Genomic DNA, 57,671 nt, shown 5'->3' with positions numbered 1-57,671 from the left:
GCACCCCCACCGGCGAGACCTACACCTACAGCGCCAGCGACGCCTCCGTCGGCGACCTCGACGGTGACGGCAGCTACGAGATCGTCCTCAAGTGGGAGCCGTCGAACGCCAAGGACAACTCCCAGTCCGGCTACACCGGCAGCGTGTACGTCGACGCGTACACCCTGGCCGGCGTCCGGTTGTGGCGCGTCGACCTGGGCCGCAACATCCGCGCCGGCGCCCACTACACCCAGTTCCAGGTGTACGACTACGACGGCGACGGGCGCGCCGAGGTGGCCATGAAGACCGCCGACGGCACCCGCTCCGGCACCGGCCAGGTGATCGGCTCCGGGTCGGCCGACCACCGCAACTCCAGCGGCTACGTGCTGGCCGGCCCGGAGTACCTGACCATGTTCGACGGACAGACCGGCGCGGTCCTCTCCACCGTCACCTACGACCCGCCGCGCGGCACCGTGTCGTCCTGGGGCGACTCGTACGGCAATCGGGTGGACCGGTTCCTCGCCGGCACCGCCTACCTGGACGGGCAGCGCCCCTCGCTGATCATGGCTCGGGGCTACTACACCCGCGCGGTGATCGCCGCCTGGGACTTCCGCGACGGCACGCTGCGCAGGCGCTGGACGTTCGACTCCAACGCCTCGGGCAACGGCGCCGCCGCCGGTCAGGGCAACCACCAGCTCTCGGTCGCCGACGTCGACGGCGACGGCCGCCAGGAGATCGTCTACGGCGCCGCCACCATCGACGACAACGGTCGCCTGCTCTACTCGACGGGCAACGGCCACGGCGACGCCCTGCACGTCGGCGACCTCGACCCGAGCCGCTCCGGGCTGGAGGTGTTCAAGGTCGACGAGGACGGCAGCAAGCCCAGCTCCTGGTTCGCCGACGCCCGTACCGGCCAGGTCCTCTGGTCCACGCCGGCCTCCGGCGACAACGGCCGGGGCGTCTCCGCGGACATCTGGGCGGGCAGCCCCGGCGCGGAGTCGTGGTCGTCTGCGGTCGCCGGGCTGGCCGACACCAGGGGGCGCAACGTCGGCCGCAAGCCGTCGTCGGCGAACTTCCTCGCCTGGTGGGACGGCGACCCGGTGCGGGAGCTGCTCGACGGGACGAAGATCGACAAGTACGGCACCGGCGGTGACACCCGGCTGCTCACCGGCAGCGGGGTGGCGGCCAACAACGGCACGAAGTCCACACCGGCGCTCTCCGGCGACATCCTCGGCGACTGGCGCGAGGAGGTGATCTGGCGGACCACCGACAGCCGGGCGCTGCGCCTCTACAGCACGCCCACCCCGACCGGCACCCGGATCCACACCCTGATGCACGACCCGCAGTACCGGGTGGCGATCCACCGCCTACAACCAGCCCCCGCACCCGGGGTTCTTCATCGGCGACGGGATGGCGAACCCGCCCACCCCGAACATCTACCTACGCTGACCCCTGACGGCCCCGAGCGGGGTCGCCGGGGCGGCAGGCACCGGGCCGCAGCCGCGGAATCCGCTCAGCTACGGCCCGGTGCGCCACACCGCGGCATTCCCGACCCGTCCCGACCGGGGATGCCGTACCACCACCGGCACCTACGTTAGGCACCGTCCTGGTCGCGCGGGTGACGCCGACGTGAAGATCGTGTTTCACGTCCGGTGCAGGCCGCCCACCACCTGCTCGGCGATCAGCTCGTACGAGCGCACCCGGTCCCGCACGTCGTAGACCAGCGTGGTCAGCATCAGCTCGTCCGCGCCGGTGCGCTCCACCAGCTCGGTCAACTGCCGACGCACCGTCTCCGGCGAACCCATCGCCTGACCGTCGCGGCGCTGCTCCACGAACTCCCGCTCGATCTCGGTGTACGGGTACGCCGCCGCCTCCTCGGGCGTGGAGAGGGGCTCCGGCCGGCCGGAGCGCAGCTTCAGGAACGACAGCCCGCTCGGTCCGGCCAGCCACTCGGCCCGCTCATCGGTCTCCGCGCAGACCGCGTTGACCGCGACCATCGCGTACGGCTTGTCCAGCCACTGCGACGGCCGGAAGTTCTGCCGGTACAGCGCCAGCGCGGGCAGGGTGTTCGCCGAGCTGAAGTGGTGCGCGAAGGAGAACGGCAGACCGAGCAGACCGGCCAGCTGGGCGCTGAAGCCGCTGGAGCCGAGCAGCCACACGGCCGGCTGCTCACCCCGCCCCGGGCTGGCGATGATCTGCCCGGGCCGCTCGCCGCTGAAGTAGTTCATCAGGTCGGCCAGCTCGTTCGGGAAGCCCTCGGCCGAGAGCCCCTCCATCGTGCGGCGCAACGCCAGCGCGGTCATCTGGTCGGTGCCCGGCGCGCGGCCGATGCCCAGGTCGATCCGGCCGGGGTGCAACGCCTCCAGGGTGCCGAACTGCTCAGCCACCACCAGCGGCGCGTGGTTGGGCAGCATCACCCCACCCGACCCGAGCCGGATCGTCGAGGTGTTCGCGGCCAGGTGGGCGAGCAGCACGGCGGGAGCGGAGCTGGCGATCGCCGGCATGTTGTGGTGCTCGGCCACCCAGAAACGGTGATAGCCCAGCTCCTCGGTGCGCCGGGCCAGCTCGGTGGTGGCCCGCAGTGCCGCGCCGGCGGTGGTGCCCTTGGCGACCGGAGCAAGATCAAGAACAGACAACGGTACGGTGATCACACGGTTGGCCAACCCGCTCCCGGACGCTTTTGTTCCGCTTGGCCGGCATTCGATCGGACCGCCCGCCCACCCCGTCGTCGCTCAGCCCATCCCGCGGGCCTGTTCGAAGATCAGGCTGGTCTGGGTGTGCTGCACCACCGGATCGACGGCGAGGTGGTCCAGCACGAAGTCGCGAAGCGCGTCCCCGGACGCCGCCCGTACGTGCAGCACGTAGTCCTCCGCGCCGGCGACGTGGAACACCGACACCACCCCGGGCAGCCGCACCGAGCGGGCCCGGAACGCGTCCACCGCCGCCCGCTCGTGCGCCGTGAGCCGCACCGACACCAACGCCTGCAACGGCAGGCCGAGCGCGGCCGGGTCGACCTCGGCGTGGAACCCGCGGATCGCGCCCCGCTCGCGCAGCGCCCGGGTGCGGGTCAGGCAGGTCGAGGGCGCCACCCCCACCCGCTCGGCGAGCGCGTTGTTCGGTAACCGGCCGTCCGCGGCCAGCTCGGTCAGGATCGCGCGGTCCACCTCGTCCAGGGCCGGGTACGGCCGCACATCGTTCGGCTCAGGGGGCATCCCGCCATCCTCGTCCGAATGCCTCAACGAAGCTAGGTCAAATGACAGAATTATCTTCCAAGGCATTGCCCCGTTGGTGGAGGATGTTCGACGCTACCGCCATGACGATGGTGGACACGACAGCCGTACACGCCGGCCGCGACGACCTGCGGGCGCTCGGCGTCCACGTACCGCCGATCGACCTGTCCACCACCAACCCGCTGCCCTCCGTGGACGGCGGCGGGGACGCCTACGAGCAGCTCGCCACCGGCGGCCTCCTTCCCGCCGACGGCAGCGCCGTCTACCAACGGCTGTGGAACCCGACCGTCGCCCGCTTCGAGACCGCCCTCGCCGAACTGGAAGGCACCGCCCAGGCCGTCGCCTTCGCCAGCGGCATGGCCGCGCTCACCGCCACCCTGCTCGCCGCCACCCGGGACGGCCACCGGCACATCGTCGCCGTCCGTCCGCTCTACGGCGGCACCGACCACGTGCTCGCCACCGGGCTGCTCGGCACCACCGTCAGCTGGGCCCGCCCCGACGAGGTCGCCGCCGCCATCCGCCCGGACACCGCGCTGGTCATCATCGAGACGCCGGCCAACCCCACCCTCGACCTGGTCGACATCGCCGCCCTCGCCACCGCCGCCGGCGACGTCCCACTACTGGTCGACAACACCGTCGCCACCCCCGTGCTGCAACAGCCGGCCCGGCACGGCGCCGCACTCGTCCTGCACAGCGCCACCAAGAGCATCGGCGGGCACGGCGACGTCCTCGCCGGCGTCGTCGCCTGCGACGCCGACTGGGCCGCCCGGTTGCGCCAGGTCCGCGCGGTCACCGGCGCGATCCTGCACCCGCTCGGCGGCTACCTGCTGCACCGTGGCCTGCAGACCCTCCCGCTGCGCGTCCGCGCCCAACAGGCCACCGCCGAGAAGCTCGCCGGCTGGCTCGCCGACCACCCGGCCGTACACCGCGTGCACCACCCGTCGGTGCACGACCCGGCGGCGCTGGTCGGTCGGCAGATGGCCGGGCCCGGCAGCCTGCTGGCCTTCGAGGTACGCGGCGGCGCACCCGCCGCGGCCGCCGTCGCCGGCGCCTGCCAGCTGATCACCCACGCGGTGTCCCTCGGGGGCGTCGACACCCTCATCCAGCACCCCGCCTCGCTCACCCACCGGCCGGTCGAGGGCGACGCGAAGCCCGCCGCCGCGCTGCTGCGCCTCTCGGTCGGGCTGGAGGACCCCGAGGACCTGCGCGTCGACCTCGCCCAGGCGCTCGCCATCCTCGGCTGACCGCCCCGGCCGCCTCAGCTCAGATCGCGGTTCCCCAGCACCCGGCGGGGGGAGCCCTGCCGGGCCACCCGCAGCATCGCCCGGCCCAGCCCGTCGGTGGTGGTGACCTGGTTCGGCAGCAGCCGGCGCAACACCGGAAAGAGTGGGCGGGTGACCGCGTACCCGATCCGGTACGCCCGGGTCTTCGACACCGCCCCGTGAGTCGGCTGGATGAAGCCAGGCCGGGCCGCGTAGCCGTTGGGCAGCAGGTCGAGGACCGCGTTCTCGGTACGACCCTTGACCCGTGCCCACATCACCCGCCCCCGCCCGGTGGAGTCGGTGCCCACGCCGGAGACGTAGATGAACGTCACGCTCGGGTTCACTTCGGCCAGCAGCCGCGCCGCCGCGAGGGGGTAGTCGTAGCTGATCCGGGTGTAGGCAGCCTCGTCGAGGCCCAGCGAGGAGACACCAAGGCAGTAGAAGCAGGCGTCGACGCCGGCCAGCTCGGCGCGCACCTCCTCCAGCTCACCGACATCCCCGACGGTGACCTCGCGCAGCTTCGGATGCCGCTGCCCGGTCGGCCTCCGGCCGACGGTCAACACCTCCCGCACGTCCTCGGCGAGCAGGCACTCGCGCAGCACGCCCTGGCCGACCATGCCGGTCGCGCCGAAAATGACCACCCGCATCAGTTCCCACCCCTGTCGTCGATCCCGTCATCCGGCCGTCCGCTCCGGGCCGCGGCGGGTCAGCCTCGCCACCGTGTCGGTCGCCGTGCGTCGGCGGCTGGTCAGCGCCTCGTGCCCGGAGCGGGTGTCAGCGCGGCCGAATCGGCCGCCAGTAACAGCAGCTCGTCGGCAGGGTAACCGGTCGCTGACCCGGCCGGCGCGCTCAGCGACGGCGATGGTGGGCCACCTTGCCCGGGACGACCGGGCGCCGGCCGTTGCCTGGGCTGAGGGAGGTCAGGACTTCGGGCCGACGTGCCGGTCCAGCGCGGCGACCGCCTCCCGCCGGGCCACCGACAGCGAGTTGCGCCGATTCATCCGCCAGGCGATGCCGAGCAGATCGAGCGCCCACTGGCAGAGGCCGATGATGTCGGTCGACTCGTTGGTGAACATGTACCGCGGGTAGACGTACTCCTTGCCGCGGACGGTGACTCGGTTGGCGAACCGGCAGCCGTCGGAGTGGAACAGACCGCGCACGAAGTCGCCGGGATGGCGTTCAATGATTGCCCGCTGCCAGTCGGCGAGGACGATCGGGCGTTCGTGTTTCTTGCCGGGACCGTGCTGGGGCAGCAAGCACGGCCAGTGGCTGCCATAACTCTGTACGCCGACGCAGCCCTGCTTCTGCACCAGTTGCACCGAACTGGCAAGCACGTCGCGCATCGCCTGGTCGCACAGCTTGATGAGATTCGGCCAGGCGTTTGAGCAGTAGATCCGGAGCACCGGCACCCGAGCCGACGTCACCAGATGGCCGTCGCCCAGGTAGAGGCCGAGAAGGTAGGCGTAGGCCCCGGGGTCCGTCGGACTGTCGACACCCTCGCGGCAACGAAAACACCGCAGTTGCGTGCCCTGCTGCTTCGCCTCGGGGCGGTCGTTGCACCAGTGCCAGACAGTCCGATAGGGCAGGCCCATTTCGCGAGCGGTGTCTGCAACGGTGCTGCCGGCAAGGAAGAGCCGGCGTGCACGGGAGCGGATCTGAGGTGGATGCACGAAAACAGCTTCGAACATCCGTACGACGATTTTGGTGCCCTCGGTGGGATTCGAACCCACACTGTATGCAGTTTGAGTGCATTGCCTACTGCCAGTTGGGCTACGAGGGCGCTTCCCTGATTCGGCCCTGACAGGATACCCACTACGCTGAGGGCGGTGACACCCGGCTGGGCGGGTGTCGGGTTCTGACTGGTGGGGGTAGGGCTGGTGGCCGAGACGCCGACGGATGCCGAGCGCAGGCGGGTGCTGATCGCCGAGGACGAGGCGCTGATCCGGCTGGACCTGGCCGAGATGCTGGTCGAAGAGGGCTACGAGGTGGTGGGGGAGGCCGGTGACGGCGAGACCGCCGTCCGCCTCGCCGAGGAGTTGAAGCCTGACCTGGTCATCCTCGACATCAAGATGCCGATCATGGATGGGTTGGCCGCCGCCGAGCGCATCGCCGGCGCCCGGATCGCCCCGGTGATCATCCTGACCGCGTTCAGCCAGCGTGACCTGGTGGAACGGGCCCGGGCGGCCGGCGCCATGGCGTACCTGGTGAAGCCCTTCCAGAAGAGCGACCTGGTCCCGGCGGTGGAGATCGCGCTGTCGCGCTACTCCGAGGTCGCCGCGCTGGAGGCGGAGGTCGCCGGCCTGACCGACCGCCTGGAGATCCGTAAGACGGTGGAGCGCGCCAAGGGCGCGCTGATGACCACGTACGGGATGACCGAGCCGCAGGCGTTCAAGTGGATACAGCGCACGGCGATGGACCACCGGATGACCATGAAGGAGGTCGCCGAGCGGATCCTCGCCGAGACCGCCGGCGGCGAAGTGGCGCAGCCAACCGTCTGATCGCCGCCTGCCTCCTGGTCGCGGCGGACGCCTCGGTGTCCGCGATCGGGGACCACCGCGCAGGGCCGGCAGGGCATAGCATCGACCCGTGACCGTCCGACGGGTGATCGCGGTGCTCGGCCTCTTCGCGCTGCTGGTCTCCGGCTGCGACGGTCCGGTCGAGCCGTCCGGCGGCGCCTCGACCGGCACTGGGCCGACGACCGCCGCCGCGCCGGCGCTCCGGCCGGGGTGGCAGCCGCTGACGTTGCCGGCGCCGCCCGGTGGTGCGGGCCGTCTGTTGCTCCGCGACGCGGCGGCCTGCGCGGGTCGCTGGTTCGTGGTCGGTGGTGTCGCCGACGCCGGTGGCGGCACCCGTCCGGCGGCCTGGACCAGCGTGGACGGTACGGCCTGGACGGTCGTACCGGTGCGTGCGGATTCCTTCTACGGCAGGCAGAACGTGCTCTCGTCGGTGGCCTGCCGCGACGGGAAGGCGGCGGTGATCGGCGCCAAGACCGGTGGGGCGCACGGCTATCCGCGGATCAGCACCTGGCGGCAGCTGCCGGACGGCGCGCTGGGCGAGGTGCAGGCGTCGTTCGAGACGTACGGCGGGCCGACGGCGGTGAACGTGTCCCGGTTGGCGGCCGGCGCGTCGGGCTGGCTGATCGTCGGCAACCGCTCGGCGGGCGCGGCCTCCTGGGTGTCGTCGCCGGCGGCGGCGGAGTTCGAGCTGGTGGAGGGCGCGCCGGAGCTGGCCAGCGATGCGGTCGGGGTGACCTGGGCGTTCGATGCGGTGGCGGCGCCGCCGGGCTGGCTGGCGGTGGGTGGCCTGCTGCCGGCCGGCCGGATCGACCGGGACCCGGCGGTGTGGTCGTCGCCGGACGGGCGGTCGTGGCGGCGCACCGTGCTGCCGGGCGGCCCGGAGTACGAGGAGTTGCAGCGCGTGGCAATCGTCGGTGGGGTGCCGGTGGCGGTCGGGTTGCGCGGGTCGACGTTCGGCGCGTGGCGGCAGGAGGGGACGGGCTGGGTGGCCGCCGGGGCGTTCGGTCGGCGGGCCGGGGCCGGGGTGCCGGCGGTGGCTTCGCTGGTCGTCGCCGGGGACCGGCTGGTCGCCGCGGTCGCCGACGGTGAGCGGTACTCGGTGTGGGCCTCGGCGGATCGGGGTGGGTCGTGGCGGGAGGTCGCGATGCCGCTCGATGTGCCCGCGGGGGTCGACCGGGACGTGGCACTTGTGGCGGTGGGTGACAGGTGGTGGTTGGCGGCGGACGACGGTTCGCGGTCCGCGCTGTGGTGGGCGGGCGGCCTGGTTGCCTGAGTGCCGGGGGTTGCGCAGCGCCTCGGCCTCGGGTTGCGGCGTGCCGAGCTGTTTTCGCAGGTCAAGGGGCCTTTCGTCCAGGTGCGGATGGTCCGGGTCGATGCGGGTGAGCTCCGACCGGCCGCGCGGTTAAGGACCGACCGACGGATTCACCTGTTACGGACATCGACAGGATTGCCCACGTCTTCGTAACGGTTTCGCAGACCCCCCGTTCAGGCCTTCCGGGAGGGTGTGCGGTGTCGGTACGCTCCGCCATCACGAGCCGTAACGCAGGGGGAGTCCCTGCGGGGTGGGTGGAATTGCGGGTTTGCTGCTGTCGCCGTCGCTTCGGGTCAGCCGCGTCCGCATCTGGAGGAGGTCAGGAAGCCGTGAGGCGAAGCTATGTACGGGCGCTGGGCACCGTTGCGCTCGCCGCGACCCTGGTGGTCGCGGCTGGTTGCCAGGATTCCGGTGGCGGCGATGGTGGGACCGCGTCCGGTGACTGCGGTGGCAAGATTGCGATCTTCGGCGCGTTCACGGGTGACAACGCGGGTCTGGTGATCCCGTCGCTGAACGGCGCGAAGCTCGCGGTGAAGCAGTTCAACGCGGCGAACCCGGACTGCAAGGTCACCATGCAGGAGTTCGACACCCAGGGTGACCCCGCGGTGGCGACCCCGTTCGCGAACCAGATCGCCGGGGACAACTCGTTCCTCGGTGTCATCGGTGGTCACTTCTCCGGTGAGTCGGACGCCACGATGCCGATCTACCAGGCCGCTGGCCTGGCGATGGTCAGCCCGTCGGCGACCCGGACGGACCTGACCCAGAAGGGCAACACGTCCTTCTACCGGGTGGTCGGCAACGACGGCACGCAGGCCGGCGCGGTGGCGAGCTACCTGAAGACCCAGAACGCGAAGAAGGTCTTCCTGGTCGATGACGCCAGCGCGTACGGCGCGGGCATCACCGAGGAGCTGGGCAAGCAGCTCGGCCCGCTGATCGTGAACAAGGACAAGATCCAGGAGCGGCAGGCGCAGTTCGACGCCACCATCTCCAAGATCAAGTCCGCGCAGGCGGACTTCGTCTTCTACGGCGGTTACACCCGTGAGGCCGCTCCGCTGGTGAAGCAGATGCGTGCCGCCGGTGTCCAGGCCAAGTTCGTCGGCCCGGACGGTCTCTACGACCCGGCGTTCCCGGCGGGTGCCTCCGGCGGTGCCGAGGGCGCGATCATCACCTGCCCCTGCCTCCCGGCTGACAAGGCCGGCGGCACCTTCTCCGCCGACTACCAGAAGGAGTACGGCATCCCGCCGGGCTCCTACGGTGCTGAGGGCTTCGACGGCGCCAAGATCTACCTGGACGCCTTCAAGGACGGCAAGAAGAGCCGGGCGGACATCCTGGCGTACGTGAAGGCGTACGACAAGCAGGGCGTGTCGAAGTACATCAAGTTCGATGCCAAGGGTGACGTCGACCCGTCGAAGGTCGTCATCTGGGCCTACCAGATCAAGGGCACGGCTATCGAGGCGCTGCAGGAGCTCAAGCTCAGCTGACGCCGCAGGCATTGGAGTGCGGCCGGGGTGTTTCACCCCGGCCGCACTCGATTCAAGGAGACCCCCGGTGCATTTCGATGAACTGATCGGCCATCTCGGCCAGCACACGGTCGACGGCCTGTCCAAGGGCGCCATCTACGCCCTGATCGCCCTCGGCTACACCCTCGTCTACGGCGTCCTTCGCCTGATCAACTTTGCGCACTCCGAGGTGTTCATGGTCGGTACCTTCGCGGTGCTGATCCTCTGGAACCAGCTCGGGGTGGAAAATAACCCGCCGGTCGGCCAGGCGATCCTGTTCCTGGTGCTCGGCCTGCTCGTCGCGGCGGCCGCCTCGGGCGGTACGGCTCTGGCCCTTGAGCGGATCGCGTACCGGCCGTTGCGGCGCAAGAACGCGCCGCCGCTGATCTTCCTGATCACCGCGATCGGTCTGTCGCTGGTCTTCGTGGAGCTCTTCGGGCAGGTGCTGCCCAAGCTGCTCGGTGGCGTGCTGCCGGCGGCGTTCGGCCGGCCCCGGCAGATCGTCGGTATGCCGACGATCATCCAGCAGGAGACCCTGTTCACCATCGGCAACACCGCGATCACGAACATCCAGCTGATCGTCTTCGTCGCGGCCGTGGTGATGATGGCGATGCTGGACTGGTTCATCAACCGCACCCGGTACGGCCGGGGTGTGCGGGCGGTGGCCCAGAACCCGGAGACCGCCGCGCTGATGGGCGTCAACCAGGAGCGCGTGATCATGCTGATCTTCGTGCTCGGTGGGATCATGGCCGGCGCCGCCGCTCTGTTGTGGAGCATGCGGTTCGGCTTCACCCAGAACAGCATCGGCTTCGTGCTCGGCCTCAAGGCGTTCACCGCCGCGGTCCTGGGCGGCATCGGTAACCTGCGCGGCGCGCTGCTGGGTGGCCTCTTCCTCGGCATCGTCGAGGTCTACGGCGCCACGCTCTTCGCGTCCAACTGGGAGGACGTCATCGCCTTCGTGGTGCTGATCGTGGTGCTGATGTTCCGGCCGACCGGTCTGTTGGGCGAGTCGCTCGGGAGGGCCCGCGCATGATCGACAAAATCCGCTCCGCTGACCGCCGCCGGGTGAACATGCTGACCACGGTCGGCGACCGCTGGCGGGCGCTGACGAAGTGGCAGCAGGCCCTCGGGCTGGCCGCCTTCGTGGCGATCCTCTACTACCTGCCGTTGCTCGGCATTCCGGGCCTGACCTGGTTGCGTACCGACTCGATCGAGGGCGGCAACAACTGGGCGGGTGTGCTCTTCATCTGCGCCATCTACGTGCTGGTCGCGATCGGCCTGAACGTGGTGGTCGGTCTCGCCGGCCTGCTCGACCTGGGCTACATCGGCTTCTTCGCCATCGGGGCGTACAGCGTGGCGCTGTTCGGTTCGGTGAACTCGCCGGTGGTGAAGTGGATCCAGCAGGAGTTCAACCTGCCGGCGACCTGGGCGGTGACCTGGGCGATCTGCCTGTTCATCGCGATCGTGCTGACGATGATCTCCGGGGTTTTGCTGGGCTGGCCGACGCTGCGGCTGCGCGGTGACTACCTGGCCATCGTGACGCTGGGCTTCGGCGAGATCATCCGGATCGTGGCCCGCAACGCCACCGGGCTGACCAACGGCCCGGTGGGCATCTCGGCCATCCCCGGTCCGGAGGGTGCGCCGTCGGCGGACAACAAGTACTTCGGTCTGATCGACGCGAAGCCCTGGTACTGGCTGGCGATCACCTTCGTGCTGGTCATGGTGTTCCTGGTCCGCCGGTTGGAGCGCAGCCGGGTCGGCCGGGCGTGGCTCGCAGTTCGGGAGGACGAGGACGCCGCCGCGGTGATGGGTGTGTACCCGTTCAAGTTCAAGCTCTGGGCGTTCGCCATCGGTGCGGCGCTCGGCGGCCTGTCGGGCTTCCTCTTCGGCAGCCGGAACGCGTTCATCGACCCGACCCAGTTCAACGCGAACCTGTCCATCCTCTTCGTGGCGATGGTCGTGGTCGGCGGTTCCGGCAACATGATCGGCGTCTCGCTCGGCGCGGTGCTGCTCGCGTATCTGCCGGAGCGGTTCCGCGACTTCGCCGACTACCGGTGGCTGGTGTTCGGTCTGGCCATGGTGCTGGTGATGATCCTGCGTCCGCAGGGCCTGATCCCCAGCCGGCGACGGGCCCGCGAGTTGAAGGACCGCGCGGCGGAGGCAGAGGAGGTGCCCGCTCATGTCTGACCAGACCACCAGCACGGCGACGCCGAAGATCCCGACCCAGCCGGGCCCGCGCTCGGTGCTGCTCGAGGTCGACGACGTCACGCTCCGCTTCGGCGGCGTGGTCGCCCTCGACAAGATCAATTTCCAGATCTACGAGGGCGAGATCCTCGGTCTGATCGGCCCGAACGGTGCCGGCAAGACCACCAGCTTCAACGTGATGACCGGCGTCTACAAGCCGACCTCCGGGGCGGTCCGGTTCCGCGGCCAGAAGGTGACCGGCCGCAAGCCGCACCAGATCAGCCAGCTCGGCATCTCGCGGACGTTCCAGAACATCCGTCTCTTCCCGGAGATGACGGCGATGGAGAACGTCATGGTCGGCACGGACTCCCGGCACAAGACGAGCGTGCCGGGTGCGCTGTTCCGAGTGCCCCGGTTGAAGGCCAAGCCGCACGAGTTGCCGCAGGTCACGGCCACGTCCGGGTTCGCCCGGACGTGGCAGGAGATCCGCCGGACGTGTGCCCGGACGTTCGGGCTGTCCCGGTACGTCCTGGAGGAGCGGGCCGCCGAGGCCAAGGCACTCGAGCTGCTGCGGTTCGTCGGGATCGCCGACCGGGCCAACGACGAGGCGCGCAACCTGCCGTACGGCTACCAGCGCCGCTTGGAGATCGCCCGGGCGCTGGCCACCGAGCCGAAGCTGATCTGCCTGGACGAGCCGGCCGCCGGCTTCAACCCGGCGGAGAAGGAGGAGCTCCTCACCCTGATTCGCAAGATCCGTGACATGGGCCTGACCGTCCTGCTCATCGAGCACGACATGCGGCTGGTCATGGGGGTCACCGACCGGATCGTGGTGCTGGAGTTCGGCCGCAAGATCGCCGAGGGTGCGCCCGCGGAGGTCAGCCGCGATCCGAAGGTGATCGCCGCGTACCTGGGGGAGCCCGCCGATGACGCTGCTTGAGCTTGAGAACGTCGCCGTCGCGTACGGCCGGATCGAGGCGCTGCACGGCATCAGCCTGAGCGTCAACGAGGGTGAGGTGGTGGCCCTGATCGGCGCGAACGGCGCCGGTAAGACCACCACCATGCGGGCCATCTCCGGAACCCGGTCGCTCGCCAGCGGAAAGATCACGTTCAACGGCGAGGACATCAGCAAGCTCCGGGCCGACCTGCGGGTGGTCCGGGGCCTGTGCCAGTCACCCGAGGGCCGGCAGATCTTCCCCGGCATGACGGTGATGGAGAACCTGGACATGGGGGCGTACACCCGGCGGGACTCCGCCGGCATCGCCTCCGACCTGGACCGGGTGCTGACCCTGTTCCCGCGGCTGGCCGAGCGGCGCAAGCAGGCCGGTGGCACGCTCTCCGGCGGCGAGCAGCAGATGCTCGCGGTCGGCCGGGCGCTGATGAGCCGGCCGAAGCTGCTGCTGCTCGACGAGCCGTCGATGGGTCTTGCCCCGTTGGTGATCCGGCAGATCTTCGACATCATCACGGAGATCAACCAGCAGGGCACCACGATCCTGCTGGTGGAGCAGAACGCCCAGCAGGCGCTGTCGCGGGCGCACCGCGGCTACGTGCTGGAGACCGGTCAGATCGTGAAGGAGGGGTCCGGTCAGGACCTGCTGCACGATCCGTCGGTCAAGGAGGCGTACCTCGGCGTTGCCTGAGCCATCCGACCGGCGGCCGGCCATCCCTCGCGGGGTGGCCGGCCGCCGGCTTTCGGGCCGGCGGTCGGTCCCGCCGTCGGACGCGCGGTGCCGCCACCCGGCGATGTCGGTGCGACGGACTAGAGTCGCTGCCGTGACAGCTACGACGCCGCGCCTGCTTCTCGTCGACGGACACTCCCTGGCATACCGGGCCTTCTTCGCCCTGCCGGTGGAAAACTTCTCCACCACGACGGGTCAGCCGACCAACGCGGTCTACGGCTTCACCTCGATGCTGATCAACGTGCTGCGTGACGAGCAGCCGACGCACATCGTCGTCGCCTTCGACGTCTCCCGCCGCTCCTTCCGCACCGACAAGTACGCGGAGTACAAGGCCGGCCGCAGCGAGACCCCGACCGACTTCAAGGGCCAGGTCAGCCTGGTCAAGGAGGTCCTGGCCGCGCTGCAGATCCCGGTGGTCGAGATGGAGGGCTTCGAGGCCGACGACGTCATTGCCACGCTCGCCTGCCAGGCCCGCGACCAGGGCATGACGGTGCTGATCAGCAGCGGTGACCGGGACGCGTTCCAGCTGGTCGACGACCAGGTCACCGTGCTCTACCCGCGCAAGGGCGTCTCCGACCTGGCCCGGATGGACCCGGCGGCGATCGAGGCGAAGTACGGCGTCGGGCCGCAGCAGTACCGGGACCTGGCCGCGCTGGTCGGCGAGACCAGTGACAACCTGCCCGGCGTCCCGGGCGTCGGCCCGAAGACCGCCGCCAAGTGGATCACCACGTACGGCGGGGTGGAGGGCGTGATCGCCCGCGCCGACGAGATCAAGGGCAAGGCCGGCGACAGCCTGCGGGAGCGGCTCGCCGACGTGATCCGCAACTACGAGATCAACCGCCTCGTCTCCGATCTGGAGCTGCCGCTGCGCCCGGAGGACACCCGCTGGGCCGGCTGGGACCGGGAGGCGGTGCACCAGGTCTTCGACACCCTGGAGTTCCGCATCCTGCGTGACCGGCTCTACCAGTACCTGGAGGCCGTCGAGCCGGAGGCTGAGTCCGGCTTCGACCTGACCGGCGAGGTGCTCACCGCGCCCGGCGCGCTGTCCGGCTGGCTGGCCGCGCACGTCCCGACCGGCACTCCGGTCGGGATGGCGGTCAAGCTCGACACCGGCCCCAACCGCCGGCACACCGCCTCCATCGTCGGTTTGGCGCTGGCCACCGCCGGCGGCGCGGCGGCCTGGGTCGACCCGGCGGGCCTCGACCCGGCCGACGAGGGCGCACTGGCCGGCTGGCTGGCCGACGCGCAGCGGCCCAAGGTCCTGCACGACAGCAAGCCGGCCGTGCTGGCCTGCGCCGCGCACGGCTGGGAGCTGGCCGGCGTCGTCCGGGACACCCAGATCGCCGCATACCTGGCCCGCCCCGACCAGCGGTCGTACGACCTGAGCGACCTGGCGCTGCGTTACCTGCACCGCGAGCTGCGGGTGGACGCGCCGGAGACCGGCCAGCTCACCCTCGACGGGCTGGGCGACGAGGGCGTGGCCGAGCAGAACCTCATGCTCCAGGCCCGGGCCACCCTCGACCTGGCCGACGCGATCGACGCCGAGCTGTCCCGCGACGGTGAGCAGTCCGCCCGGCTGATGGCCGGGGTGGAGCTGCCGCTGATGCGGGTGCTGGCCGACATGGAGAGCACCGGCATCGCCGCCGACACGCACTACCTGTCCGAGCTGGAGGCGCATTTCGCCGCCGAGGTGAAGGCCGCCGCGCAGGGCGCGTACGAGGCGGTGGGCCGGGAGTTCAACCTCGGCTCGCCCAAGCAGTTGCAGGAGATCCTCTTCACCGAGCTGGGCCTGCCCAAGACCAAGAAGATCAAGACCGGATACACCACCGACGCGGACGCCCTGCAGTGGCTCTACGCGCAGAACCCGCACCCGGTGCTGGCCCACCTGCTGCGCCACCGGGACGTGGCCAAGCTCAAGTCCACCGTCGACGGTCTGCTCAAGTCGGTCTCCGACGACGGCCGGATCCACACCACCTTCAACCAGACGGTGGCGGCGACCGGTCGGCTCTCCTCCACCGAGCCCAACCTGCAGAACATCCCGATCCGCACCGAGGAGGGCCGGCGGATCCGCCGGGCGTTCGTGGTGGGCGAGGGCTACGACTGCCTGCTGACCGCCGACTACAGCCAGATCGAGATGCGCATCATGGCGCACCTGTCGTCGGACGACGCGCTGATCGAGGCGTTCAACTCCGGCGCCGACTTCCACGCGGCCACCGCCTCGTCGGTCTTCGGAACGCCGGTCGACGAGGTCACCCCGGACCAGCGCCGCAAGATCAAGGCGATGAACTACGGCCTGGCGTACGGGCTGAGCGCGTTCGGGCTGTCCCAGCAGCTCAACATCGGCACCGAAGAGGCGCGCGGGCTGATGGAGAACTACTTCGCCGGTTTCGGCGGGGTGCGTGACTACCTGTACCAGGTGGTCGCCCGGGCCCGGCAGGACGGCTACACCTCGACCATTCTGGGTCGCCGCCGCTACCTGCCGGACCTGGGCAGTGACAACCGGCAGCGCCGCGACATCGCCGAGCGGATGGCGCTCAACGCCCCGATCCAGGGCTCGGCGGCCGACATCATCAAGCTGGCGATGTTGCACGTCGACACCGCGCTGAGCGAGGCCGGGCTGCGCTCCCGGATGCTGTTGCAGGTGCACGACGAGTTGGTCTTCGAGGTCGCGCCGGGTGAGCGCGAGGCGTTGGAGGCGCTGGTCCGGCGGGAGATGGGCGAGGCGTACCCGCTGTCGGTGCCGCTGGAGGTGTCGGTCGGCGAAGGCCGGGACTGGAACAGCGCTGACCACTGATCTCTGTCGTTGCGGTGGTGGGGGTTCCGGTGGTCGGTGCTGTTCTGCGTTGTGAATCAAAGTGGTGCGTCAGAGTGGTGGCGTCGGAGTGGTGGGTCAGCGGCCGGGTCCTCGGCGCTCCTTCGGGGGTGTGCCGTGCCGATCGAGGGCCCGCCGGGACGGGCCGCCCGGGGACGGAAGAGGACCCTTGAGGGGGTCGTGACCCCAGTTCATGAGCGACCAACGCCACTTGGTGTCGCGGACATTGCCGGAGGGGCGCTGGGCCATGTGCCGGCGGACGTAGCCGACCACCTTGCGCATGTGCTTGTAGTCGCCCTCCGACAGGTCGCCGCGCTTGCGCCGCAACAGGTCGATGATCTTCCGACCGGACTCGTGCCCCACCGACTCACCGCCGCCGGAGCGGCCGCCCTTGTGCCAGCCGACCTGCTTCGACTCGCCGCTCTCCAGCCACTTCGACAGCTCGCCCGGCTTCATGTTCACCGCGTCGGTGAACTCGCGGTAGGTGTCGCCGGCATCGTCACTCCCGCTCACGGCGCAGCACCTCCGGTCGGTGGGCGACGTCGCGGCCCGAGTCGTCGTTGCGGATCCGGTACTGCGGCTCGTCCTCGGTCGCGTTCACGGCGTGGCCGCGTACGTGCGTCCGGTCGGTCAGCTTCTCCTTGACCACGCCGCGCGCCCGGCCGCTGTGACTGGCCCAGGAGACGTGGTCGCCCTCGCGGAATTCCCTCTGCTCGGCCATACGCTCCGGCTACCCGGCACCGACGGGGCGAAACGGCCAGCCGAAGCGGCCGACTACGGCGTGATCTCGGCGATCGGCAGCTTGATGTCGAACGGCTCGGTCAACTCGATCACGTCGGCGCCGTCGGCGACCAGCTCGTACTGCCGCTCACCGCCGGGCCCCACCCGGTCGCCGATCCGGTACGCGTAGACGTGCACCGGGTTCTGCTCGATCCGCCAGTAGAAGGGGATGCCGGCGGCGGCGTACTCACCCGGCTTGGCGAACAGGTCGATCCGCCGGGTGCCCGGCGAGACGATCTCCACGGGGTGGGGGTCGCACCGCGCGTGCGACGCGGTCATGCGGTGGGCTTCTCGGTGACGAAGATGGCGGTGCCGGGGAAGAGCCGCCCGCGCAGCGGGCTCCACTGCCCCCAGATCCCCTCGTGCCCCGCCGGCCACTCCGGCTCCACCAGGTCCAGCAGCCGGAACCCGGCGCCGACCAGCTCCCGGATCCGGTCGCCGAGGGTGCGGTGCTGCTCGACGTAGGTGGCCACACCGGATTCGTCCTGCTCCACATAGGGGGAGCGGTCGAAGTACGAGTGCACGGCGGTCAGCCCACCCTCACCCGGGTCGTCGAGGAAGATCCAGCGCATCGGGTGGGTGACCGAGAAGACCCACCGGCCGCCGGGGCGCAGCACCCGGTGCACCTCGGCGAGCAGGGTCGCCGAGTCGTCCACGAACGGGATCGCGCCGAACGCGGTGCAGGCGACGTCGAACGACCGGTCGGCGAACGGCAGGGCGAGCGCGTCGGCCTGCACCAGCGGTACGCGTACCCCGGTGCGGTCGGCGGCTTCCGCGGCGTGCCGCAACATGCCGGCGGACAGGTCGAAGGCGACCGGCCGGGCGCCCTGGGTGGCCAGCCAGCGGGCGGCGGCCGCGGCGCCGCAGCCCACCTCCAGCACCCGGCGCCCGGGCAGGTCACCGAGCAGCCGGGCGTCGGCCTCGCGCAGCCCCTCGGGGCACCAGACGAAGTCCACGTCGCCGAGGAACGCGCCGTGCTCGGCCTGGTAGTCGTCGGCGTCGGTGTCCCACCAGCCGCGGTTGGCCCGCCGGGCCTCGGCGTCACCCACCCGGCGCCGGGTCACCCGGCTGTCGTCATCCACCCGCTCACGCTAGGCCCCGTCGCGGCTGTGGAGGGCGATGGGCCGGCCGACCCGCCGACGCGGCGGCGTCGCCGACCGGACGCCCGTTCGGTGGTGCTGTCGGGTCAGGTGTGACGGACGAGACAGCAGGGGCGGTTTCCGGGCGATTGTTCGGCTTTCGCAGGTCATCGCAGGGCGAGAAGCCGGGAGGGCTTGCACGCTGTGGTAATGCGCACGGTAGGCTAGACGATGCGCTCGCGGATCGCGTTGCCTCGGCAGGGAGCAGGTGCGCGGTCGACGGAGCCACATCATGATCTCACTAGGCGATCGTTCGGTGTGCCCGGCGACGGATCCGCTGGCGCGAACAGGTCACCGCGACACCAGCCTGCTGTGACAACCCATCCGACCGGAGCAACCGCCCACATGACGAGCAGCATCGAGGCCCCCTCGAGCGCCACCCGGGTCACCCACGACGATCTCGGTTCCGAGGAGGCTTTCCTCGCCGCGATCGACGAGACCATCAAGTACTTCAACGACGGCGACATTGTCGAAGGCACCGTCGTCAAGGTCGATCGGGACGAGGTCCTGCTCGACATCGGCTACAAGACCGAGGGTGTCATCCCCTCTCGGGAGTTGTCGATCAAGCACGACGTGGACCCCGCCGAGGTTGTGACGGTTGGTGACCACATCGAGGCCCTTGTCCTCCAGAAGGAGGACAAGGAGGGTCGTCTGATCCTCTCCAAGAAGCGGGCGCAGTACGAGCGGGCCTGGGGCACGATCGAGAAGATCAAGGACGAGGACGGCGTCGTCCGCGGTTCGGTCATCGAGGTGGTCAAGGGTGGCCTCATCCTCGACATCGGGCTGCGCGGCTTCCTGCCCGCGTCCCTGGTCGAGATGCGGCGCGTGCGCGACCTGCAGCCGTACGTCGGGCGGGAGCTCGAGGCCAAGATCATCGAGCTGGACAAGAACCGCAACAACGTGGTTCTGTCCCGCCGGGCCTGGCTGGAGCAGACGCAGTCCGAGGTGCGCACCGAGTTCCTCAACAAGTTGCAGAAGGGCCAGGTCCGCAAGGGCGTCGTGTCCTCGATCGTCAACTTCGGCGCGTTCGTGGACCTTGGCGGCGTCGACGGTCTGGTGCACGTCTCCGAGCTGTCCTGGAAGCACATCGACCACCCGTCCGAGGTCGTCGAGGTGGGCCAGGAGGTCGAGGTCGAGGTCCTGGACGTCGACCTGGACCGCGAGCGGGTCTCGCTGTCGCTGAAGGCGACGCAGGAGGACCCGTGGCGGCAGTTCGCCCGCACCCACGCGATCCAGCAGATCGTGCCGGGTAAGGTCACCAAGCTGGTGCCGTTCGGTGCGTTCGTCCGGGTGGACGACGGCATCGAGGGCCTGGTCCACATCTCCGAGCTGGCCGAGCGCCACGTGGAGATCCCGGAGCAGGTCGTCCAGGTCGGCTCCGAGGTCATGGTCAAGGTCATCGACATCGACCTGGAGCGCCGCCGGATCTCGCTGTCGCTCAAGCAGGCCAACGAGGGCTTCGTCGAGGGCGAGGAGCACTTCGACCCGACCCTCTACGGCATGGCCGCGACGTACGACGCCGAGGGCAACTACATCTACCCGGAGGGCTTCGACCCGGAGACGGGCGAGTGGCTCGAGGGGTACGACAAGCAGCGCGAGACCTGGGAGAGCCAGTACGCCGAGGCCCGTCTGCGCTGGGAGGCCCACACCAAGCAGGTGCAGACCTCCCGGGCCGCCGACGCCGAGGCCGCTGCCAACCCGACTCCGGCCGTCCCGGCCGCTGGCGGCACCACCTCCACGTCCAGCCCGGCCCCGAGCCGGCAGGCCGAGGAGCCGGCCGGCACGCTGGCCACCGACGAGGCGCTCGCCGCTCTGCGGGAGAAGCTCGCCGGCGGTAAGTGACCCGCTGAACGACGACGGGCCCCGTCCCCGCGATCTTCGGATCGTCGGGGGCGGGGCCTTCGCCGTATCCCGCCCGCCGGTCCGGTACACGATCGGGTCGCGCTGAGCGAAGGGCACCCCGGCCGGGCCACCGTGCCGCTGGTCCCGCGCCCGGCCCGCAAGATCGTGGAAAGAGGGGCCTCCCGCTGGCCAGGTGACCACTACATCCAGGATCGAGCATGATCTCGCCACCGCCCGCCGTGCGCGGGTGGGTTTGGCGGCGGGGACCGAGATCCGGTTGACTGGTCCGGTGCTGAGAGTGGGATTGACCGGCGGGATCGGGTCGGGCAAGAGCGCGGTGGCCGCGCGGCTGGTCGAGCGGGGCGCCGTGCTCGTCGACGCCGACCGGGTGGCCCGGGAGGTCGTCGCGCCGGGCACCGAGGGGCTGGCCGAGATCGTCGCCGCCTTCTCCGAGCGGGTGCTGGACGCTGAGGGCGCGCTGGACCGCGCCGCACTGGGCGCGGTGGTGTTCGCCGACGAGACCGCCCGCCGCCGGTTGGAGGCGATCACCCATCCCCGGGTCCGGGCCCGCACCGCCGAGCTGGTCGCCGCGGCCGCACCCGACGCGATCGTCGTCAACGACGTACCGCTGCTGGTGGAGGTCGGTCTGGCGCCCACGTACCACCTGGTGGTCGTGGTGCAGACGGCCGTGCCGTCCCGACTGGAACGGCTGGCGCGCGACCGGGGGATGGACCGCGCGGAGGCCGAGCGGCGGATCGCCGCGCAGGCCGACGACGCCCGTCGCCGCACGGTGGCGGACGTGGTGCTGACCAATGACGGCAGCCCCGCGGCGCTGCACGCCGAGGTGGACAGGCTATGGCACCAGCGGCTGCTGCCCTACGAGCGCAACCTGCGTGAGCGGCGGGTGGTCCCGCCGGGCCGGGTCGACCGGGCCGAGGCCGACCCGACCTGGCCCGAGCAGTACGAGCGGCTGGCCGCGCGGATCCGGCACGCGCTCGCCCCGGCCGACCTGCGGATCGACCACGTCGGCGCGACCGCGGTGCCCGGCGTCGCCACCGAGGACGTCATGGACGTGCAGGTGGCCGTGCCCAGTCTCGCCGACGCCGACGGGACGCTGGCTGACCGGTTGGCGAACGCCGGGTTCCCGCGGGTCCCGGGGCAGTGGTGGGACGATCCGCGCCCGGCCGGCAGCGGCCGGTGGGAGAAGCGGCTGCACGGCAGCGCCGACCCGGCCCGCCCGGTGCGCCTGCACGTGCGGGTGGCCGGATCGCCGGGCTGGCGGTACGCGCTGCTGATGCGCGACCACCTGCGCGCCGATCCGGGCCAGCGGGCCGTGTACCTGCTGCTCAAGCGGGAATTGGTCGACGCGGCGCCGGTTGTCGGCGGTCCCGGTACGGCCGGCGACCCCCGGTTCGACGAGGAGTACCTGCGCGCCGAGCAGTGGGCCGCGCAGACCGGCTGGCGGCCGTAGGGACTGTTTCGGTCAGGTGGTGGCCGCGGAGCGGGGCACCGGCGCGAGCCGGGGTACCGAAGCGGGATTGAGGTCGAGTTGTGCCCACGTGCCGGGGGCGGTGCGCAGCTCCAGCCGGCGCAGCGACCCGTTCCGGTCGATCCAGTAGCGCAGGAGCGCGTCCGCCGTGCGCAGCTCGACGACGTCCACGGTCCGCCCGGCGGCGACGTCCTCGCGTACCCGCACGGCCGCGCCGCGCTGCCCGGCCGACCCGGCGGCGGCCACCGCCGCGCCAACCAGCAGGCTGAGGTCGTCCGTACCGGACCGGGTGAACCGCCACGCCCCGGCCGGGGGCGGCAGCGGCGGCCGACCCGGCGTCTCCGCAGTGCCACCGCCACCGGCCGCGGCCGGTACGTCCGCCCGGGCCAGGCCGGCGGTGTCCCGGCGGAGCAGGGTCCGGCGATCCGGTACGCCCAGATCGGCCACCGCCAGGTACGCGGTGCGCGCGGTCCAGCTCAACCAGCCGGCGCCCCGCAGGTTGGTGTCCGTGCCCACCGGGGCGGTCAGCGTCAGCGTGGCCCCGCCCTGCGCGCGCAGCCGGGCCGGCAGGCGGCTGAGCCGGTCCCGTTCGGCGTCGGTCAGCGCGCGGGGCAGCCCCGGCCGGCCACCGAGCGCGTCCACCGGCCGCAGCGTCGGCCGGTCCGCCCGGTTGAGGATCACGGTGACCGGCCCGACGCCGGGCAGCTGGGCGACCAGCTTGTGCAACCGGCTGTCCTGGTCGAGCCAGTAGCGGGTCTGCCCGTCCGGGTCGGCCTCGACGCCCGGCGGGCCGGCCGCCGCGCTGCCCGGTGCCGGGTTGCCGCTGGCGGGTGCGCCGCCCGGCAGCGGCGCCTGCAGGATGTCCACCGGGCCGGCGGCGACGGTGTCCCGGGCCACCCAGCGGGCACCGCCGTCGCGCAGTGCCTGAGCCGGGTCCGGGCGGTCGGCGGCGAGGCCGAGGAGCAGGTCGAGCACGGGAGCCAGGCCCGCGCCGGGTGCCAGGTGGTGCAGCCGCCAGTGGTCCGCCGGCGGCACCAGTGGGGGCGCGGCGGGGGTGGGCACCGCCGACGGGTCCGGCCGGATCACCAGCAACGGGCCGACGCTCTGCAACAGGCCCCGCTCGACGCCCGCGCCCGGCCCACCCACGTCGAGGTAGAGCAGCGGCCGCGACCAGTCCACCCACCCCACGAGTTCGGTACGGGCGGCACCGGTGCCGACCGTGACGCGGACCCCGGCGCGCAGGTCCCGCAGGTTGGTGACCCGCATCGCGGCCAGTCGCTCGCCCTCGGCCACGGTCAGCGGCCGGGCGGGCTCGGGTGGGTCGGGCGCCCAGCTCAACAACCCGATCACCAGCGCGGTCGCGGACGTGAGCGCGGTCAGGCCGAGCAGCAGGAGCACCGTCCGGCGGCGGCGGCCGGCTCGGGCCGGGCCGGTGGTGTCGGCGGCCGGGTCGGTGGCGCCGGCGGGGCGGGGCGTGCTGCTGGTGTCGCGCGTCGGGTTCGGAGAGGTGTCCACGGATGTGAAACGGGCCGGGCGGCGGCGGGGTGACGAGCACGGTCGGGTGGCGTCGCCGGAACGAGCAGGGGCGCTCGCGGCGGCCGGTCAGCGCCTCGAGCGCGACCACACCGGTGCGCACGCCGGACGCGCCGGGTGCTGCGACCGCTGTGCCGGGGGTGGCCGGCCGAGATGACGGCCTGGGCCACCGGCCCGGTCGGCCGCCGCGAGCGGCCTACAGCGAGAGCCTAGCGCCGGTGACATGTGCCACACAATGGGAATATTGAAGCTGATCACGTAACCGCCGTGACGGCCGTTCCTGTCGGACCTCCGGCGTACCGTTGAGGTCATGGCGCTCGACATTCCCCGGCTGGACAGCCGCTTCCAGGTCGTCAGTGACTTCCAGCCGGCCGGCGACCAGCCCGCCGCCATCGACGACCTTGAGCGTCGCGTTCGGCGTGGCGACCGCAACACGGTGCTGCTCGGCGCGACCGGCACCGGCAAGAGCGCCACCACCGCGTGGCTCATCGAGCGGCTGCAGCGCCCGACGCTGGTGCTCGCCCCGAACAAGACGCTCTGCGCGCAGCTGGCCAAGGAGTTCAGCGAGCTGCTGCCGCACAACGCGGTCGAATACTTCGTCTCCTACTACGACTACTACCAGCCCGAGGCGTACATTCCGCAGACCGACACCTACATCGAGAAGGACTCCTCGATCAACGAGGAGGTCGAGCGGCTGCGGCACTCGGCGACGATGTCGCTGCTGACCCGCCGCGACGTGATCGTGGTGGCGACCGTGTCGGCGATCTACGGCCTGGGCACCCCGGAGGAATACCTCGACCGGGCGGTCCGGGTCGAGGTGGGCCAGGAGCTCGACCGCGACAAGCTGCTGCGCCGGCTGGTCGACATCCAGTACACCCGCAACGACATGGCCTTCAACCGCGGCACCTTCCGGGTCCGCGGCGACACGTTGGAGATCATCCCGGCGTACGAGGAGCTGGCTGTCCGCGTCGAGATGTTCGGCGACGAGGTGGAGAAGCTCTACTACCTCAACCCGTTGACCGGTGACGTGGTCCGGGAGGTCGACCAGCTGGTGATCTTCCCGGCGACGCACTACGCGGCCGGCCCGGAGCGGATGGAGCGGGCCATCCGCGACATCGAGGTGGAGCTGGCCGAGCGGCTGGCCGAGCTGGAGCGGCAGGGCAAGCTGCTGGAGGCGCAGCGACTGCGGATGCGCACCACCTACGACATCGAGATGATGCGGCAGGTGGGCTTCTGCTCCGGCATCGAGAACTACTCGATGCACATGGACGGGCGGCTGCCCGGCAGCCCGCCGCACTGCCTGCTCGACTACTTCCCGGACGACTTCCTCACCGTCATCGACGAGTCGCACGTGACGATCCCGCAGATCGGCAGCATGTACGAGGGCGACGCCTCGCGTAAGCGGATGCTCATCGACCACGGTTTCCGGCTGCCCAGCGCGGCCGACAACCGGCCGCTGCGTTTCGACGAGTTCCTGGAGCGGGTCGGCCAGACGGTCTACCTCTCGGCGACTCCGGGCCCGTGGGAGTTGGAGCAGGCCCAGGGCGAGTTCGTCGAACAGGTCATCCGCCCCACCGGGCTGATCGACCCGGAGGTCGTGATCAAGCCGACCAAGGGCCAGATCGACGACCTGATGCACGAGATCAAGCTGCGCACCGAGCGGGATGAGCGGGTGCTGGTCACCACGCTGACCAAGAAGATGGCCGAGGATCTGTCGGACTACCTGCTGGAGAACGGCATCCGGGTGCGCTACCTGCACTCGGAGGTCGACACCCTGCGCCGGGTGGAGCTGCTGCGCGAGCTGCGCAAGGGCGAGTACGACGTGCTGGTCGGCATCAACCTGCTCCGCGAGGGGCTGGACCTGCCCGAGGTGTCGCTGGTGGCGATCCTCGACGCCGACAAGGAGGGCTTCCTGCGCAGCGGTCGGTCACTCATCCAGACCATCGGCCGGGCCGCCCGTAACGTCTCCGGCCAGGTGCACATGTACGCCGACAAGATCACCCCGTCGATGGCGGCCGCGATCGACGAGACCGATCGGCGTCGGGCCAAGCAGATCGCGCACAACGAGGCGCACGGGATCAGCCCGGAGCCCCTGCGCAAGAAGATCCACGACATTCTGGACGACATCTACCGCGAGGCGGAGGACACCGAGAACTCCCGGGTCGGGGGCGCGGTGCGCCAGCTCTCCCGGGGCAAGGCGCCGGTCAAGGAGACCCGCAGCCGCAGTCGGGCCGCCGCCACCACCCCGTCCCGGGAGGGGATGGCCCGTGCCGACCTCGCCCAACTCATTCAGGAGCTCAACGACCAGATGCTGGCCGCCGCACGCGAGCTGCAGTTCGAGCTGGCGGCCCGGATCCGCGACGAGGTCGCCGACCTGAAGAAGGAGCTGCGCGGCATGGACGCCGCCGGCGTGAAGTGACGACCACGCCAGCGGGCCGAAACGGCAGGTACGGGCCGGTCCGACCGGTCCACCGTGGGCGATTCGGCGGTTGCGCTACGCGAGCGTGGTATTGCACTGGGTGATCGTCCTGCGTACTCTCCCTCGGTGGGGAGGCGGGGATGCCGGTGCCAACAAGTCCTGTCATTCGACGTGTGCGGCTCGGCGCCGAGCTGCGCCAGTTACGCCGGCGCGAGGCGCTGACCCTGGAGCAGGTCTGCGACCGGCTGGGCTGGGCGTCGACGTCGAAACTGTCCCGCATCGAGCTGGGCCAGAGCCGCCCGGACCTCGCCGACGTCCTGGACCTGCTCGACGTCTACCAGGTGCCGGCGCCCGCCCGGGACGCGCTGATCGTGATCGCCCGGGACGCGGCCACCAGCCACGGCTGGTGGAAGACGCTCGGCGAGATGAGCGAGCGGCAGCGCACCTACGCCGAGCTGGAGGCGGGTGCCGCCCACATCGTCGAGTACCAGCCGGCGGTCGTGCCGGGGCTGCTCCAGACGCCGGCGTACGCCCGGTTGCGGGTCGCCGCCGGTGCCATGCTCACACCGGAGATCGACGTGGAGGCCGAGGTGCGCGCCCGGGCGCTGCGACAGGAGGTGCTGCGCCGAGCGGACCCGCCGCGCTACACGGCGGTGCTGGCCGAGGCCGTCTGCGACCCGGCTGAGCTGGCGGTTCCGGTCTGGCGCGAGCAGCTGCGGCACCTGGTCGCCGTGAGCGGGCTGGCGCACGTGACGGTGCGGCTGCTGCCCCGCAGCGTGGCCGGCGACGGGCTGCACCCGCTCACCCCGTACTCCTGCTATGCCTTTCCCGACCCGGCGGATCCGCGGACGGTGATGCTGGAGGCGTTGACCACCGACGTCCGGTTGACCACCCCGCTCGACGTCGACCGGTACGAGCGGATGACCGAGGCTCTGCTGACCGCCGCGCTGTCACCGGAGGAGACGGTCACCGCGCTGGCCCGCCGCGTCGGCGAGTGAGGGCACGGCGCGACCACCGGGCCCGGCGCCCCCGAGCCCGTCGGGACCGGCGGCCGGCGCGTGCGGTGGGCACGATAGCCGCGCGGTACGACAGCTCCGCTCAGGCCGGCACGTCGATGAAGTGCTCGACCAGGGGCGGCCCGGCGAAGTACGGCCCGATCAGCTCGCGCCACCGCTCGAACCGCTCGGTGGCCCGGAAGCTCTCCTCGTGCGCCTCGACCGAGTCCCATTCGACCAGTAGCACGAATCGCGTCGGGGACTCGATCCCCCGGTTCATCCGCACCGACCGGCAGCCGGGCGTCCCGGCGAGCACCGGGTGACCCTGGGCGTACGCGGCGGCGAACGCGTCCTCGTTTCCGGGCAGTACGTCGATCAGCGCGACCTCAAGCACCATGGTGGAGAGCCTCCCACGACGGGTCGGCCGAGTGGTGTCGTGGGGTCTGTTCCGGTGTCGACACAGACCCTAGGGTGGCACTGTGATGATCGACTGGCTGACCGGCACCGCGTTCCGGGTGGCCGGCACCGGCACCACCTGGGCGGAGCTGTTGGGGTTCGCCACCGGCGTGCTGAACGTCTGGTTGGTGGCCCGGCAGCGGATCTCGAACTGGCCGATCGGCATCGCCAACGTGCTGCTGCTCATGCTGCTGTTCTGGACTGCCGGCCTGTACGCCGACGCCGGGCTCCAGGTCGTCTACGTCGCGCTCGGCTGCTACGGCTGGTGGCAGTGGCTGTTCGGTGGCGAGCGGCGGACCCGGCTCACGGTGAGCCGGACCGGGCGGCGGGAGTGGCTGGCGCTGGCCGTCGTCGGGGTGCTGCTCACCGGGGCGCTCTGGGCGCTGCTGGACCGGGCCACCGACTCCACCGTGCCGCTGCCGGACGCGCTGACCACGGCCCTGTCCCTGCTGGCGACGTACGGCCAGACCCGCAAGCGGGTGGAGAGTTGGTGGCTGTGGATCGCCGCCGACCTGATCTACATCCCGCTCTACGCGTACAAGGGCCTGCACCTGACCGCCGTCCTGTACCTGGTCTTCCTGGCCCTCTGCGTGCTCGGGCTGCGCGCCTGGCGGGCCGACCTGCGCCGGGCCGCCGGGCCGACCGCGGTGCCGTCCGGGCCGGCGCCGGTCAGCGCGTGACCGGGCGGGCACCGGGCCACCCGTCGGCACCGACGCCGAGGTCGCCCGGACGGGCGTCGAACCCGGAGTTCGGGCACGGGATGGTGGTGGGGAAGTTCTATCCGCCGCACGCCGGGCACCACGCGCTGATCGAGGCCGCCGCCGCCCGCTGTGCCGCGGTCACCGTGGTGGTGGCGCCATCGCGCCGCGAGTCCATCCCGCTCGAGGCGCGGCTGGAATGGCTGCGGGAGGCGCACGCCCACACCCCGTGGGTCCGGTTCGTGGGTCGGTACGACGACCACCCGGTGGACTACGCCGACCCGGCGGTCTGGGACGCGCACTGCGCGGTGTTCCGTGCGGCGGTCGGACCGGAGGCGGTGGACGCGGTCTTCTCCTCCGAGGCGTACGGCGTGGAACTGGCGCGGCGCTTCGACGCCGTACCCGTGTCGGTGGATCTGGACCGGCGGACCGTGCCGGTCTCCGGCACCGCGGTGCGCGCGGACCCGGCGGGTCACTGGCGATGGCTGAGCCCGCCGGTGCGCGCCTGGTTCGTCCGGCGGGTCGTGGTGGTCGGCGCCGAGTCGACGGGCACCACCACGATGGCAGCGGCGCTGGCCGCGCACTACCGCACCGACTGGGTGCCGGAGTACGGCCGGGAGTTGACCGCCCGCAAGCTGGCCCGGCTCCGCGAACGCTCGCCCGGGGCGAGTGTGTTCGACGTCCGTTGGGACCGGGGCGACTTCCGCACGGTGGTCCGCGAGCAGCAGGCGGCCGAGGACGCGGCGGCCCGATCGTCCGGGCCGCTGTTGTTCTGCGACACGGATGCGCGGGCCACCGCCGTCTGGGAGGAGCGCTACCTCGGCAGCGCGTCCCCGCAGGTCCGGGCCGCGGCACGCCGGCCGGCGCTGTATCTGCTGACCGACCACCGGGACGTGCCGTTCGCCGACGACGGTCTGCGCGACGGGGAACACCTGCGGGGCTGGATGACCGAGCGGTTCCGCACCGAGCTGGTGGGGTGCGGCGTGCCGGTGGTGGAGCTGACCGGACCGCACGCCGAGCGGCTGGCCCGTGCGGTGGCGGCCTGCGACGCCCTGCTCGCCACCGGCTGGTCGCTCACCGACCCCCTTGTCGCACCTGACACGCACTAGCCTCCTAGGACGCCCGAGGGGACGTGTCGGACGCTATTCCCGTTCGGCGAGTGGGCGGTGACACCGAATGCCCGGGGTGCGATCACACCGCGTGGTGGGGGAGAATGGCCATCGAGGAGGGGAGTATTCCCTCGCGACGGAGTCGTCAGCACGGTCGATCGCCGGAACGTCGGCGGCCCCCGACCCGGCCCCGTCGGTCGCCGCCCGCTCGCGGGAGGCGGCGGAAGAGACCTCCGACAGTCACCAGAGTGAGCGTCAGCGGCACACCGGCCCTTTCGGGGGCGTACGGTGTGCCCGACGCCGCGTGTCTGCCGGAGGAATGAAGTTGGACGTGTCCGGATTGGTGTGGGCGGGGACTCTCGTCGCACTGACTGCGGTTCTACTCGTCGACCTGTTGATCATCGGTCGGCGTCCACACGAGCCGAGTGTGCGCGAGTCGAGCCTCTGGGTCGCCTTCTACGTCGGCCTGGCCCTGCTCTTCGGCGCCGGTCTCTGGCTGACCTCCGGGGCGAGCGCGGCCGGGCAGTTCTACACCGGCTGGCTCACCGAATACAGCCTCTCGGTGGACAATCTCTTCGTCTTCGTGATCATCATGGCCCGCTTCGGGGTGCCCCGGCAGTACCAGCAGAAGGTGCTGCTGGTCGGCATCGTGCTGGCGCTGGTGATGCGCGGTGGGTTCATCGCCGCCGGCGCCGCCCTGATCTCGCAGTTCTCCTGGGTCTTCTACATCTTCGGCGCCTTCCTGATCTACACGGCGGTCAACCTGGCCCGGCAGGGCGAGCCGGACGAGGACGAGTTCTCGGAGAACCTGCTGATCCGGTGGAGCCGTCGGGCGCTGCCGATCTCCAAGAGCTACGACGACGCGAAGCTGACCACCCACGAGAACGGCCGGCGGCTCTTCACGCCGATGCTGATCGTCATGATCGCGATCGGTACCACCGACCTGATTTTCGCGCTGGACTCCATCCCGGCGATCTTCGGCATCACCCAGGAGCCGTACCTGGTCTTCACCGCGAACGTCTTCGCGCTGATGGGCCTGCGTCAGCTCTACTTCCTGCTCGGCGGCCTGCTCGACCGGCTGATCTACCTGAGCTACGGGCTGGCCGTGGTGCTCGGCTTCATCGGGGTCAAGCTGGTGCTGGAGGCGCTGGCCGACAACAACCTGCCGTTCATCAACGGCGGGGAGCACGTGGGGTGGGCGCCGCACATCCCGATCTGGCTCTCCCTGCTGGTCATCCTCGGCACCCTGCTGGTCGCCACGATCGCCAGCCTGATGAAGTCCGCCCGGGACCGACGCCGCGAACTGGCCGAGGCTCGACGCTGACCCGCGCCGGCCGGGTGCGGGGACGCGCCCGGCCGGTCAGACCCGGTGCGCGCCGACCAGGGTGGCGGTCCGATCGGCCGGCAGCGGCTCCTCCACCACTCGCCGCCGCCGGTAGCAGGCGTGCAGCATCCGCCGGTTCTCGTGGTCGCCGGGGACGGCGGTGACGATGCCGATGTGATGGATCTTGCGGCCGGGTCGGGCGAAGAAGTAGAGGTCGCCTGGGCGCTCCTCGCCCAGCGGCAGTGGTGTGGTCGCCTGGGCCTGGTCGTCGGCGTCGCGGGGCAGCAGTACCCCGAAGCGGCGCCAGGCCAGGTGCACCAGCCCTGAGCAGTCGATGCCGTACGCGGAGAGCCCACCCCAGACGTAGACGACGTGCAGCAGCCGCTGCGCCACCGCGAGCGCGTCGGCGGCGTTGGGCGGCGTGGCCGGCGCGCAGGTGAGCTGACCGTCGGGCAGCCAGAGGGGCGCGGCCTGGCCGGGGACGTGCACCGGCTGCCAGCCGTCGCGCACCGGGCCGGCCGGGACGAGGCGGGTGCCGACGACCACGCCGGGCAGCACCACCGGCCCGTTCGGCGCGGCGCGCAGCCCGGTGACCGTGGCGTCCACCACCAGGGGGCGGCCGGTGACGGTCGGGTCGACGGGGGCCAGTTGATCGACGGGCAACCAGCCCGGGTAGCCGCGCGGGTCCAGCTTCGCGGCGGGTTGCTCGACGGCGACCACCCGCGCCCAGCCGTCCGGGCGCAGCTCGCTGATGTGCACCCGCTCGCCCAGCAGCAGCTGGCTCAGCACGCAGTCGCCGACCTGTTGGTCGGTGTCCAGGCCGGAGACCCAGGTCGGGATGTCGGCGCGCGCGGTCAGCGCCGGCTGATCCACCGGGCGGACCGCCTCGGGGGAGGTCCACATCGTCGCCACCGCGACCCGGACGACGGCCTCGCGGCCCGGCTGCAGCTCCACGTCAACCCCCAGCTCGTGTCCGCTGTCTCTGGAACCCTATGAAAGAAACCAACGATCATCAACTGCGGGGCTGCATCTTTACTTCAGCCAGGCCCGAGATGCCCAGGCCGGGAGCGTCCGGCAGCACCACCGTGGCGCCCTCGTAGCGGAGGCCGCCATGCACCGGTGACCAGGCCAGCCACCAGGCGGCGTCCAGGTCGGCGACGGCGGTGGTGCCGTACGCGCCGACCAGGCTCGCGGCCGCCCCGATGCCGACCTGGGTCTCCATCATCGACCCGACCACCGTGCCGAGCCCGTGCGCGGCGGCCAGCTCCAGCAGGGTGCGCGCCGGTTGCAGCCCGCCGGCCTTGGCCAGCTTGACGTTGACCAGGTCGGCGGCCCGTCGACGGATCACCTCCACCAGGTCACGGACCCCGAAGACCGCCTCGTCGGCCAGGATCGGCACGGACACCCGGTCGCTGACCCACGCGAGCCCGTCCAGGTCCCAGCGGGCCACCGGCTGCTCCACCAGCTCCACGTCGAGCCCGGCGTCCTCGATGCCGCGGATGACCCGCACCGCCTCCCGGGGCGTCCAGCCCTGGTTGGCGTCGAGCCGGATCCGGACCCCGGCGCCGACCGCCGAGCGGACCGCCCGGACCCGGTCCAGGTCGCCGGCCGCGTCGGTGCCGACCTTGAGCTTGAGCACGCCGAAGCCGTCGGCCCGTCGCTGTCGCGCGGCCGACGCCAGGTCCGCCGCGTCGCCCGCGGCCAGCGTGACGTCCGTGGGCACCCGCAGCGTGGTGCCGCCGAGCAACCGCACCAGGGGTACGCCCAACCGTCGGGCGGCCAGGTCGTGCAGGGCGACGTCGACCGCTGCCTTGGCCGCCTCGTTGCCGACCACCGCGCGCTGCACCTCGGCGCAGCGGGCCACCAGGTCGTCCGGGTCGCGCCCGGTGAGCAGGGGTCCGAGCAGCTCCCGTACGCACGCCTCGGCGCCAGCGACCGACGCGCCGGTGACCTGCCAGACCTGCGGCGCCTCGCCGAAACCGGAGCGGCCGTCGGCGTCGACCAGTTCGACGACCAGCGTTTCCACAGTGGTGGTACGGCGCAGCGCGGTGACGAACGGGGTGTGTAAGGGGGCGGAAACCCGGTGGGTGCGTACCGCCGAGATCGTCATGTGGGGCACCCTATACGCAGGCGCGCGGCGGGAGGGGAGACCGGATGACCGGGCGGGACTGGGAGATGGTGGGCGCACCGAACGCGCGTGACCTGGGCGGCATCGTCGGCGCCGACGGCCGGCGGGTGCGCCCCGGGCGGTTGATCCGGACTCCGGCGCTCGGCCGGCTCACCGACGAGGACCTGCCGGTGCTCGCGAAACTCGGCCCGGCCTGCGTGGTCGACCTGCGTGACGGCTCGGAGATCGCGGTGGCCCCGACGGACCGGCTGGTGGGCGAGCCGCAGGTGGTGCACCTGCCCGTGCACGACCCGGAGCACCCGGTCTTCACGTACGTCTCGGCGGTGCTGCTCGGCCACGACCTCGACGCGTACGCGGAGCTGGCCCGGCAGGGCACGGCGGCGGCGATGGCCGCGATCTACCGGTGGTTCGTCACCGGCGAGTCGGCGCGGGTCGGCTTCGCCGAGGCCGTGCGGCTGGCCACCCAGTCGGAGAACCTGCCGCTGATCTACCACTGCTCGGCCGGCAAGGACCGCACCGGCTGGCTCACCGTCATCCTGCTGACCGCCCTCGGGGTGGACGAGGCGACGGTCCGCGCCGAATACTTGCGCAACAACGCGCTGACCGACAGCCTGCGCGCGGTGATCGTCGAGGCGATGCGGCGCCGCCAGCCCGAGCTGGACGTCGAGGCGGTGCTGCCGGTGCTGGAGGTTCGCCCCGAGTACCTCGACGCCGGCTACCAGGAGGTACGCCGGGTGCACGGCTCGTTCGACGGCTACCTCCGCGACGGCCTCGGGCTGCCCGACGAGGTCCTGACGGCGCTGCGGGAGAACCTGCTGGAGTGACCGGTGCGCCGGCCGGCCCGCGGGTGTCGGGGTCAGAGCTGGTGGCGGGCCGCCCAGACCTGCGCCGAGACGTGGGCGATCAGCCGGCAGGCGTCATCCTCGACCTCGTCGCCGCTGGGGCCGCCGTCGGCCAGGTCGGTCGTCGTGCAGACGGTGATCACGTACGGCGGGGCGTCGTCGGGCAGGACCACCCCGGCGCCGTGCCGGACGCCGCGTACCCAGCCGTTCTTGTGCGCGATCCGGGTGCCCTCGGGCAGGCCGGCGGCCAGGTCCTCGCGGTGCTCCTGGGCGAGCAGCACGTCCAGCATGGCCGCGCAGCCGGCCGGCGAGGCGAGCCGGCCGGGGCTGGTGGCCCCGGTGGCGACCGCGCCGAGCAGGGCGGCCAGGTCGTGGGCGGTGACCAGGTTGGTGATGCCGGCCTCGCGGGCGGCGAAGTCCTCGATGCCGCGGCCGGTGACGCTGTGCCGGGCTCCGGCCAGCGCCCACACCTCGGCCACCGCGGGCAGGCCAACGTGGCCGATGATCAGGTTGGTGGCCAGGTTGCTGGACCGCACGATCATCCGGTCGGCGAGCCAGCGCAGCGGCGCGGTGCCGCCCACCCGGTCCCAGACCGCGTCGTCGTTGTCGTAGTGCTGCGCGCAGGAGAACCGGGGTGCGCCGGGCTGGGCCGAGCCGAACTCGTTGATCACCGGGACGGGGGCGTCCAGCTCCAGCGTGCCGGCCTCGGCGGCGCGGTGCAGCGCGGCGAGCACCGCCGCCTTCATGGTGCTGGCGGCGTAGTGGGCGGCGTCGGCATGGCGGGTCCAGGTGGGCGGCGCGTCGAGGCGGCCCACGTACGCCGAGACGGTGCCGGGCACCTTGTCCAGGTGGGCGTCGAGATCATCCCAGGTCATGCCGGTGACCGTAGCGGATCACCGGCGGGTCGGCCGGGCGGGCCCGCGTACCCCGCCGGAACGCGGACGGGCGCGCCGACCGCAAGCGGTCGACGCGCCCGGTGCCGGGTGCTGGTGGGGTCAGCCGGCGTGCTTGCGGCGGGCGGCGGCCCGGCCACGCAGCTGCTGGTCGAGCACGACCTTGCGGATGCGCACCGCGGTCGGGGTGACCTCGACGCACTCGTCCTCGCGGCAGAACTCGAGGGCCTGCTCCAGCGACAGCTTGCGCGGCGGGATCAGCTTCTCGGTCTCGTCGGAGGTCGACGCCCGCATGTTGGTGAGCTTCTTCTCCTTGGTGATGTTGACGTCCATGTCGTCGGAGCGGGAGTTCTCCCCGACGATCATGCCCTCGTACACCTCGGTGGTCGGGTCGACGAAGAGCTGGCCACGCTCCTGCAGGTTGATCATCGCGAAGGCGGTGACCGCGCCGGCCCGGTCGGCGACCAGGGAGCCGTTGTTGCGGGTCCGCAGCTCGCCGAACCACGGCTCGTACGACTCGAAGACGTGGTGCAGGATGCCGGTGCCCCGGGTGTCGGTGAGGAACTCGGTGCGGAAGCCGATCAGGCCGCGCGCCGGGACCAGCCACTCCATCCGGATCCAGCCGGTGCCGTGGTTGACCAGCTGCTCCATCCGGCCCTTGCGGGTGGCCAGCAGCTGGGTGATCGCGCCCAGGTACTCCTCGGGCGCGTCGATGGTCAGCCGCTCGACCGGCTCGCAGGTCTTGCCGTCGATCTCGCGGGTGACGACCTGCGGCTTGCCGACGGTCAGCTCGTAGCTCTCCCGGCGCATCTGCTCGACGAGGATGGCCAGCGCCAGCTCACCACGCCCCTGCACCTCCCAGGCGTCCGGCCGCTCGGTGGGCAGCACCCGCAGCGACACGTTGCCGACCAGCTCCTTGTCGAGCCGGTCCTTGACCATCCGTGCGGTGACCTTGGAACCCTTGACCCGGCCGACGTGCGGCGAGGTGTTGGTGCCGATGGTCATCGAGATGGCCGGCTCGTCGACGGTGATCAGCGGCAGCGGCACGGGGTTCTCCGCGTCCGCGAGGGTCTCACCGATCATGATCTCGGAGATGCCGGCGACCGCGATGATGTCGCCCGGGCCGGCGGACTCGGCCGGCTTGCGCTCCAGGCCCTCGGTCATCAGCATCTCGGAGATGCGGACCCGCTGGGTGCTGCCGTCGGTGCGGCACCAGGTCACCGTCTGACCCTTGTTGATGGTGCCCTGCCGGACCCGGCACAGCGCCAGCCGGCCCAGGAACGGCGAGGCGTCGAGGTTGGTGACGTGCGCCTGCAGCGGCGCGTCCTCGTCGTACGCGGGCGGCGGGATGGTGTCCAGCAGGGCGCGGAACAGCGGCTCCAGGGAGGTGCTGTCGTCGGGCACCGAGCCGTCGGCGGGCTGCGTCAGCGAGGCGATGCCGTCGCGGGCGCAGGCGTAGACGATCGGGAAGTCGATCTGCTCCTCGTCGGCGTCCAGGTCGAGGAAGAGCTCGTAGGTGTCGTCCACGACCTCCTTGATCCGGGCGTCGGGGCGGTCCACCTTGTTGATCACCAGGATGATCGGCATCCGGGCGCGCAGCGCCTTGCGCAGCACGAAGCGGGTCTGCGGCAGGGGGCCCTCGCTGGCGTCGACCAGCAGCACCACCCCGTCGACCATGGTCAGGCCGCGCTCCACCTCACCACCGAAGTCGGCGTGGCCGGGGGTGTCGATGATGTTGATGGTGACCGGGTCGGAGCCATCCGCCGGCAGGTAACGCACGCCGGTGTTCTTGGCCAGGATGGTGATGCCCTTCTCCCGCTCAAGGTCCCCCGAGTCCATCACCCGCTCGGTCGTCTCACCGCGGGCGCCGTACGCGCCGGCCTGCCGCAACATGGCGTCGACCAGGGTGGTTTTGCCATGGTCGACGTGAGCGATGATGGCGACGTTGCGGAGGTCGGTGCGAAGCTGCATACCCTCTATCCTTCCGCCTGCGCTCGCGCAGGCCGCGTCGGGGTCACCCCCAGGTGCCCCTGATCTCTGGTGAAACTGCTGTCCGGGTGGTTCTCCCGGCTGGCATGCTGGCTCCCGTGTCCCGGGGGCCTGAGTGCATGACCTGCTGACCTTGGTGCAGGGTCTGCCCACCCTGTGGATCTACCTGGTCGCCGCGCTGATTGTGGCGGGCGAGACCGCGGTGATCTTCGGCCTGCTCGTGCCGGGTGAGGCTACCCTGCTGCTCGTCGGCTTCCTCACCTACAACGGTACCTTGCGGCTGGGCCCGTCGTTGCTGGCGATGATCGTCGCCGCGGTCGCCGGTGACGCCCTGGCGTTCCGCGCCGGGCGGCGGTACGGCTCGCGGCTGCGTACCCGGCTGGGCCACCGGGTCGGGCCCGAGCGGTGGGGTCGGGCCGACGCGATGCTTGCCCGGCTGGGCGGGCGGGGTGTGTTCGCCGCGCGCTGGGTGGCCTTCGCCCGCACTCTGGTGCCCCGGCTGGCCGGCGCGGCAGGCATGCCGTACCGGCGGTTCGCGCCGTGGAACCTGGCCGGCGTGGTGACCTGGGTGGGCGGTTCGGTGCTGCTCGGTCACGTCGCCGGTGAGTCGTACGACACGGTCTCCCGGCTGCTCGGCCGGGCCACCGGGGCGGCGCTGGTGCTGCTGGCCGGCCTGCTGGGGGTGGTGCTCACCGGCCGGTGGTTGGGCCGTAACCCCGACCCGGTCCGGGCTCTGCTCTCGCGGGCCGGCGCGCTTCCGCCGGTGCGCTGGCTCAGCGCCCGCTACGGGGTGCTGTTCTTCCTGGTGGCGATACGGATCGGGCCGGCGTGGACGCTGCTGCTCAACCTCGCCGCCGGGCTGTTGCTGCTCTTCGCCGCCGGGCTCGCCATCGCCGGCCTGCTCGCCGTGGTGGTGCGCAACAGCGGGCTGTCCGCGCTGGACGGGGCGATCGGGGGCTGGTTCGCCGCCCGGCGGACCCCGGACGCCGCCGATGCCACCCTGGCACTGGTGTCGGTGGTGCGGGGGTGGGTGCTGATCGTTCTGGTGGCCCTGGTGGCCGCGGTGCTGGCCTGGCGGAATCGGCCGTGGCGGGCGGACCTGCTCAGCGTGGTCGGCACGGTGGGCGCGTTCGTGCCGCTGCTGGTGCTGGCCGTGGTGGCCGAGCTGACCGGGTCGCCGGGAGCGGGGCCGGGCGGCGGCGAGGGGGTCCCGTTCCCGACGCAGAACGCGGTGGTCGCGGCGAGCTTCTGCACCCTGGCCTGGCTGGTGTCCCGGGGCGCCCGCTGGCCGGTGGCGGTGGCCGCCTGGACGGCCGCCGCGGCAGGGGTGCTCGGGGTCGGCGGCGCCCGGCTCTACCTCGGGTTGGACACGGCGAGCGGGACCGCGGCGGCCGTGCTGCTCGGGGTGCTCTGGACGGTCGTGTTCATGGTCGCCTGGGCCACCCGGGACCGCGCGATGGGGGAGCGGGAGCAGCCGGAGGACCCGGTCCTGCCGCGCTCGCAGGGGCCTCGCCGCCCGGTCGAACCTTGCTAGGGTGCGGCGACGGTCACACGGGGGAGGAACGGCATGCGTGGACGGACCGGTCGGGTGGGTGCCGTGGTGCTCGCCGGGCTTCTGCTGACGGGCACGATGGTCGGCTGCGCCGACCGCGGTGAGCGCCCGCAGGGCCAGGCCGAGCCGGTCGCGGTCACCGATGCGCCGACGGACGCCCCGGTCGACGAGGCCGCCGCAGAGCCGAGCCCGTCGGCGAGCGGGGTGGCGGCGATGGGTGCCGCGCCGAGTCGCAGCGCGACCCCGACCCCGACCCCGAAGCCGACGAAGAAGCCGACCCGACCGTCCGGCCCGGCGACGAAGCCGCGCCCGGTGGCGAAGCCGCCCACCGAGACCAAGGTCCCGCCGGCGCCCCCGAAGCCGGCACCGACCTCCTGTAAGCCCAGCTACAAGGGCACCCAGGCGACCCGGGCCGAGACGAAGGCGGCGCTGGCCGACGCGGCCGCCCGCGTCTACTGGCCGACCTCCGCACCGGACATCAAGATCCCACTCGACCTGGTCAAGGCCACCGCCTGGCAGGAGAGCGGTTGGCAGTCCAACATCTATGCCTGCGATGGCGGCGTCGGGCTGATGCAGGTGATGCCGGGCACCGCGACCTGGATGAACCAGCGGTTCGAGCAGAGCTACAAGATCGACGACTACCGGGACAACGCGTTCCTGGGCGCCAACTACCTGGCCTGGCTGACCAAGTACATCGGCGACATGTACTTCGAGTCCGACTTCCGGCTCGACGCCGGCCTGTGCACCTCCGAGCTGAACTCCTGCCTGCTCAACGCGGTGATCGCCGCGTACAACTTCGGGCACGGGGCGGTGGCGCAGGAGGGGGAGCCGCTGGCCATCCCCAACCCGTCCTACGTGCGCAACGTGCGCGCGCTGATGACCGAATGCGTCTGCCTGGGGTACTGAGCGAGCCGATCGGTCAGCCGCGGGCGGCCACCGGCTCGGGCGGCACGGGCGTGTCCGCCGCGCTCTCGCGGGCTATCCGGCCGGGCCACCAGAAGCGGTCGCCGAGCATGAACGCCAGCGCCGGCACCAGGACCGTGCGGACCAGCAATGTGTCCAGCAGGACGCCGATGGACACGATGATGCCGATCTGGGTCAGCGTGATCAGGGGCAGCACCCCGAGCACGGCGAAGACCGCGGCGAGCAGCACGCCGGCGCTCGTGATCACGCCGCCGGTGACCCGGAGCGCGGAGAGCATCCCCTCCCGGGTGCCGGCGCTGCGGGCGTCCTCGCGGGCACGGGTGACCAGGAAGATGTTGTAGTCCACACCCAGCGCCACCAGGAACACGAAGGCGAGCAGCAGCACACCGCTGTCCAGTGCCGGGAAACCCAGCACGTGGTCGAAGAGCAGCCACGCCGCACCGAGGCTGGCGAAGAACGACGCGATCACGGTGAGCACCAGCAGCACCGGCGCGACCAGACCCCGCAGCAGCAGGACGAGCACCGCGCCGACCAGCAACAGGATGATCGGCAGGATCAGCCGCAGATCCCGGTCGTTGGCCTCCTCCGAGTCGTAGGTGCCGGCCACCGTGCCGCCGACGATCGCCCCGGACGGCGCGTCGGCGCCGTCGACCGCGGGCGGAGCGGAGTCGGGGACCGCGGCGACCGCGTCGCGCAGCGCCTCGATCGTGCGGTCGGACGCGGTCGTCCCCGGTTCGGCCTCCAGCACCACGTCGACCTGTGCGATGCCCTGGCCCGCCTCCCCGGGGCGGGCCGAGGCGACCCCGGGAACGGCGGCGGCGACGTCGGTGACCGTCCGCACCGCCGCCGGGGTGGTGAGCACGGCGACCGGCTGCGTGGTCCCGGCGGGGAAGGCCCGGGCCAGGGTCTGCGCGCCGGTCACCGCCTCGGGCTGGGCCCGGAACTGCTCGGTCTCGGACAGGCCGGTGCGGATCCCGAGCCCGCCCAGCGCCAGGGCGGCGAGCAGCAGCGTGGCCAGCACCGCGACCGGTACCGGACGGCGTTGCACGGCGGCGCCGAGCCGGCCCCAGAGCCGGCCCTCGCGGATCGCGCCGCCGACCCGGGGTACGAACGGCCAGAACAGGCCGCGGCCGAAGAGCACCAGCACGGCGGGGAGCACGAACAGCGCCGAGAGCACCGCGAAAACCACCCCGGTGGCGCAGGCCACGGCCAGTGCCCGGTTGGTCTCCTGCTCGCTGAGGAGCAGGGTGAGGACGCCGAGCACCACCGTGCCGCCGCTGGCCAGGATGGGCTCGGCCGTACGGCGCAGCGCGGCGCGCATCGCCGCGTACCGGTCCTCCTCGCGGCGCAGCTCCTCCCGGTAGCGGGCGATGAGCAGCAGCGCGTAGTCGGTGGCGGCGCCGAAGACCAGCACGCTGGCGATGCCGGTGACCTGGCCCTGCTGGAGGTTGATGCCGACGGCCGGCACGATCGTGTCCACCGCGCGCAGGGTGAGCTGCTCGGTCGCCGCGACGACGACCAGCGGCACGATCCACAGGAACGGGCTGCGGTAGGTGATCAGCAGCAGCAGCGCGACCACGGCGGCGGTCACCGCGAGCAGGGTGACGTCGGCGCCCTCGAAGACCGAGGCGAGATCGGCGGTGAAGGCGGGTGCGCCGGTGACCTCGACGGCGAGCCCGTCGGGCAGGTTGGTCAGCGCGGCGCGGAGCTGGGCGATCGTCTCGGTGACCTCGTCCTGTCCGCCGACGGTGCTGAGCGGCACGGCGACCAGCGCAACCGTCCCGTCCGGGGAGAGCTGCGGGGGGCTGACCCGCCCGCCCACCGCGAAGCGGCCCAGGTCTGCGGAGCGGCCGGCGACGGCGGCCCGGTCGGCTTCGCTCAGCGCGCCGCCGTCACCGCGGCTGACCACCACGATGGCCGGCTGGACCTCGCTGGCGGGCAGCTGGTCCTGCAAGCGCTGCACCTGAGTCGACTGCCACTGCGCGGACAGGCCGGTGGCGGAGACCGGCGCCGGGTTGTCCGGCTGGGGCAGCCCGAAGACGGCCGCGCCGACGACGATCGCGGCGGCCACGGTGAGCCAGGCGGCCAAACGGCCGCGGGCGACTCTGGTGAAGGCAGACATCAGGGTGACCTCGGAGCATCTCGATCGGAGAGTATCTTGATTACCGAGATTATCGACGGCTGTTCTATGCTGCAACCCGAGGGACCGACGACGGGAAGAAGCGGCGCGACGTGGTGACTCACGGCATGTACCGGCGGCGCGACACGCGCCGGGAGCAGCTGGTCGCGGAGATCACCAACAACCTGCGGCGGTACGCGGCGGACGCCCAGCAGGTCGGCCACGCCTTCGCCAACCTGCACGGGCTCAACCCGACCGACCTGAACGCGCTGCTCGCGGTGATGGACGCCGAGATCCTCGGCGACCCGATCACCCCCGGCCGCCTCGGTGAGCAGCTCAACCTCTCCTCCGGCTCGGTCACCGCCCTGATCGACCGGCTGGAACGAGCCGGCCACATCCGCCGGGACCGGGACACCGTCGACCGGCGCAAGGTGCTGCTGCACTACGCCGACCAGGGGGCCGCGCTGGCCATGGAGTTCTTCCAGCCGCTGGGCGCCCGCACCGACTCGGTGATGGCCGAGTTCGACGAGGACGAGCTGGAGGTGGTGCACCGGTTCATGGCGCGGATGAGCGACTCGCTGCGAGCGCACCGCGACGCCGTGCGCGCCGCCCGGCCCGAGCCGACCCGCCGCCCGACAGGCTGACCGGTGCCGGACCGGCTCCTCGCCCGCCTCGCCGGTGCCGCGCTGCGGCTTCCCGCGACGACCCGCCCCGGCCCGGTGCGGGTCACCCGCGACATCCCGGTCCGGGTCCGCGACGGCGTGGTGCTGCGCACCGACCACTACGCCCCGGGCGTCCGGGACGCGCCCACCGTCCTGATCCGCACCCCGTACGGGCGGGGTGGACCGCTGCGGCTGCTCGGCCGGCTGCTCGCCGCCCGCGGGCGGCACGCCGTGATCCAGTCCTGCCGGGGCACCGGCGGCTCCGGCGGGACGTTCGCTCCGCTGGTGCACGAGCGGGACGACGGAGTGGACACCCTGGACTGGCTGCGGCGCCAGCCCTGGTGGTCCGGGGCGCTCGGCATGTTCGGGGTCAGCTACCAGGGCTTCGCGCAGTGGGCGCTGGCCGCCGACGCCGGCGACGAGCTGCGCGCGATGGTCGCCGTGGTGACCGCCTCGGCGACCCGGGACTCGACGTACGCGGGGGAGTCGTTCGCCCTGGACACCGTGCTGACCTGGGCGGAGCTGCTGCACGCGCAGACCGTGCCGTGGCTGGCCCGGCAGCGGGAGCTCAAGCGCGGGCAGCCCCGGTTGGCCGCCGCGCTGGAGCACCTGCCACTGGCCGGGGCGGACCTGGTGGCCACCGGTGTGACGATCCCGTTCTTCCAGGAGTGGCTGCGCCACCACACCCCGGACGCCGAGTACTGGCGGACCCGGGTCTTCGCCGACCGGGTGGCCCGGGTGCGGGCGCCGGTGATCATGGTCAGTGGCTGGCACGACATCTTCCTGCCCGCTCAGCTCGACGACTACGCCACCCTGCGCGCCGACGGTGCCCGTCCGCGCCTGGTGATCGGCCCCTGGACGCACGGCAGCCCCGGCCTGTTCGTGGCCTCCCTGCGGGAGGGGTTGGCCTGGCTCGACGAGCACCTGACCGGGCTGGCTCCGGCGGGCGAGCGGCCTCGCCGCGCCGGGCGGTCCACGCCGGTCCCGGTGCGGCTGTCCGTGGGGGGCGCCGGCGGTGGCTGGCGGGACCTGCCGGACTGGCCGCCGCCGGCCGTCGACACCGCCTGGCACCTGCACCCCGGTGGCGAGCTGGCGGTGCGCCCGCCGGTCCCCTCGCCGGCGGACGAGTTCCGGTACGACCCGGCCGACCCCACCCCGTCGCTCGGCGGGCCACTGCTGGTGGCGCAGCGGGCCGGCCCGGTGGACAACCGGAGCGTCGAGGCCCGCCCCGACGTGCTGACGTACACCAGCGCCGCGCTGAGCGGGCCGATCGAGGTGATCGGCCCGGTGCGGGCCGAGATCCACGTCCGCAGTGAACTCGCGTACCTGGACGTCTTCGTCCGACTGTGTGACGTGGACCGTCGTGGTCGTTCGTGGAACGTGTGCGACGGTCTGGTCCGGGTGGCACCCGGGCGCTTCCCGGCCGACCCGTCCGGGGTGCGCCGGGTCGCGGTGCCGCTCTGGCCGACGGCGTACCGGTTCGCCGCCGGGCACCGGCTGCGGTTGCAGGTCGCCGGTGGCGCCCATCCCCGCTGGGCGCGCAACCCGGGCACCTGCGAACCACTCGGTACGGCGGTGACTCTGCGTGCCGGATGGCGGCAGGTTCTGCACGACCCCGGGTACCCCTCGGCGCTGCGTCTACCGATCGTCCACTCTGGCTCCTAACGATCTCCAAGGTGAGCAGATCGCCTCTGAGCTGGGCTTTTGCGGTTGATGCGGGCTATCGTTTGGTCAACGCCCGGCGCTGTGCACGAGTAGGCCGGGCTCGTCCGTAGCCCCGCACCGCGTACGCGGTGTGACGTCGTGCCCGGCCCCCGCTCATCGGAAGGGGGACCAAATGACCCGGGCCCCGGCGAACCTGTTGGCCGTGCGCACCCTGCTGCTGACCCACCTCGACAACGCCCCCGGGCCGGACGATCTGGAGCCGGCGGAGGTCGGCATCGTCGGCGATCCGGCGCACCGCGGCGGCTACCACTGTGGATCGGACCGGGTGGTCACCAACGACTACTCGGTGGTGGAGTCACCTCGGGACCGGGCCGGCCTGACCCTGGACGCGGCCGCGTTGGACGTCGGCGGCTTCGAGGTCCGTGCCGGTGGCCGAACGCACACGCTGCCCAGCTTCTCGCTCTGGTGCGTCGGGCAGTGCGTCGCGAACGCGGCCGACACCCGGGACATCCGCGAGATCATCTACAGCCCCGACGGAAGCACGGTGCGGCGGTGGGACCGGCTGGGCAAGCGCAGCAGCGGCGACAGCTCGCACCGCTGGCACAGCCACTTCAGCTTCTTTCGTGACGCCATCAAGGCGGGCCGCGACCAGCGGCCGATGTTCCGCCGCTATCTCAGCTCCATCGGACTCCTGGAGGAGAACGACATGACCGAAGCCGAAATCATCGCCGCGCTGCGGAAGGGCGTCACCAGCGACCCGGTCATCCGCGAGGTCCTGCGGCGGGCGCCGTGGGAGTTCCTACCCGCCGACCACGGCGGGAAGACGTCCGCGCACGCCATCGTGCTGAACGGGTTGCCCGCCCAGTTGCAGGCGCTCGCCGGGCGGGACTTCACCGACGAGCCCGCGATCATCCAGGGCGTGCTGGCCGGGCTGACCCCGGAGAAGATCGCCGCGGCCATCCCGCCCAGCGTGGCCAAGCAGGTCGCCGACGAGTTGGCCCGCCGGCTGGTCGCCTGAGCCTCCGGGCCGACCGCCCCTGCTCCACAACAGTGGTTACGTAATAGGTGTTGCGCAACCACTGTTGCGGATGGCAGGTTGGGCGGCATGGAGAACCCCGACGTACGTCAGGTCACCGACTCACGGGTGCTGGCCGCCATGGCCCACCCGCTGCGCCGCCGACTGATGGACGTGCTCAAGGTGCACGGCCCCTCGACCGTCGGCATGCTCGCCGAGCACACCGACCAGGCGCCAGCGAACGTCAGCCACCACCTCAAGGTGCTCGCCGCCGGTGAACTGGTCGCCGAGGCGCCCGAGCTCGCCCGGGACCGGCGCGAGCGGTGGTGGCGGCTGGCCACCCGGTCGGTGCGCTGGTCCAACACCGACTTCGACGCCGACCCGGCCGCCCGCGCGGTCGCCGACGCCGCCACCTCACTCAACCTGGACCGGCACGTCGCCCTGGCCCGGGCGTGGCACGCCGCCGACGAGCCGGCGCAGGCAGCATGGAACGACGCGCCGTTCTCCACCGACCGCTGGCTGCATCTCACACCCGACGAACTGGCCGAGTTGAACCGCGAGGTGATCGACCTGCTGGCCCGCTGGGCCGACCGGAAGGCGCCCGACGACGGGCGCGAGCGCCAGCCGGTCTTCGTGTTCGCCCACGGCGTCCCGGCCCGTCCGTGACCGTGGCCACGCACACCGATCCGAGCCCGGTCCGGGAGACCGGCGGGCTGCTGCGGCACCGGGACTTCCGGCTGCTCTGGGCCGGCCAGGCGATCAGCAGCGTCGGCAGCAACGTCACCACTGTCGCGCTGCCACTGGTCGCGGTGGCCGTGCTCGACGCCGGCACCTTCCAGGTGGCGGTGCTCACCGCCGCGGCCTGGCTGCCGTGGCTGCTGATCGGCCTGCCGGCCGGCGCGTGGGTCGACCGGCTGCCGCGCCGGCCGGTGATGGTCGCCTGCGACCTGCTCTGCGCGGTGGCCTTCCTCACCGTTCCGCTGGCCGCCGCACTGGACCGGCTCACCGTCTGGCACCTGCTGCTGGTCGCGCTCGGGGCCGGCACCGCGCGGGTCTTCTTCGAGACCGCCGACCAGGTGTACCTGCCGGTGCTGCTCCGCCCCGAGCAACTGCCCGAGGGCAACGCGAAGCTGCAGGCCACCCAGACCGTGAGCTACGTCGTCGGGCCCGGCCTCGCCGGCCTCATCGCCCAGCTCACCGGGGCGGTCGCCGCGCTGGTGCTGGACGCGGCCACGTTCCTGCTCTCCGCGGCCTGCCTGCTGCGGATCCGCACCGCCGAACCCCGTACCCCGCGGACCGACCGGTCCCCGTCGCTGCGCCGGGACATCGCCGAGGGACTGCGCTTCGTCGTCCGTGACCCGTACCTGCGGGTGCTCACGCTCTTCGGCGCCGCCAGCAACATCGGGCTGATCGGCTACCAGGCCGTCCTTGTGGTGTTCCTGGTCCGCGAGCTACGGCTCGCGCCCGGCCTGGTGGGCGTCCTGGTCGCGGTGATGAGCGCCGGGGGGATCATCGGCGCGCTGCTGGCCACCGCGCTGGCCCGGCGCTGCGGCACCGCGCGCGCCATGCTGCTCGGTGCGGCCCTCACCGGGCCGCCCGCCCTGCTCATCCCGCTGGCCACGCCCGGTGTGGGACTGATCTGGCCGGCCCTCGGCGGGATCCTGATCGGCCTCGGAGTGGCGATCGGCAACGTGCTCAAGGGCAGCTTCCGGCAGACGTACACCCCGCACCACCTGCTCGGCCGGGTGACGGTGAGCATGCAACTGCTCAACTACGGCACCATCCCGCTGGCGGCCGTGCTGGCCGGTGCCCTCGGTGCGCGCTACGGAGTCGCGACCGCGATCGGAGTGATGACCGCCTGGTTGGCGCTCACCCCGTTGATTCTGTTGATCGGGCCGCTCCGGAGGCGGCGGGACCTGCCCGCCGCTCCGGCGGCGTCTTGAGTGCGCTGCGACGGCGGCCGGAGACCGGCCGCCGTCACCGGCACGGAGCTACATCGGGCGGACGTTGTCCGCCTGCGGACCCTTCTGCCCCTGGGTCACCTCGAACTCGACCTTCTGGCCCTCGTTGAGCTCCCGGTAGCCGCTCGAGGCAATGGCGGAGTAGTGGACGAACACGTCCGGCCCTCCACCGTCCTGCTCGATGAAACCGAAGCCCTTTTCCGAGTTGAACCACTTAACCGTGCCGGTTGCCATGCATCTCTCCCTGTTCAAAGCGGCTGACCCTCGACCTGTGGCCGATGATCGCCCGTACCTGTCCGACAGTAACGGGCGAAACGCCGATCCGCCGGCCGAAGTGCCGTAGGTCTTCGAGTGAAGTCGGGTGAACTCTGCGCGCCGGCACGTGAAACCCGCCCCGGCAGCCCCCCGCTGCGGCATGCTAGCGCCGATGAGGGGTGCCGCAGCCGCCGCGCTGTCCGAGCTGGAGCGCGAGATCGACGCGCCCGGCGCCGGCCTGGACCGGCTCCGACTCGTACCCACCCCGTTCGTGCCGGAGGTGCGGCTGCACCTGGCCGAGGACGCGATCGTCTGGTGGGCCCGGATGGAGGCGGCCGTCGGGCACGCCCTGCCGCCGCCGTACTGGGCCTCCGCCTGGGCCGGGGGGCAGGCTCTCGCCCGTCACCTGCTGGACCATCCGGAGCTGGTCGCCGGCCAGCGGGTGCTCGACCTCGCAGCCGGATCGGGGCTGGTGGCCATCGCCGCCGCGCTGGCCGGCGCGTCGACGGTGGTCGCGAACGACATCGACCCGTACGCCGTCGCCGCCGTCACCGTCAACGCGCGAGCCAACCGGGTCGCCGTCGACGCCACGGGCGATGATCTGCTCGACAGCGTCGACGCGGAGGCGGACCTGGTCCTCGCCGGCGACGTGTTCTACAGCAGGGCGATGGCCGACCGGATGCTGCCGTTCCTCCAGCGGGCCGCCGCTGGCGGCGCCGAGGTGCTGGTGGGCGATCCCGGCCGGGGGCACCTGCCGGCGGACCGGTTGATGGTGCTGGCCGACTATCCGGTGCCCACCACCGAACCCTCGGTCGACTCGTCGCTGCGCCGGGTGCAGGTGCTGCGACCCGCCTGAGGCCGGGGACCGTCTCAGGGGCGACCCCGAGGCGGATACCAGGGGTCGGTGGGGGATGCGACCGGATGTCCACGGTGGTGCCGCGGCCATAGCGTACGGGGCATGACGCAATGGCTGGCTCAGGTCGGGGAACTACCCATCCTGCTGCTGATGGGCACGCTCGGGCTGGTCATGCTCTTCGACGCCGTACCGCTGCTGGGGGTTCTGGTCCCCGGCGACGTGGCGATCCTGGCCGCGGTCGGGGTGGGCCGCCCGGCCACCGGGCTCGCCACCTTCACCGCCGTGCTGGTCGGCTGCCTGGCCGGTTGGTCGTTGAGCTTCCTGGTCGGCCGTCGGTACGGGGAGCGGCTGCGGCGCAGTCGGATCGGCGACTGGATCGGCGAGGCGCGATGGACGGCGGCGGAGGGGCTGCTGCGTCGAGGTGGGGGCCGGATGGTGGTCGTCGCGCCATTCCTGCCGGTGTTCAACGCGCTGCTGCCGCTGGCCGCCGGTGGGCTGCGGATGTCGTACCGGCGGTTCCTCGGCTGCGCGGCGCTCGGCGCGGCGGCCTGGGCCGGTCTCTACCTCGCGCTGGGCACGGCGTCCCGCTCACTGGCCGGGTTGCTTCCGGGAGAGGCCAGCCCGCTGCTGGTCACCATGGGTGTCGGGCTGGTGCTGGCCGCCGTGGTGCTGCTGGGCACCCGGCGCCGGCTGCGTGCGGTGACCGGGGCTCCGACGCCCTGACCGGTTCGGCCCGGCGGTGGGTGCGGGGGTGCGCCCACGCGGTCGGGTAGGTGGTGCGGGGCCGGCCGGGGGGCCGGCCCCGCGCGGGTCACCAGCCGCGGGCACGCCACTGCGGCAGGGCCGGTCGTTCCGCGCCGAGCGTGCTGTCCTTGCCGTGACCGGGATAGAACCAGGTCTCGTCCGGGAGCCGGTCGAACAGCTTGTGCTCGACGTCGTCGATCAGCGCGGCGAAGCGCGCCGGGTCCTTGTCCGTGTTGCCCACGCCGCCGGGAAAAAGGCTGTCACCGGTGAAGAGGTGCGGGGTGCCGGCCGGGTCGCTGTAGAGCAGCGCGATCGAGCCCGGGGTGTGCCCCTTGATGTGGATGACCTCCAGCGCGCAGTCGCCGACCGGCACGGTGTCGCCGTCCGCGAGCCGCTCCGCCTCGATCGGCAGCCCGGCCGCGTCGTCGGCGTGCACCAGCGGGCGGGCGCCGGTCTTGGCGACCACCTCCTCCAGCGCCACCCAGTGGTCCATGTGCTGGTGGGTGATCACCACGGCGGTCAGCCCACCGTCGCCGATCAGGTCCAGCAGGCGGGGCGCCTCGTTGGCGGCGTCGATCAGCACCTGCTCGCCGGTGGCCGTGCAGCGCAGCAGGTAGGCGTTGTTGTCCATCGGGCCCACCGACAACTTGCTGATGGTGAGCCCGCTCAGCTCCCGCACCGCCGGCGCCTCGCCGGGGGTGACGTCTCCGCTGTAGGTCATGAGGTGTCTATATCCATTCCGGTGGAGTGGGCAGGGGGCCGTCGGGAGTGACGGCGAGCGCGCCGCCGCCGTCACGGCCGATCAGCCAGGCGGCGAGGTCGGGGGCGGGACCGGCGATGATCGGTGCGCCCGCGCGTTCCCCGATCACCAGTTCGTGTCGGCTGCCGTCGAAGCGCAGCACCATCGACGGCGGCGCCGGCCGGTCGCCGTGGTGCGCGGCCACCTCGTGCAGCAGCCGGTGGGCGAACGCCTCCGACCAGTCGGCGGGCCGGTAGTCGGCGGCCAGGTCGAGGTGGTGCACCTCGATCTCGCGCAACCGGCCCCAGACGAGCAGCGCCGCGGGCCATGGGCCACGGCGGGTCTGCACCGTCGCCGCCCACGCCTCGACCGGCATGGCCGCGACCGCCTCGGTGAATCGGTCCGCGGTACGCCGCAGGTCGTCCAGATGCTCGACCGGTGGGCGGCCCGCGCCGGCCTCGATGTCCATCGTGCGGGCCTCCGGCGAGGCGTACATCGGCAGCGGCTCGCCGGTGCGGGCCGCGGTGAGCAGGTTGACGAAGCCGTCGGCGTTGCGCGCCAGGTGCGCCAGCACGTGGCCGCGCGTCCAGCCCGGCAGTAGCGACGCGGCCGCTAGGCCCGCGCCGTCGAAGGAGGCCGCGGTACGCAGGAGTCGACTCGTGGCGTCGTCCACCTCGCCCATCAGCAGCAGCGGATCGGTGGTCACGCGTCGACCCTAGCGGTCCGCCGTCGCGGCGTCGCCGGGGAAATCGCTTTCGGCGCGTCGGCGCGCGCCCTACCGTCAGCGGCATACGCGGCACCGGGACGTCGGACGGAGGTGATGACCATGCCGGACGTGGCACGAGTGTTCCGCCATCACCAGCTTCGACACCGATGAGGATGCCATGACGATCGATCTGACCGCCCTCGGCTGGGACGCCGAGCGGGCGGCGTACGCCGGGCGACGCGGCGATCAGCACCCGGGCCGCGTGGCCCGGGTGGACCGGGGGGTCTGCACCGTGCTCACCGAGGCCGGCCCGGTGCGGGCCAGTCTGGGTGGGGCGGTGCTGGCCGGCGCCGTTCGGGACCCCTCCGCGCTGCCCTGTGCGGGCGACTGGGTGCTGCTCGCGCACTGGCCGGACCGCCGCACCACCGTGGAGGCGGTGCTGCCCCGGCGGGCCGCGCTGATCCGCCGTACCGCGGGCAAGGACGCCAGCGGCCAGGTGCTGGCCGCCAACCTCGACGCCGCCGCCGTGGTGGAGCCGGTGCACCCGGAGCCGGACGTCGGTCGGATCGAGCGGTTGCTCTCCCTGGCCCACGAGTCCGGTGCCCGGCCGCTGGTCGTGCTGACCAAGGCCGACCTCGCGGCCGACCCGGACGCGCTGGCCCGCCAGCTGGCCGCGGTCGCCCCCGGTGTGCCGGTGCTGCCGGTCAGCGCCGAGGGTGGCCTGGGCCTGGAACCACTGCGCGCCGAGGTGGCGCCGGGCCGCACGCTCGGCCTGCTCGGGCCCTCTGGCGCCGGCAAGTCGAGCCTGGTCAACGCGCTGGCCGGCGCGGTGCTGATGCCGACCCAGGCGATCCGGCGGGTCGACGGCAAGGGCCGGCACACCACCACCTGGCGGGCACTGGTGCCGATCCCCGGCGGCGGCGCGGTGATCGACACGCCTGGCGTGCGGGCGGTCGGCCTGCTGGACGGTGCGGCCGGGCTCGACCGGGCGTTCGCCGACATCGCCGGGCTGGCCGAGGGTTGCCGGTACGCCGACTGCGGGCACGACGGCGAGCCCGCCTGCGCGGTCCGCGACGCGCTGCACACCGGGGAACTCTCCACCCGCCGCTGGGAGAGCTGGCGGCGGCTGCAGGGGGAGGTGGCCCAGGAGAGCCGGCGGCGCGAGGCGCGGCTGGCCGCGGAGCGGCGTGGCGGGTGGCGTTCCGGCCGGCGCCGGGCGGCCCGACCGCCGTCGCCCGGGGGCTACTGACCGGCCCGGCCGACCGGGCTGAGCTGGGGGAATGTGCGGGCGGGGGAAACTGTCATACCTCGGGGCTAGAGTTGCCGAGGCGTCTTTTCCGCGCCCGCACGACCGCTCAGAACATGCCAGAGCGGGACACATCCTTCACTTCGTCTTCACCCGGGAGTACACGGACCGTGGCCGACCGACTGATCATCCGTGGCGCGCGCGAGCACAACCTGCGTGACGTCAGTCTCGACCTGCCCCGGGACGCACTCATCGTGTTCACCGGGCTGTCCGGGTCGGGCAAGTCGAGCCTGGCCTTCGACACGATCTTCGCCGAGGGGCAGCGGCGCTACGTCGAGTCGCTCTCGTCGTACGCCCGGCAGTTCCTCGGCCAGATGGACAAGCCCGACGTCGACTTCATCGAGGGGTTGAGCCCCGCCGTCTCGATCGACCAGAAGTCGACCTCGCGCAACCCGCGCTCGACCGTCGGCACCATCACCGAGGTCTACGACTACCTGCGGCTGCTGTACGCCCGCATCGGCGAGCCGCACTGCCCGGTCTGCGGCGAGCGGATCTCCCGCCAGAGCCCGCAGCAGATCGTCGACCGGGTCCTCGCCATGGCCGAGGGCACCAAGTTCATGGTGCTCGCCCCGGTCATCCGCGGCCGCAAGGGCGAGTACGTCGACCTCTTCGCCGAGCTGCAGGCCAAGGGCTACGCCCGGGCCCGCGTCGACGGCGTGGTGCACCCGCTGACCGAGCCGCCGAAGCTCAAGAAGCAGGAGAAGCACACCATCGAGGTGGTGATCGACCGGCTCACCGTCAAGCCGAGCGCCAAGCAGCGGCTGACCGACTCGATCGAGGCCGCCCTGGGCCTCTCCAGCGGCCTGGTGCTGCTCGACTTCGTCGACCTGCCCGAGGACGACCCGGACCGGGAGCGTCGCTACTCCGAGCACCTGGCCTGCCCCAACGACCACCCGCTCGCCATCGAGGACCTCGAGCCCCGGGTCTTCTCCTTCAACGCGCCGTACGGCGCCTGCCCGGAGTGCACCGGCCTGGGCACCAAGAAGGAGGTCGACCCGGAGCTGCTGGTGCCCGACCCGGAGCGCACCCTGCGCGAGGGCGCCATCCAGCCCTGGTCCACCGGCCACAACCTGGAATACTTCCTGCGCCTGCTGGAGGCGCTCGGCGAGGCCCAGCACTTCGACGTCGACACCCCGTGGCGGGCGCTGCCGGCGCGGGCGCAGAAGACGATCCTGCACGGCTCCGACGACCAGGTGCACGTGCGCTACCGCAACAAGTACGGCCGCGAGCGCTCCTACTACACCGGCTTCGAAGGCGTGGTGCAGTGGATCGAGCGCCGGCACTCCGACACCGAGTCCGAGTGGTCCCGCGACAAGTACGAGGGCTACATGCGCGATGTGCCGTGCGCGGCGTGCGGCGGCGCCCGGCTCAAGCCCGAGGTGCTCGCGGTCACGCTGGCCGGCAAGAGCATCGCCGAGGTGTGCAACCTGTCCGTGGGGGAGTGCGCCGACCTGCTCGTGGGCATCGAGCTCACCGACCGGCAGAAGATGATCGCCGAGCGGGTGCTCAAGGAGATCAACGCCCGGCTGCGGTTCCTGCTCGACGTCGGCCTGGACTACCTCTCCCTGGACCGGCCGGCCGGCACCCTCTCGGGCGGCGAGGCGCAGCGCATCCGGCTGGCCACCCAGATCGGCTCCGGGCTCGTGGGCGTGCTGTACGTGCTCGACGAGCCGTCGATCGGGCTGCACCAGCGCGACAACCACCGGCTGATCGAGACCCTGATCCGGCTGCGTGGCCTGGGCAACACGCTGATCGTGGTGGAGCACGACGAGGACACCATCCGCACCGCGGACTGGATCGTCGACATCGGGCCCGGCGCCGGTGAGCACGGCGGCAAGATCGTGCACAGCGGTTCGGTGCCGGCGCTGCTGGAGAACCCGGACTCGGTCACCGGGGCGTACCTGTCCGGCCGCCGGTCGATCCCGACACCGACGAAGCGCCGTCCGCAGGACCGGGACCGGGAGCTGGTGGTGCACGGCGCGCGCGAGCACAACCTGCGCAACCTGACCGTCTCCTTCCCGCTGGGCCAGCTGATCGCGGTCACCGGGGTCAGCGGCTCGGGCAAGTCGACGCTGGTCAACGACATCCTGTACGCGGTGCTCGCCAACCAGATCAACGGCGCCCGGCTGGTGCCCGGCCGGCACACCCGGGTCGGCGGCCTGGAGCACGTGGACAAGGTCGTCGGCGTGGACCAGTCGCCGATCGGCCGGACGCCGCGCTCCAACCCGGCCACCTACACCGGGGTCTGGGACCACGTCCGCAAGCTCTTCGCCGAGACCACGGAAGCCAAGGTGCGCGGCTACGGTCCGGGCCGGTTCTCGTTCAACGTCAAGGGCGGGCGCTGCGAGGCGTGCTCCGGCGACGGCACCATCAAGATCGAGATGAACTTCCTGCCCGACGTGTACGTCCCCTGCGAGGTCTGCAAGGGCGCCCGGTACAACCGGGAGACCCTCGAGGTGCACTACAAGGGCAAGACCGTCTCGGACGTGCTGGAGATGCCGATCGAGGAGGCCGCGGAGTTCTTCTCCGCCATCCCGGCCATCCACCGTCACCTCAAGACGCTGGTCGACGTGGGCCTCGGTTACGTCCGCCTCGGCCAGCCCGCGCCGACCCTCTCCGGTGGCGAGGCCCAGCGGGTCAAGCTCGCCTCCGAGCTGCAGAAGCGCTCCACGGGGCGGACGGTCTACGTGCTCGACGAGCCGACCACCGGCCTGCACTTCGAGGACATCCGCAAGCTGCTGATGGTGCTGGAAGGGCTGGTCGACAAGGGCAACACGGTGATCACCATCGAGCACAACCTCGACGTGATCAAGACGGCCGACTGGCTGATCGACATGGGCCCGGAGGGCGGGCACCGGGGCGGCAGCGTGCTCGCCACCGGCACCCCGGAGGAGGTCGCCGAGGTGCCCGAGAGCCACACCGGCCAGTTCCTGCGTCAGGTGCTCAAGCTCGACGGCGAGGCCAAGGGCGCGGCGGCCGCCACCACCCGGGCCGCCAAGGCCAACGGCACCGCCAAGACCCGGGCCCCGCGTAAGGCGACCGCCGCCGCGCGCTGAGTCGACCCGACGCCGGCGGTGCCCATCGGGCATCGCCGGCGTTCCCATTTCCTGGGTCGAGGCCGTGTCACCGTGAACCATCCGGCACAGTTGCCCGTGTTGACCTGTGTGGCCGGGAGATCGGGACCGGCGCAGCAGCCGAGAGAGAGGCGAGGCATGAGTGACGATCAGGCGCTGACCGGTCCGGGTACGCAGACCCGTCGGGCTCTGCTCACCGGCGTCGGGGCGGTGGGCGCGGCCGTCGTCCTGGCTGCCTGCGGCAGTGACGACACCGGCGGCGGAGCCGCCCCGACCAGCGGCGGCCCGGCGGTGCCCAGCACCGGTGACGCCGGCGGCGGCGATCGGCAGGGCGCCCAGTCGCTGGCCACCACCGCCGACATCCCGGTCGGCGGCGGCAAGGTCCTCGCCGCCGAGGGCGTGGTCATCACCCAGCCCACCGCCGGCCAGTTCAAGGGCTTCAGCCCGATCTGCACGCACCAGAACTGCCCGGTGACGAACGTCGACGGCGGCACCATCAACTGCACCTGCCACGGCAGCAAGTTCTCGATCGAGGACGGCTCGGTGAAGGCCGGTCCGGCCACCCGGCCGTTGCCGGCGAAGGACATCAAGGTCACCGGCGACCAGATCTCGCTGGCCTGACATCCGCGCCCCGACCGACGCTTGATCGACTCGCCTTTCGGGAAGTCGGGGTGTCCGGCACCCGCCGATGCCCCGACTTCCGCGGAGCCCGAGTCGATCTAGCGCTTTCGGCGGCGTGTCGGTGCCGCGGACTAGGCTTGCTGGCGTGGCTGACCCCTCGACCTACCGTCCCGCACCCGGCACCATCCCGGAGTCCCCGGGGGTCTACCGCTTCCGCGACGGCACCGGTCGGGTGATCTACGTCGGCAAGGCGAAGAACCTGCGCAGCCGGCTCAACTCCTACTTCGGCGACATCTGGAACCTGCACGAGCGCACCCGGCAGATGGTCACCACCGCCGAGTCGGTGGACTGGATCACCGTCGGCACCGAGGTCGAGGCGCTCCAGCAGGAGTTCACCTGGATCAAGCAGTACGACCCCCGGTTCAACGTCCGCTACCGCGACGACAAGTCGTACCCCTATCTGGCCGTCACCCTCGATGAGGAATACCCGCGGCTCCAGGTGATGCGCGGCGCCAAGCGCAAGGGCGTGCGCTACTTCGGGCCGTACTCGCACGCCTGGGCGATCCGGGAGACCCTCGACCTGCTGCTACGGGTGTTCCCGGCCCGGACGTGCTCCGCCGGGGTGTTCAAGCGGGCCGGCCAGGTCGGCCGGCCCTGCCTGCTCGGCTACATCGGCAAGTGCTCGGCGCCCTGCGTCGGCAGCGTCTCCGCCGACGAGCACCGGGCCATCGTCGACGGCTTCTGCGACTTCATGGCCGGGCGCACCGACACCATGGTCCGCAAGATCGAACGCGAGATGACCGAGGCGAGCGAGCAGCTGGAGTTCGAGCGGGCCGCCCGGCTGCGCGACGACGTGGCCGCCCTGCGCCGGGCGATGGAGAAGCAGACCGTGGTGTTGGGCGACGGCACCGACGCCGACGTGGTCGCGTTCGCCGACGACCCCCTCGAGGCGGCCGTGCAGGTCTTCCATGTCCGCGACGGCCGGGTCCGGGGCCAGCGCGGTTGGGTGGTGGAGAAGACCGAGGAGCTGACCACCGGCGACCTGGTGCACCACTTCTGCACCCAGGTGTACGGCGGCGAGCACGGCGAGGCCGACGTGCCCCGCGAGCTGCTGGTGCCCGAGCTGCCCGCGGACGCGGACGCGCTGGCCGACTGGCTCTCCACCCACCGTGGCAGCCGCGTCTCGCTGCGGGTGCCGCAGCGTGGCGACAAGCGCTCACTGATGGAGACGGTGGAGCGCAACGCCAAGGACGCGCTTGCCCGGCACAAGCTCAAGCGGTCGGGTGACCTGACCACCCGGGGCAAGGCGCTGGACGAGATCAGCGAGGCGCTGGACATGCGCACCTCGCCTCTGCGCATCGAGTGCTTCGACATCTCGCAGATCCAGGGCACCGATGTGGTGGCCAGCATGGTGGTCTTCGAGGACGGGCTGCCCCGCAAGAGTGAGTACCGGCGGTTCATCGTGCGGGGCGCGACCGACGACCTCTCCGCGATGTCCGAGGTGCTGCGCCGCCGCTTTGCCCGCTACCTTGACGCGCGGGCGGAGACGGGCGAGGCGGGGGTCGAGCCGGCCGACGATCCCGCCGCCCCGGGTGGCCTTGGTGAAATCGACGAGCCGCAGGTCGGCGTCCTGGTCGACCCGACCACCGGCCGGCCGCGCAAGTTCGCGTACCCGCCGCAGCTGGTGGTCGTCGACGGCGGCGCGCCGCAGGTCGCCGCGGCCGCCCAGGCCCTTGCCGAACTCGGCATTGACGACGTGGCCCTGTGCGGGCTGGCCAAGCGGCTGGAGGAGGTCTGGCTCCCCGACGACGAGTTCCCGGTCATCCTGCCGCGCACCTCGGAAGGGCTCTACCTGCTGCAACGGGTTCGCGACGAGGCGCACCGGTTCGCCATCACCTTCCACCGGCAGCGCCGCTCCAAGCGGATGACCGAGTCGGCGCTGGACAATGTGCCCGGCCTGGGCGAGGTGCGGCGCAAGGCGCTGATGAGGCATTTCGGCTCGCTCAAGCGGCTCTCCGCCGCCACCGTCGAGGAGATCACCGAGGTGCCCGGGGTGGGCCGGCGCACGGCCGAGTCGATCCTGGCCGCCCTCACCAAGGGAACCACGAGGGCCGACGAGGGGGCCGAGGCCACCCCGAGTTCGTGAGCCGGCCGGTCGCACCTCCCGGCGCTCCCTGTCGAGCTGCCCCAGATGTGGGGCGCGTCGCCGCCAGACCGTGGGCTGGCGACGACCTGGTCGCCGTCCGACCGCCACAGCGGGTTGAGGCCATTTGATCGACTCCGTCTCCTTGATATCGCGGTGTCTCGGCATCGGGGATACCCCGATGTCAGTGAAATCGAGTCGATCACCCTGCCGGTGACCGGGACGGGCGGCGCGGGCGGCATCCGCACCCACCGGCACCCCCGGAGGAGGTCGCCGAGGTGCCCGAGAGCCACACCGGCCAAAGAGCGTGATACCTCAGAGTCATACTTATGCCTCACAGGTATCGGGCTCGATGCCGACTGTCCGGCCCGCCCGGCGGGCCTGCCCCCTCGCTTGGCGCCCGCCTGCCCCTGGCACGGTTCGTGTGCCTGGCCGGGGTGGTCGAGTCCGCGATCTCGGAAAGGTTGTGGCCTCGACGGGTTGGCAGGCGGCAGTGCCCCGGGGATCGCGCGGACCGTGGGCCCGGCCGGGGTGAGACCCCCGAGGGTCTAATGTCCGGTTCGTGATCGGCGCGGCTGGGGTGGGTGTCCGGTTTTGCCGTGGGCGTCCTGTGGTCGGGGGCACCCGTGTGTTGGAATCGGGGGCCGGTCGGGGTGGTTATACCTGGCAGATCACCGCGGCCCCCGGGCCCGGTAGCCGCAGGCCGCCGGGAACACCCGCCAGGCCGCCACGGTTACATCCCCCGTAGCCGCAGGCCGCCGGGAACACCCGCTAGGCCGCCACGGTTACGTCCCCCGTAGCCGCCGACCGCCGAGAACACCCGCCGGGCCGGCACGGTTACATCCCCCGGACACCCGAGCAGGTCCCCTCCGATCGCCGGGTCGTCCCCCGTGAACTTCTCGTGCGGCGCACGCCCCCCGGTTGTGTGTCGCGCGGACCCCCGATGCAGAGGAGCACGCCATCATGCGTACCGATCTGATTCGTAAGACCGCTCTGACCGCTGCTGGGCTCGCGTTCACCGGCGGCGCCATCGCCGGACCGGTGACCGCCGCGTACGCCGCGTCGGACGCCAAGCCCACCACCCAGACGCAGACCGACCGTAAGCCCGCCGGTGAGCGTCAGCTCGGCGTGCGGTACGAGGCGCAGCCGAACTTCTACTACTGCGGCCCCGCCGCCACGCGTAACGCCCTGTCCGTGCAGGGCAAGGACATCAGCGTGGACGC

The 57,671-nt window shown here is 72.0% G+C and carries 48 protein-coding genes, 1 tRNA gene and 2 pseudogenes (1 of these 51 running past the window's edge); 32 read left to right on the top strand and 19 right to left on the bottom strand.

The annotated features are described in order from the left end of the window. Positions 1-1,428, top strand: a pseudogene (locus ABZU69_RS15140) (cellulose binding domain-containing protein) (it extends 796 nt beyond the left edge of the window). Between the two features lie 194 nt (positions 1,429-1,622). Here ABZU69_RS15140 and ABZU69_RS15135 read toward each other — a convergent pair. Further along, complete coding sequence (locus ABZU69_RS15135) at positions 1,623-2,642, bottom strand: LLM class flavin-dependent oxidoreductase (RefSeq protein ID WP_354964930.1); 1,020 nt, start codon at positions 2,640-2,642, stop codon at positions 1,623-1,625. Between the two features lie 69 nt (positions 2,643-2,711). Further along, the gene (locus ABZU69_RS15130) at positions 2,712-3,191 is read right to left on the bottom strand and encodes an Lrp/AsnC family transcriptional regulator (RefSeq protein WP_030334356.1); all 480 of its coding nucleotides are present in this window, start codon (positions 3,189-3,191) and stop codon (positions 2,712-2,714) included. Positions 3,192-3,274: 83 nt separating this feature from the next. Between ABZU69_RS15130 and ABZU69_RS15125 the strand changes: the two genes are divergently transcribed. Next, positions 3,275-4,453, top strand: a complete 1,179-nt coding sequence (locus ABZU69_RS15125; protein WP_354964929.1) for an aminotransferase class I/II-fold pyridoxal phosphate-dependent enzyme — start codon at positions 3,275-3,277, stop codon at positions 4,451-4,453. 14 nt (positions 4,454-4,467) lie between these two features. Here the strand turns inward: ABZU69_RS15125 and ABZU69_RS15120 are convergent, their stop codons facing one another. The 3 genes from ABZU69_RS15120 to ABZU69_RS15110 form a co-directional block, all read right to left on the bottom strand. Next, positions 4,468-5,118: an NAD-dependent epimerase/dehydratase family protein gene (locus tag ABZU69_RS15120; RefSeq protein WP_354964928.1), complete on the bottom strand. Its 651-nt coding sequence runs from the start codon at positions 5,116-5,118 to the stop codon at positions 4,468-4,470. Between the two features lie 273 nt (positions 5,119-5,391). Next, positions 5,392-6,201 (bottom strand): transcriptional regulator, encoded by an 810-nt coding sequence (locus ABZU69_RS15115; protein WP_354964927.1) that lies wholly within the window; start codon positions 6,199-6,201, stop codon positions 5,392-5,394. Beyond that, a tRNA-Leu gene (locus ABZU69_RS15110) sits at positions 6,174-6,251 on the bottom strand. The genes ABZU69_RS15115 and ABZU69_RS15110 overlap by 28 nt, the downstream gene beginning before the upstream one ends. A gap of 97 nt (positions 6,252-6,348) precedes the next feature. Between ABZU69_RS15110 and ABZU69_RS15105 the strand changes: the two genes are divergently transcribed. The 8 genes from ABZU69_RS15105 (at position 6,349) to polA (ending at position 16,452) form a co-directional block, all read left to right on the top strand. Next, positions 6,349-6,969, top strand: coding sequence for a response regulator (locus ABZU69_RS15105; RefSeq protein ID WP_089019813.1), 621 nt, complete (start codon positions 6,349-6,351; stop codon positions 6,967-6,969). Between the two features lie 88 nt (positions 6,970-7,057). Then, positions 7,058-8,260: a hypothetical protein gene (locus ABZU69_RS15100; protein ID WP_354964926.1), complete on the top strand. Its 1,203-nt coding sequence runs from the start codon at positions 7,058-7,060 to the stop codon at positions 8,258-8,260. Between the two features lie 368 nt (positions 8,261-8,628). Then, a complete protein-coding gene (locus ABZU69_RS15095) occupies positions 8,629-9,780 on the top strand; it encodes a branched-chain amino acid ABC transporter substrate-binding protein (RefSeq protein WP_354964925.1) in 1,152 nt (383 codons plus the stop codon). Positions 9,781-9,847: 67 nt separating this feature from the next. Further along, entirely contained in the window at positions 9,848-10,831 is a 984-nt protein-coding gene (locus tag ABZU69_RS15090) for a branched-chain amino acid ABC transporter permease (protein WP_354964924.1), read from the top strand. Further along, positions 10,828-11,985, top strand: coding sequence for a branched-chain amino acid ABC transporter permease (locus ABZU69_RS15085; RefSeq protein ID WP_354964923.1), 1,158 nt, complete (start codon positions 10,828-10,830; stop codon positions 11,983-11,985). The genes ABZU69_RS15090 and ABZU69_RS15085 overlap by 4 nt, the downstream gene beginning before the upstream one ends. Further along, positions 11,978-12,919 carry an ABC transporter ATP-binding protein gene (locus ABZU69_RS15080; protein ID WP_354964922.1) on the top strand — a complete coding sequence of 314 codons (942 nt, stop codon included), beginning with the start codon at positions 11,978-11,980 and terminating at the stop codon, positions 12,917-12,919. The genes ABZU69_RS15085 and ABZU69_RS15080 overlap by 8 nt, the downstream gene beginning before the upstream one ends. Next, on the top strand, positions 12,906-13,619 hold the full coding sequence (locus ABZU69_RS15075) for an ABC transporter ATP-binding protein (protein WP_354964921.1): 714 nt from the start codon (positions 12,906-12,908) through the stop codon (positions 13,617-13,619). Before ABZU69_RS15080 ends, ABZU69_RS15075 begins: the two co-directional genes overlap by 14 nt. 133 nt (positions 13,620-13,752) lie before the next feature. Further along, complete coding sequence (gene polA / locus ABZU69_RS15070; RefSeq protein WP_354964920.1) at positions 13,753-16,452, top strand: DNA polymerase I; 2,700 nt, start codon at positions 13,753-13,755, stop codon at positions 16,450-16,452. A 96-nt stretch (positions 16,453-16,548) separates the two neighbouring features. Here polA and ABZU69_RS15065 read toward each other — a convergent pair whose 3' ends face one another. The 4 genes from ABZU69_RS15065 to ABZU69_RS15050 are packed head-to-tail and all read right to left on the bottom strand — an operon-like array spanning position 16,549 to position 18,332. Further along, on the bottom strand, positions 16,549-16,983 hold the full coding sequence (locus ABZU69_RS15065) for a DUF3140 domain-containing protein (RefSeq protein ID WP_354964919.1): 435 nt from the start codon (positions 16,981-16,983) through the stop codon (positions 16,549-16,551). After that, entirely contained in the window at positions 16,970-17,191 is a 222-nt protein-coding gene (locus ABZU69_RS15060; protein ID WP_354964918.1) for a DUF2945 domain-containing protein, read from the bottom strand. The genes ABZU69_RS15065 and ABZU69_RS15060 overlap by 14 nt, the downstream gene beginning before the upstream one ends. Positions 17,192-17,244: 53 nt before the next feature. Continuing rightward, positions 17,245-17,529 carry a Uma2 family endonuclease gene (locus tag ABZU69_RS15055; protein ID WP_354964917.1) on the bottom strand — a complete coding sequence of 95 codons (285 nt, stop codon included), beginning with the start codon at positions 17,527-17,529 and terminating at the stop codon, positions 17,245-17,247. After that, positions 17,526-18,332 (bottom strand): class I SAM-dependent methyltransferase, encoded by an 807-nt coding sequence (locus ABZU69_RS15050; RefSeq protein ID WP_354964916.1) that lies wholly within the window; start codon positions 18,330-18,332, stop codon positions 17,526-17,528. Before ABZU69_RS15050 ends, ABZU69_RS15055 begins: the two co-directional genes overlap by 4 nt. 402 nt (positions 18,333-18,734) lie before the next feature. Between ABZU69_RS15050 and rpsA the strand changes: the two genes are divergently transcribed. Beyond that, on the top strand, positions 18,735-20,231 hold the full coding sequence (gene rpsA, locus ABZU69_RS15045; RefSeq protein ID WP_354964915.1) for a 30S ribosomal protein S1: 1,497 nt from the start codon (positions 18,735-18,737) through the stop codon (positions 20,229-20,231). A 289-nt stretch (positions 20,232-20,520) separates the two neighbouring features. Next, positions 20,521-21,702, top strand: a complete 1,182-nt coding sequence (coaE, locus tag ABZU69_RS15040) for a dephospho-CoA kinase (RefSeq protein ID WP_354964914.1) — start codon at positions 20,521-20,523, stop codon at positions 21,700-21,702. Positions 21,703-21,714: 12 nt separating this feature from the next. Here coaE and ABZU69_RS15035 read toward each other — a convergent pair whose 3' ends face one another. Further along, on the bottom strand, positions 21,715-23,235 hold the full coding sequence (locus ABZU69_RS15035; protein ID WP_354964913.1) for a hypothetical protein: 1,521 nt from the start codon (positions 23,233-23,235) through the stop codon (positions 21,715-21,717). A gap of 328 nt (positions 23,236-23,563) precedes the next feature. Between ABZU69_RS15035 and uvrB the strand changes: the two genes are divergently transcribed. Both uvrB and ABZU69_RS15025 read left to right on the top strand, forming a co-directional pair. Further along, positions 23,564-25,672, top strand: a complete 2,109-nt coding sequence (gene uvrB, locus ABZU69_RS15030) for an excinuclease ABC subunit UvrB (protein ID WP_354964912.1) — start codon at positions 23,564-23,566, stop codon at positions 25,670-25,672. 140 nt (positions 25,673-25,812) lie between these two features. Continuing rightward, on the top strand, positions 25,813-26,670 hold the full coding sequence (locus ABZU69_RS15025) for a helix-turn-helix transcriptional regulator (RefSeq protein ID WP_354964911.1): 858 nt from the start codon (positions 25,813-25,815) through the stop codon (positions 26,668-26,670). A 100-nt stretch (positions 26,671-26,770) separates the two neighbouring features. Here ABZU69_RS15025 and ABZU69_RS15020 read toward each other — a convergent pair whose 3' ends face one another. Continuing rightward, a complete protein-coding gene (locus ABZU69_RS15020; RefSeq protein ID WP_354964910.1) occupies positions 26,771-27,064 on the bottom strand; it encodes an antibiotic biosynthesis monooxygenase family protein in 294 nt (97 codons plus the stop codon). Between the two features lie 85 nt (positions 27,065-27,149). Here ABZU69_RS15020 and pnuC point away from each other — a divergent pair, with 85 nt between their 5' ends. From pnuC to ABZU69_RS15005, 3 genes are all read left to right on the top strand, one after another. After that, positions 27,150-27,803 carry a nicotinamide riboside transporter PnuC gene (gene pnuC / locus ABZU69_RS15015; protein ID WP_354964909.1) on the top strand — a complete coding sequence of 218 codons (654 nt, stop codon included), beginning with the start codon at positions 27,150-27,152 and terminating at the stop codon, positions 27,801-27,803. An 80-nt stretch (positions 27,804-27,883) separates the two neighbouring features. Beyond that, positions 27,884-28,930: an AAA family ATPase gene (locus tag ABZU69_RS15010; RefSeq protein WP_354965117.1), complete on the top strand. Its 1,047-nt coding sequence runs from the start codon at positions 27,884-27,886 to the stop codon at positions 28,928-28,930. A gap of 325 nt (positions 28,931-29,255) precedes the next feature. Further along, positions 29,256-30,254: a TerC family protein gene (locus tag ABZU69_RS15005; protein WP_354965116.1), complete on the top strand. Its 999-nt coding sequence runs from the start codon at positions 29,256-29,258 to the stop codon at positions 30,252-30,254. Between the two features lie 36 nt (positions 30,255-30,290). Here the strand turns inward: ABZU69_RS15005 and ABZU69_RS15000 are convergent, their stop codons facing one another. Next, on the bottom strand, positions 30,291-31,208 hold the full coding sequence (locus tag ABZU69_RS15000; protein ID WP_354964908.1) for an NlpC/P60 family protein: 918 nt from the start codon (positions 31,206-31,208) through the stop codon (positions 30,291-30,293). Between the two features lie 58 nt (positions 31,209-31,266). Beyond that, positions 31,267-32,364 carry a dipeptide epimerase gene (locus ABZU69_RS14995; RefSeq protein ID WP_354964907.1) on the bottom strand — a complete coding sequence of 366 codons (1,098 nt, stop codon included), beginning with the start codon at positions 32,362-32,364 and terminating at the stop codon, positions 31,267-31,269. A gap of 44 nt (positions 32,365-32,408) precedes the next feature. Between ABZU69_RS14995 and ABZU69_RS14990 the strand changes: the two genes are divergently transcribed. Then, positions 32,409-33,206: a tyrosine-protein phosphatase gene (locus ABZU69_RS14990; RefSeq protein ID WP_354964906.1), complete on the top strand. Its 798-nt coding sequence runs from the start codon at positions 32,409-32,411 to the stop codon at positions 33,204-33,206. A 32-nt stretch (positions 33,207-33,238) separates the two neighbouring features. Here ABZU69_RS14990 and ABZU69_RS14985 read toward each other — a convergent pair whose 3' ends face one another. Both ABZU69_RS14985 and typA read right to left on the bottom strand, forming a co-directional pair. Then, positions 33,239-34,099, bottom strand: a complete 861-nt coding sequence (locus ABZU69_RS14985; RefSeq protein WP_354964905.1) for a serine hydrolase — start codon at positions 34,097-34,099, stop codon at positions 33,239-33,241. Positions 34,100-34,219: 120 nt separating this feature from the next. Then, positions 34,220-36,088 carry a translational GTPase TypA gene (gene typA, locus ABZU69_RS14980; RefSeq protein WP_354964904.1) on the bottom strand — a complete coding sequence of 623 codons (1,869 nt, stop codon included), beginning with the start codon at positions 36,086-36,088 and terminating at the stop codon, positions 34,220-34,222. 133 nt (positions 36,089-36,221) lie between these two features. Here typA and ABZU69_RS14975 point away from each other — a divergent pair, with 133 nt between their 5' ends. Both ABZU69_RS14975 and ABZU69_RS14970 read left to right on the top strand, forming a co-directional pair. Beyond that, on the top strand, positions 36,222-37,640 hold the full coding sequence (locus ABZU69_RS14975; RefSeq protein ID WP_354964903.1) for a DedA family protein: 1,419 nt from the start codon (positions 36,222-36,224) through the stop codon (positions 37,638-37,640). Between the two features lie 33 nt (positions 37,641-37,673). Next, on the top strand, positions 37,674-38,564 hold the full coding sequence (locus tag ABZU69_RS14970) for a transglycosylase SLT domain-containing protein (protein ID WP_354964902.1): 891 nt from the start codon (positions 37,674-37,676) through the stop codon (positions 38,562-38,564). A 13-nt stretch (positions 38,565-38,577) separates the two neighbouring features. On the opposite strand, the gene ABZU69_RS14965 is transcribed toward ABZU69_RS14970, so the two are convergent. Then, positions 38,578-40,704, bottom strand: coding sequence for an efflux RND transporter permease subunit (locus ABZU69_RS14965; protein WP_354964901.1), 2,127 nt, complete (start codon positions 40,702-40,704; stop codon positions 38,578-38,580). 125 nt (positions 40,705-40,829) lie between these two features. Between ABZU69_RS14965 and ABZU69_RS14960 the strand changes: the two genes are divergently transcribed. The 5 genes from ABZU69_RS14960 to ABZU69_RS14940 all read left to right on the top strand — a co-directional run bounded on the left by ABZU69_RS14960 (position 40,830) and on the right by ABZU69_RS14940 (position 45,986). Then, the gene (locus ABZU69_RS14960) at positions 40,830-41,345 is read left to right on the top strand and encodes a MarR family transcriptional regulator (RefSeq protein ID WP_354965115.1); all 516 of its coding nucleotides are present in this window, start codon (positions 40,830-40,832) and stop codon (positions 41,343-41,345) included. Between the two features lie 3 nt (positions 41,346-41,348). Continuing rightward, positions 41,349-43,028 carry a CocE/NonD family hydrolase gene (locus tag ABZU69_RS14955; protein ID WP_354964900.1) on the top strand — a complete coding sequence of 560 codons (1,680 nt, stop codon included), beginning with the start codon at positions 41,349-41,351 and terminating at the stop codon, positions 43,026-43,028. Between the two features lie 172 nt (positions 43,029-43,200). Further along, entirely contained in the window at positions 43,201-44,046 is an 846-nt protein-coding gene (locus ABZU69_RS14950) for a hypothetical protein (protein WP_354964899.1), read from the top strand. 87 nt (positions 44,047-44,133) lie between these two features. Beyond that, complete coding sequence (locus ABZU69_RS14945) at positions 44,134-44,709, top strand: helix-turn-helix domain-containing protein (RefSeq protein ID WP_354964898.1); 576 nt, start codon at positions 44,134-44,136, stop codon at positions 44,707-44,709. Positions 44,710-44,711: 2 nt separating this feature from the next. Further along, complete coding sequence (locus tag ABZU69_RS14940; RefSeq protein WP_354964897.1) at positions 44,712-45,986, top strand: MFS transporter; 1,275 nt, start codon at positions 44,712-44,714, stop codon at positions 45,984-45,986. A gap of 48 nt (positions 45,987-46,034) precedes the next feature. On the opposite strand, the gene ABZU69_RS14935 is transcribed toward ABZU69_RS14940, so the two are convergent. Further along, positions 46,035-46,238, bottom strand: a complete 204-nt coding sequence (locus ABZU69_RS14935; protein ID WP_007462771.1) for a cold-shock protein — start codon at positions 46,236-46,238, stop codon at positions 46,035-46,037. A 181-nt stretch (positions 46,239-46,419) separates the two neighbouring features. Between ABZU69_RS14935 and ABZU69_RS14930 the strand changes: the two genes are divergently transcribed. Continuing rightward, a complete protein-coding gene (locus ABZU69_RS14930) occupies positions 46,420-47,115 on the top strand; it encodes a 50S ribosomal protein L11 methyltransferase (RefSeq protein ID WP_354964896.1) in 696 nt (231 codons plus the stop codon). Between the two features lie 102 nt (positions 47,116-47,217). Continuing rightward, positions 47,218-47,838: a VTT domain-containing protein gene (locus ABZU69_RS14925; protein ID WP_354964895.1), complete on the top strand. Its 621-nt coding sequence runs from the start codon at positions 47,218-47,220 to the stop codon at positions 47,836-47,838. 88 nt (positions 47,839-47,926) lie between these two features. Here ABZU69_RS14925 and ABZU69_RS14920 read toward each other — a convergent pair whose 3' ends face one another. Both ABZU69_RS14920 and ABZU69_RS14915 read right to left on the bottom strand, forming a co-directional pair. Next, the gene (locus ABZU69_RS14920; protein ID WP_354964894.1) at positions 47,927-48,580 is read right to left on the bottom strand and encodes an MBL fold metallo-hydrolase; all 654 of its coding nucleotides are present in this window, start codon (positions 48,578-48,580) and stop codon (positions 47,927-47,929) included. A gap of 7 nt (positions 48,581-48,587) precedes the next feature. Continuing rightward, complete coding sequence (locus tag ABZU69_RS14915; protein WP_354964893.1) at positions 48,588-49,304, bottom strand: maleylpyruvate isomerase family mycothiol-dependent enzyme; 717 nt, start codon at positions 49,302-49,304, stop codon at positions 48,588-48,590. A gap of 178 nt (positions 49,305-49,482) precedes the next feature. Here ABZU69_RS14915 and rsgA point away from each other — a divergent pair, with 178 nt between their 5' ends. From rsgA to ABZU69_RS14890, 5 genes and pseudogenes are all read left to right on the top strand, one after another. Continuing rightward, entirely contained in the window at positions 49,483-50,553 is a 1,071-nt protein-coding gene (gene rsgA, locus ABZU69_RS14910) for a ribosome small subunit-dependent GTPase A (RefSeq protein ID WP_354964892.1), read from the top strand. Between the two features lie 167 nt (positions 50,554-50,720). Next, complete coding sequence (uvrA, locus tag ABZU69_RS14905) at positions 50,721-53,666, top strand: excinuclease ABC subunit UvrA (RefSeq protein WP_354964891.1); 2,946 nt, start codon at positions 50,721-50,723, stop codon at positions 53,664-53,666. Positions 53,667-53,822: 156 nt separating this feature from the next. Continuing rightward, complete coding sequence (locus tag ABZU69_RS14900; RefSeq protein WP_354964890.1) at positions 53,823-54,305, top strand: Rieske (2Fe-2S) protein; 483 nt, start codon at positions 53,823-53,825, stop codon at positions 54,303-54,305. A 145-nt stretch (positions 54,306-54,450) separates the two neighbouring features. Further along, positions 54,451-56,451: an excinuclease ABC subunit UvrC gene (gene uvrC / locus ABZU69_RS14895; RefSeq protein ID WP_354964889.1), complete on the top strand. Its 2,001-nt coding sequence runs from the start codon at positions 54,451-54,453 to the stop codon at positions 56,449-56,451. Between the two features lie 960 nt (positions 56,452-57,411). Then, positions 57,412-57,671, top strand: a pseudogene (locus ABZU69_RS14890) (phytochelatin synthase); the annotation flags it as partial.

The sequence above is a fragment of the Micromonospora sp. NPDC005206 genome, from assembly GCF_040608175.1.
Lineage (GTDB): Bacteria > Actinomycetota > Actinomycetes > Mycobacteriales > Micromonosporaceae > Micromonospora.
The sequence above is the reverse complement of the archived record's forward strand: the minus strand, read 5'-3'. Positions and strand labels throughout refer to the sequence as shown.

What these genes read in the sequence shown, in the direction of transcription:
- ABZU69_RS15130 (WP_030334356.1), bottom strand. Translation starts at nt 3,191, where the DNA reads ATGCCCCCTGAGCCGAACGATGTGCGGCCGTACCCGGCCCTGGACGAG.
- ABZU69_RS15125 (WP_354964929.1), top strand. Translation starts at nt 3,275, where the DNA reads ATGTTCGACGCTACCGCCATGACGATGGTGGACACGACAGCCGTACAC.
- ABZU69_RS15120 (WP_354964928.1), bottom strand. Translation starts at nt 5,118, where the DNA reads ATGCGGGTGGTCATTTTCGGCGCGACCGGCATGGTCGGCCAGGGCGTG.
- ABZU69_RS15085 (WP_354964923.1), top strand. Translation starts at nt 10,828, where the DNA reads ATGATCGACAAAATCCGCTCCGCTGACCGCCGCCGGGTGAACATGCTG.
- ABZU69_RS15080 (WP_354964922.1), top strand. Translation starts at nt 11,978, where the DNA reads ATGTCTGACCAGACCACCAGCACGGCGACGCCGAAGATCCCGACCCAG.
- ABZU69_RS15075 (WP_354964921.1), top strand. Translation starts at nt 12,906, where the DNA reads ATGACGCTGCTTGAGCTTGAGAACGTCGCCGTCGCGTACGGCCGGATC.
- ABZU69_RS15060 (WP_354964918.1), bottom strand. Translation starts at nt 17,191, where the DNA reads ATGGCCGAGCAGAGGGAATTCCGCGAGGGCGACCACGTCTCCTGGGCC.
- ABZU69_RS15055 (WP_354964917.1), bottom strand. Translation starts at nt 17,529, where the DNA reads ATGACCGCGTCGCACGCGCGGTGCGACCCCCACCCCGTGGAGATCGTC.
- rpsA (WP_354964915.1), top strand. Translation starts at nt 18,735, where the DNA reads ATGACGAGCAGCATCGAGGCCCCCTCGAGCGCCACCCGGGTCACCCAC.
- uvrB (WP_354964912.1), top strand. Translation starts at nt 23,564, where the DNA reads ATGGCGCTCGACATTCCCCGGCTGGACAGCCGCTTCCAGGTCGTCAGT.
- ABZU69_RS15025 (WP_354964911.1), top strand. Translation starts at nt 25,813, where the DNA reads ATGCCGGTGCCAACAAGTCCTGTCATTCGACGTGTGCGGCTCGGCGCC.
- ABZU69_RS15020 (WP_354964910.1), bottom strand. Translation starts at nt 27,064, where the DNA reads ATGGTGCTTGAGGTCGCGCTGATCGACGTACTGCCCGGAAACGAGGAC.
- pnuC (WP_354964909.1), top strand. Translation starts at nt 27,150, where the DNA reads ATGATCGACTGGCTGACCGGCACCGCGTTCCGGGTGGCCGGCACCGGC.
- ABZU69_RS15010 (WP_354965117.1), top strand. Translation starts at nt 27,884, where the DNA reads ATGGTGGTGGGGAAGTTCTATCCGCCGCACGCCGGGCACCACGCGCTG.
- ABZU69_RS14995 (WP_354964907.1), bottom strand. Translation starts at nt 32,364, where the DNA reads ATGACGATCTCGGCGGTACGCACCCACCGGGTTTCCGCCCCCTTACAC.
- ABZU69_RS14990 (WP_354964906.1), top strand. Translation starts at nt 32,409, where the DNA reads ATGACCGGGCGGGACTGGGAGATGGTGGGCGCACCGAACGCGCGTGAC.
- ABZU69_RS14985 (WP_354964905.1), bottom strand. Translation starts at nt 34,099, where the DNA reads ATGACCTGGGATGATCTCGACGCCCACCTGGACAAGGTGCCCGGCACC.
- typA (WP_354964904.1), bottom strand. Translation starts at nt 36,088, where the DNA reads ATGCAGCTTCGCACCGACCTCCGCAACGTCGCCATCATCGCTCACGTC.
- ABZU69_RS14970 (WP_354964902.1), top strand. Translation starts at nt 37,674, where the DNA reads ATGCGTGGACGGACCGGTCGGGTGGGTGCCGTGGTGCTCGCCGGGCTT.
- ABZU69_RS14965 (WP_354964901.1), bottom strand. Translation starts at nt 40,704, where the DNA reads ATGTCTGCCTTCACCAGAGTCGCCCGCGGCCGTTTGGCCGCCTGGCTC.
- ABZU69_RS14960 (WP_354965115.1), top strand. Translation starts at nt 40,830, where the DNA reads ATGTACCGGCGGCGCGACACGCGCCGGGAGCAGCTGGTCGCGGAGATC.
- ABZU69_RS14950 (WP_354964899.1), top strand. Translation starts at nt 43,201, where the DNA reads ATGACCCGGGCCCCGGCGAACCTGTTGGCCGTGCGCACCCTGCTGCTG.
- ABZU69_RS14945 (WP_354964898.1), top strand. Translation starts at nt 44,134, where the DNA reads ATGGAGAACCCCGACGTACGTCAGGTCACCGACTCACGGGTGCTGGCC.
- ABZU69_RS14935 (WP_007462771.1), bottom strand. Translation starts at nt 46,238, where the DNA reads ATGGCAACCGGCACGGTTAAGTGGTTCAACTCGGAAAAGGGCTTCGGT.
- ABZU69_RS14930 (WP_354964896.1), top strand. Translation starts at nt 46,420, where the DNA reads ATGCTAGCGCCGATGAGGGGTGCCGCAGCCGCCGCGCTGTCCGAGCTG.
- ABZU69_RS14925 (WP_354964895.1), top strand. Translation starts at nt 47,218, where the DNA reads ATGACGCAATGGCTGGCTCAGGTCGGGGAACTACCCATCCTGCTGCTG.
- ABZU69_RS14920 (WP_354964894.1), bottom strand. Translation starts at nt 48,580, where the DNA reads ATGACCTACAGCGGAGACGTCACCCCCGGCGAGGCGCCGGCGGTGCGG.
- rsgA (WP_354964892.1), top strand. Translation starts at nt 49,483, where the DNA reads ATGACGATCGATCTGACCGCCCTCGGCTGGGACGCCGAGCGGGCGGCG.
- ABZU69_RS14900 (WP_354964890.1), top strand. Translation starts at nt 53,823, where the DNA reads ATGAGTGACGATCAGGCGCTGACCGGTCCGGGTACGCAGACCCGTCGG.